This window comes from Stenotrophomonas maltophilia group sp. Smal32 (assembly GCF_030237085.1).
In the GTDB taxonomy this organism is placed as follows: domain Bacteria; phylum Pseudomonadota; class Gammaproteobacteria; order Xanthomonadales; family Xanthomonadaceae; genus Stenotrophomonas; species Stenotrophomonas maltophilia_Q.
This window is the reverse complement of record NZ_JASJSI010000018.1, coordinates 1-56,460: the sequence shown is the minus strand read 5'-3', so window position 1 is coordinate 56,460 and position 56,460 is coordinate 1. Positions and strand designations below refer to the sequence as shown.

53 protein-coding genes and 2 pseudogenes (1 of these 55 only partly in view) are annotated in these 56,460 nt (G+C 67.9%); 41 read left to right on the top strand and 14 right to left on the bottom strand.

Translation table 11 applies throughout. The annotated features are described in order from the left end of the window. A protein-coding gene (gene purB, locus QRO91_RS06720) for an adenylosuccinate lyase (RefSeq protein ID WP_049428323.1) crosses the window boundary here: on the bottom strand, window positions 1-238 show its 5' portion. It extends 1,130 nt beyond the left edge of the window; the window shows 238 of its 1,368 coding nt (coding positions 1-238); it begins with the start codon at window positions 236-238; its stop codon lies off the left edge, out of view. A gap of 147 nt (window positions 239-385) precedes the next feature. Continuing rightward, window positions 386-775 (bottom strand): RidA family protein, encoded by a 390-nt coding sequence (locus QRO91_RS06715; RefSeq protein WP_049427243.1) that lies wholly within the window; start codon window positions 773-775, stop codon window positions 386-388. 109 nt (window positions 776-884) lie between these two features. On the opposite strand from QRO91_RS06715, the gene QRO91_RS06710 reads away from it, so the two are divergent. From QRO91_RS06710 to QRO91_RS06670, 9 genes and pseudogenes are all read left to right on the top strand, one after another. Beyond that, a complete protein-coding gene (locus QRO91_RS06710) occupies window positions 885-1,778 on the top strand; it encodes a LysR family transcriptional regulator (RefSeq protein ID WP_197650675.1) in 894 nt (297 codons plus the stop codon). Window positions 1,779-1,834: 56 nt separating this feature from the next. After that, a complete protein-coding gene (gene dnaQ / locus QRO91_RS06705) occupies window positions 1,835-2,344 on the top strand; it encodes a DNA polymerase III subunit epsilon (RefSeq protein ID WP_197650674.1) in 510 nt (169 codons plus the stop codon). A gap of 324 nt (window positions 2,345-2,668) precedes the next feature. After that, window positions 2,669-2,905: a 50S ribosomal protein L28 gene (gene rpmB / locus QRO91_RS06700; RefSeq protein WP_005411638.1), complete on the top strand. Its 237-nt coding sequence runs from the start codon at window positions 2,669-2,671 to the stop codon at window positions 2,903-2,905. A 10-nt stretch (window positions 2,906-2,915) separates the two neighbouring features. After that, window positions 2,916-3,083, top strand: coding sequence for a 50S ribosomal protein L33 (gene rpmG, locus QRO91_RS06695; protein ID WP_169411268.1), 168 nt, complete (start codon window positions 2,916-2,918; stop codon window positions 3,081-3,083). Between the two features lie 231 nt (window positions 3,084-3,314). Continuing rightward, a complete protein-coding gene (cls, locus tag QRO91_RS06690; RefSeq protein ID WP_049427247.1) occupies window positions 3,315-4,733 on the top strand; it encodes a cardiolipin synthase in 1,419 nt (472 codons plus the stop codon). 45 nt (window positions 4,734-4,778) lie between these two features. After that, on the top strand, window positions 4,779-6,200 hold the full coding sequence (locus tag QRO91_RS06685; RefSeq protein WP_049427249.1) for an FAD/NAD(P)-binding protein: 1,422 nt from the start codon (window positions 4,779-4,781) through the stop codon (window positions 6,198-6,200). 9 nt (window positions 6,201-6,209) lie between these two features. Continuing rightward, complete coding sequence (uvrD, locus tag QRO91_RS06680; protein WP_049427252.1) at window positions 6,210-8,402, top strand: DNA helicase II; 2,193 nt, start codon at window positions 6,210-6,212, stop codon at window positions 8,400-8,402. Window positions 8,403-8,506: 104 nt separating this feature from the next. Then, window positions 8,507-8,833, top strand: a pseudogene (locus QRO91_RS06675) (low molecular weight protein tyrosine phosphatase family protein). 106 nt (window positions 8,834-8,939) lie between these two features. Further along, a complete protein-coding gene (locus QRO91_RS06670) occupies window positions 8,940-9,494 on the top strand; it encodes a hypothetical protein (RefSeq protein ID WP_197632592.1) in 555 nt (184 codons plus the stop codon). A gap of 81 nt (window positions 9,495-9,575) precedes the next feature. Here QRO91_RS06670 and QRO91_RS06665 read toward each other — a convergent pair whose 3' ends face one another. Beyond that, window positions 9,576-9,722 (bottom strand): hypothetical protein, encoded by a 147-nt coding sequence (locus QRO91_RS06665; protein WP_180849133.1) that lies wholly within the window; start codon window positions 9,720-9,722, stop codon window positions 9,576-9,578. Window positions 9,723-9,905: 183 nt separating this feature from the next. On the opposite strand from QRO91_RS06665, the gene QRO91_RS06660 reads away from it, so the two are divergent. Continuing rightward, window positions 9,906-10,352, top strand: coding sequence for a universal stress protein (locus tag QRO91_RS06660; protein WP_049427255.1), 447 nt, complete (start codon window positions 9,906-9,908; stop codon window positions 10,350-10,352). Window positions 10,353-10,501: 149 nt separating this feature from the next. On the opposite strand, the gene QRO91_RS06655 is transcribed toward QRO91_RS06660, so the two are convergent. Next, on the bottom strand, window positions 10,502-10,786 hold the full coding sequence (locus tag QRO91_RS06655) for a DUF2782 domain-containing protein (RefSeq protein ID WP_005411628.1): 285 nt from the start codon (window positions 10,784-10,786) through the stop codon (window positions 10,502-10,504). 98 nt (window positions 10,787-10,884) lie between these two features. Here QRO91_RS06655 and polA point away from each other — a divergent pair, with 98 nt between their 5' ends. Next, window positions 10,885-13,659, top strand: coding sequence for a DNA polymerase I (gene polA, locus QRO91_RS06650; RefSeq protein WP_049427257.1), 2,775 nt, complete (start codon window positions 10,885-10,887; stop codon window positions 13,657-13,659). Window positions 13,660-14,031: 372 nt separating this feature from the next. Beyond that, a complete protein-coding gene (locus QRO91_RS06645) occupies window positions 14,032-14,511 on the top strand; it encodes a DUF421 domain-containing protein (RefSeq protein ID WP_032129193.1) in 480 nt (159 codons plus the stop codon). Between the two features lie 75 nt (window positions 14,512-14,586). Here the strand turns inward: QRO91_RS06645 and QRO91_RS06640 are convergent, their stop codons facing one another. The 8 genes from QRO91_RS06640 to QRO91_RS06605 all read right to left on the bottom strand — a co-directional run bounded on the left by QRO91_RS06640 (window position 14,587) and on the right by QRO91_RS06605 (window position 24,398). Next, entirely contained in the window at window positions 14,587-15,750 is a 1,164-nt protein-coding gene (locus QRO91_RS06640; protein ID WP_049427258.1) for a hypothetical protein, read from the bottom strand. Window positions 15,751-15,844: 94 nt separating this feature from the next. Continuing rightward, window positions 15,845-16,741 carry an oxygen-dependent coproporphyrinogen oxidase gene (gene hemF / locus QRO91_RS06635; protein WP_100443723.1) on the bottom strand — a complete coding sequence of 299 codons (897 nt, stop codon included), beginning with the start codon at window positions 16,739-16,741 and terminating at the stop codon, window positions 15,845-15,847. A gap of 74 nt (window positions 16,742-16,815) precedes the next feature. Then, window positions 16,816-17,778 carry a hypothetical protein gene (locus QRO91_RS06630; protein ID WP_152906608.1) on the bottom strand — a complete coding sequence of 321 codons (963 nt, stop codon included), beginning with the start codon at window positions 17,776-17,778 and terminating at the stop codon, window positions 16,816-16,818. A gap of 435 nt (window positions 17,779-18,213) precedes the next feature. Further along, entirely contained in the window at window positions 18,214-19,830 is a 1,617-nt protein-coding gene (locus QRO91_RS06625; protein ID WP_049431637.1) for a hypothetical protein, read from the bottom strand. Window positions 19,831-19,867: 37 nt separating this feature from the next. Further along, window positions 19,868-20,989, bottom strand: coding sequence for a hypothetical protein (locus QRO91_RS06620; protein ID WP_100443722.1), 1,122 nt, complete (start codon window positions 20,987-20,989; stop codon window positions 19,868-19,870). 35 nt (window positions 20,990-21,024) lie between these two features. Continuing rightward, complete coding sequence (locus QRO91_RS06615; RefSeq protein WP_049431640.1) at window positions 21,025-21,582, bottom strand: hypothetical protein; 558 nt, start codon at window positions 21,580-21,582, stop codon at window positions 21,025-21,027. A gap of 30 nt (window positions 21,583-21,612) precedes the next feature. Further along, entirely contained in the window at window positions 21,613-22,032 is a 420-nt protein-coding gene (locus QRO91_RS06610) for an NUDIX domain-containing protein (RefSeq protein WP_049431645.1), read from the bottom strand. Then, the gene (locus QRO91_RS06605; protein ID WP_197619357.1) at window positions 22,029-24,398 is read right to left on the bottom strand and encodes a S9 family peptidase; all 2,370 of its coding nucleotides are present in this window, start codon (window positions 24,396-24,398) and stop codon (window positions 22,029-22,031) included. Before QRO91_RS06605 ends, QRO91_RS06610 begins: the two co-directional genes overlap by 4 nt. 167 nt (window positions 24,399-24,565) lie before the next feature. On the opposite strand from QRO91_RS06605, the gene QRO91_RS06600 reads away from it, so the two are divergent. The 27 genes and pseudogenes from QRO91_RS06600 (at window position 24,566) to QRO91_RS06470 (ending at window position 49,308) form a co-directional block, all read left to right on the top strand. Beyond that, window positions 24,566-24,895 carry a hypothetical protein gene (locus tag QRO91_RS06600; RefSeq protein ID WP_049431652.1) on the top strand — a complete coding sequence of 110 codons (330 nt, stop codon included), beginning with the start codon at window positions 24,566-24,568 and terminating at the stop codon, window positions 24,893-24,895. A 36-nt stretch (window positions 24,896-24,931) separates the two neighbouring features. Continuing rightward, window positions 24,932-25,576 carry an RNA polymerase sigma factor gene (locus tag QRO91_RS06595; protein ID WP_049431655.1) on the top strand — a complete coding sequence of 215 codons (645 nt, stop codon included), beginning with the start codon at window positions 24,932-24,934 and terminating at the stop codon, window positions 25,574-25,576. Further along, on the top strand, window positions 25,573-25,788 hold the full coding sequence (locus QRO91_RS06590; RefSeq protein WP_049431658.1) for a hypothetical protein: 216 nt from the start codon (window positions 25,573-25,575) through the stop codon (window positions 25,786-25,788). Before QRO91_RS06595 ends, QRO91_RS06590 begins: the two co-directional genes overlap by 4 nt. Before the next feature lie 250 nt (window positions 25,789-26,038). Further along, window positions 26,039-27,436: a cytochrome ubiquinol oxidase subunit I gene (locus QRO91_RS06585; RefSeq protein ID WP_049431660.1), complete on the top strand. Its 1,398-nt coding sequence runs from the start codon at window positions 26,039-26,041 to the stop codon at window positions 27,434-27,436. 1 nt (window position 27,437) lies between these two features. Then, the gene (cydB, locus tag QRO91_RS06580) at window positions 27,438-28,451 is read left to right on the top strand and encodes a cytochrome d ubiquinol oxidase subunit II (protein WP_049431664.1); all 1,014 of its coding nucleotides are present in this window, start codon (window positions 27,438-27,440) and stop codon (window positions 28,449-28,451) included. A gap of 216 nt (window positions 28,452-28,667) precedes the next feature. Further along, complete coding sequence (locus QRO91_RS06575) at window positions 28,668-29,411, top strand: beta-ketoacyl synthase chain length factor (RefSeq protein WP_049431668.1); 744 nt, start codon at window positions 28,668-28,670, stop codon at window positions 29,409-29,411. Then, on the top strand, window positions 29,404-30,201 hold the full coding sequence (locus QRO91_RS06570; RefSeq protein ID WP_049431672.1) for a 1-acyl-sn-glycerol-3-phosphate acyltransferase: 798 nt from the start codon (window positions 29,404-29,406) through the stop codon (window positions 30,199-30,201). The genes QRO91_RS06575 and QRO91_RS06570 overlap by 8 nt, the downstream gene beginning before the upstream one ends. Beyond that, window positions 30,188-30,445, top strand: a complete 258-nt coding sequence (locus tag QRO91_RS06565) for a phosphopantetheine-binding protein (protein WP_005411610.1) — start codon at window positions 30,188-30,190, stop codon at window positions 30,443-30,445. Before QRO91_RS06570 ends, QRO91_RS06565 begins: the two co-directional genes overlap by 14 nt. A gap of 17 nt (window positions 30,446-30,462) precedes the next feature. Next, entirely contained in the window at window positions 30,463-30,720 is a 258-nt protein-coding gene (locus tag QRO91_RS06560) for an acyl carrier protein (RefSeq protein ID WP_005411609.1), read from the top strand. Between the two features lie 22 nt (window positions 30,721-30,742). Next, window positions 30,743-31,294: a membrane protein gene (locus QRO91_RS06555; RefSeq protein ID WP_049431675.1), complete on the top strand. Its 552-nt coding sequence runs from the start codon at window positions 30,743-30,745 to the stop codon at window positions 31,292-31,294. After that, complete coding sequence (locus QRO91_RS06550; protein WP_285310318.1) at window positions 31,287-32,600, top strand: AMP-binding protein; 1,314 nt, start codon at window positions 31,287-31,289, stop codon at window positions 32,598-32,600. Before QRO91_RS06555 ends, QRO91_RS06550 begins: the two co-directional genes overlap by 8 nt. 30 nt (window positions 32,601-32,630) lie before the next feature. Further along, window positions 32,631-32,972, top strand: coding sequence for an acyl-CoA synthetase (locus QRO91_RS06545; protein ID WP_285310317.1), 342 nt, complete (start codon window positions 32,631-32,633; stop codon window positions 32,970-32,972). Further along, on the top strand, window positions 32,962-33,732 hold the full coding sequence (locus QRO91_RS06540) for a glycosyltransferase family 2 protein (protein WP_049431681.1): 771 nt from the start codon (window positions 32,962-32,964) through the stop codon (window positions 33,730-33,732). The genes QRO91_RS06545 and QRO91_RS06540 overlap by 11 nt, the downstream gene beginning before the upstream one ends. A 1-nt stretch (window position 33,733) precedes the next feature. Next, window positions 33,734-34,675: an acyltransferase gene (locus QRO91_RS06535; protein WP_049431683.1), complete on the top strand. Its 942-nt coding sequence runs from the start codon at window positions 33,734-33,736 to the stop codon at window positions 34,673-34,675. Beyond that, the gene (gene hutH, locus QRO91_RS06530) at window positions 34,665-36,215 is read left to right on the top strand and encodes a histidine ammonia-lyase (protein ID WP_049431688.1); all 1,551 of its coding nucleotides are present in this window, start codon (window positions 34,665-34,667) and stop codon (window positions 36,213-36,215) included. Before QRO91_RS06535 ends, hutH begins: the two co-directional genes overlap by 11 nt. After that, window positions 36,202-36,633 carry a thioesterase family protein gene (locus tag QRO91_RS06525; protein WP_049431721.1) on the top strand — a complete coding sequence of 144 codons (432 nt, stop codon included), beginning with the start codon at window positions 36,202-36,204 and terminating at the stop codon, window positions 36,631-36,633. Before hutH ends, QRO91_RS06525 begins: the two co-directional genes overlap by 14 nt. 2 nt (window positions 36,634-36,635) lie before the next feature. After that, the gene (locus QRO91_RS06520; protein ID WP_285310319.1) at window positions 36,636-37,259 is read left to right on the top strand and encodes an outer membrane lipoprotein carrier protein LolA; all 624 of its coding nucleotides are present in this window, start codon (window positions 36,636-36,638) and stop codon (window positions 37,257-37,259) included. Next, window positions 37,252-39,605, top strand: a pseudogene (locus QRO91_RS06515) (MMPL family transporter). The gene QRO91_RS06520 and the pseudogene QRO91_RS06515 overlap by 8 nt, the downstream one beginning before the upstream one ends. Before the next feature lie 53 nt (window positions 39,606-39,658). Next, on the top strand, window positions 39,659-40,909 hold the full coding sequence (locus QRO91_RS06510) for an NAD(P)/FAD-dependent oxidoreductase (protein ID WP_049431695.1): 1,251 nt from the start codon (window positions 39,659-39,661) through the stop codon (window positions 40,907-40,909). Further along, window positions 40,897-41,454 (top strand): DUF3261 domain-containing protein, encoded by a 558-nt coding sequence (locus tag QRO91_RS06505; RefSeq protein WP_049431699.1) that lies wholly within the window; start codon window positions 40,897-40,899, stop codon window positions 41,452-41,454. Before QRO91_RS06510 ends, QRO91_RS06505 begins: the two co-directional genes overlap by 13 nt. Continuing rightward, the gene (locus QRO91_RS06500; RefSeq protein WP_049431701.1) at window positions 41,451-42,635 is read left to right on the top strand and encodes a beta-ketoacyl-[acyl-carrier-protein] synthase family protein; all 1,185 of its coding nucleotides are present in this window, start codon (window positions 41,451-41,453) and stop codon (window positions 42,633-42,635) included. The genes QRO91_RS06505 and QRO91_RS06500 overlap by 4 nt, the downstream gene beginning before the upstream one ends. Continuing rightward, window positions 42,632-43,087: a hotdog family protein gene (locus QRO91_RS06495; protein WP_049431704.1), complete on the top strand. Its 456-nt coding sequence runs from the start codon at window positions 42,632-42,634 to the stop codon at window positions 43,085-43,087. Before QRO91_RS06500 ends, QRO91_RS06495 begins: the two co-directional genes overlap by 4 nt. After that, window positions 43,084-43,815, top strand: coding sequence for a 3-ketoacyl-ACP reductase FabG2 (locus QRO91_RS06490; protein WP_049431705.1), 732 nt, complete (start codon window positions 43,084-43,086; stop codon window positions 43,813-43,815). Before QRO91_RS06495 ends, QRO91_RS06490 begins: the two co-directional genes overlap by 4 nt. Then, window positions 43,815-45,053 (top strand): beta-ketoacyl-ACP synthase, encoded by a 1,239-nt coding sequence (locus QRO91_RS06485; protein ID WP_100443721.1) that lies wholly within the window; start codon window positions 43,815-43,817, stop codon window positions 45,051-45,053. Before QRO91_RS06490 ends, QRO91_RS06485 begins: the two co-directional genes overlap by 1 nt. A gap of 62 nt (window positions 45,054-45,115) precedes the next feature. Then, window positions 45,116-45,556 carry a hypothetical protein gene (locus QRO91_RS06480; protein WP_049431708.1) on the top strand — a complete coding sequence of 147 codons (441 nt, stop codon included), beginning with the start codon at window positions 45,116-45,118 and terminating at the stop codon, window positions 45,554-45,556. A gap of 160 nt (window positions 45,557-45,716) precedes the next feature. Next, window positions 45,717-45,977 carry a YcgL domain-containing protein gene (locus QRO91_RS06475; RefSeq protein ID WP_049431711.1) on the top strand — a complete coding sequence of 87 codons (261 nt, stop codon included), beginning with the start codon at window positions 45,717-45,719 and terminating at the stop codon, window positions 45,975-45,977. Continuing rightward, window positions 45,970-49,308 (top strand): ankyrin repeat domain-containing protein, encoded by a 3,339-nt coding sequence (locus QRO91_RS06470; RefSeq protein ID WP_100443720.1) that lies wholly within the window; start codon window positions 45,970-45,972, stop codon window positions 49,306-49,308. The genes QRO91_RS06475 and QRO91_RS06470 overlap by 8 nt, the downstream gene beginning before the upstream one ends. A 95-nt stretch (window positions 49,309-49,403) precedes the next feature. Here QRO91_RS06470 and QRO91_RS06465 read toward each other — a convergent pair whose 3' ends face one another. Next, window positions 49,404-51,182 carry a monovalent cation:proton antiporter-2 (CPA2) family protein gene (locus QRO91_RS06465; protein WP_049431716.1) on the bottom strand — a complete coding sequence of 593 codons (1,779 nt, stop codon included), beginning with the start codon at window positions 51,180-51,182 and terminating at the stop codon, window positions 49,404-49,406. Between the two features lie 344 nt (window positions 51,183-51,526). Between QRO91_RS06465 and mgtE the strand changes: the two genes are divergently transcribed. Continuing rightward, the gene (gene mgtE, locus QRO91_RS06460) at window positions 51,527-52,897 is read left to right on the top strand and encodes a magnesium transporter (protein WP_100443719.1); all 1,371 of its coding nucleotides are present in this window, start codon (window positions 51,527-51,529) and stop codon (window positions 52,895-52,897) included. Window positions 52,898-53,014: 117 nt separating this feature from the next. Beyond that, window positions 53,015-55,735: a bifunctional acetate--CoA ligase family protein/GNAT family N-acetyltransferase gene (locus tag QRO91_RS06455; RefSeq protein ID WP_049426730.1), complete on the top strand. Its 2,721-nt coding sequence runs from the start codon at window positions 53,015-53,017 to the stop codon at window positions 55,733-55,735. Between the two features lie 60 nt (window positions 55,736-55,795). Here QRO91_RS06455 and QRO91_RS06450 read toward each other — a convergent pair whose 3' ends face one another. Then, window positions 55,796-56,176, bottom strand: a complete 381-nt coding sequence (locus tag QRO91_RS06450; protein WP_049426729.1) for a YbjQ family protein — start codon at window positions 56,174-56,176, stop codon at window positions 55,796-55,798. Window positions 56,177-56,460: the final 284 nt, after the last annotated feature.

The following is a 56,460-nucleotide window of genomic DNA, read 5'->3' as shown; positions in this document are numbered from 1 at the left end:
CGGCCTGGGCCGGGCTGAAGTTGGCGGCCAGGGCGCGCAGGCGGGCGATGGCGGCGTCGGAGAACGGCGCCAGCTCGACGATGCCCGGTTCGGTGGCCAGGGCCAGCAGCCATTCCACCTCGACCACGATGCGGGCCTTGATCAGGCCGTATTCGGAGAAGATCGGGCGCAGGGCGTCGACCTTGCCGGCGTAACGGCCATCGAGCGGGGACAGGGCGAGCAGGGCGGAATCGGACATGTCGGCAGGGCGGGGACGAGCGGCGGGGCCGATATTCTACGACGTGCCGGGCGGGCGTGCCCTGTAGAGCCGAGCCCACGCTCGGCTGCCCCGTGGGCACCGGATTGCCCGAAACAGCCGAGCATGGGCTCGGCTCTACAGCGAAGGTCACGGCAGCTTCGCGATCACCTTGATCTCGAACTGGAACCCATACAGCCAGGTCACGCCGATACCGGTCAGGGTCGGGTGCGGCGCCTCGCCCCAATACTCCGGCACGATCGCCCAGGCCTTCTCGAAGTTCTTCTCTGGATCGACCAGGAACACGGTCACGTCGATCACGTCATCGAACGTGCAGCCCGCAGCAGCCAACACCGCATTGAGATTCTCGAAGGCGCGGCGCACCTGGGTTTCGAAGTCCGGTTCGGGCGAGCCGTCCTCGCGGCTGCCGACCTGGCCGGAGACGAACAGGAAACCGTTGGATCGGATCGCCGGCGAGTAGCGGTTGTGCGCGTACAGGGCCTGGCGGCCGGTGGGGAAAACGACATCACGCTGTGACATGGGGAAGATCCCGTGGGAGAGAACGCCATCCTCCGCGCCAGCGCTGTCTGGATAAACCGCGATGATCGGCCTAGATTGATTGTCAATTCCAAACAATCATGGCAGTTCGATGGACCGCTTCGAGGCGATGCGGGCGTTTGCCCGGGTGGTGGAAACCGGCAGCTTCACCCGTGCGGCGCACACGCTGCAGATCAGCCGCACCACGGTCACCCAGCTGGTGCAGCAGCTGGAGGCACACCTGCGGCTGCGCCTGCTCAACCGCACCACGCGCCGGGTCAGCGTCACCGCCGACGGCGCGGCCTACTACCCGCGCATCGCCCGCCTGCTGGCCGAGCTGGAAGAGGTGGAGGGCGGGCTGGGCGACGCAGTCAGCCAGCCGCGCGGCCGCCTGCGGGTGGATGTGCCCGGACCCTACGCGCGACTACGGCTGGTGCCGGCGCTGCCGGAGTTCCAGGCGCGCTACCCGGAGATCCAGCTGGACGTCGGCGTGAGCGACCGCGAAGTCGATGTCATCGCCGACAACGTCGACTGTGTGATCCGGGGTGGCACCCCGACCGACCCGGCACTGGTGGCGCGACCGCTGGCGGCGCTGCCGATCGGTTTCCACGCCAGCCCCGGGTATGTGCAGCGTTTCGGCCTGCCGACCGATCCGCGCGCGCTGCAAGGGCCCGATCACCACATGGTCGGCTTTCTCAGCCCGCGCAGTGGCCGGGCGCGGGTGTTCAGCGCGCAGCGCGGCGATGAACGCGTTGAGGTGCAGGGCCGCTATACGGTCGGCTTCGATGACGGAAACGCCTATCTGGCCGCTGCGTTGGCCGGACTCGGCGTGGTGGCGCTGCCCAGCTACATGGCCGAACCGCACGTGGTGCGCGGCGAGTTGCTGCCGCTACTGGAGGACTGGCAACTGCCGTCGATGCCGATGCACGTGATGTTCCCGCCGAACCGGCACATGAGCCAGCGGTTGCGGGTGTTCATTGATTGGGTGGTGGAAGCGCTGGGGTGAGTGCATCGGTCGCGTGCGAAAATCACCACCGCACGTAACAGGAAACATCGCCACGCATGAGCCGCATCGTTGCACTGGATACCGAAACCACCGGCATCTCCCACCGCCTGGGGCACCGGGTGATCGAAATCGGTGCCGTCGAACTGATCGACGGCCAGCTCACCGGGCGCCAGTTCCACACCTACCTGCAACCGCAGCGCAGGGTCGACTGGGGCGCACAGCGCGTGCATGGCATCAGCGATGCGATGCTGGTGGACAAGCCGCTGTTCGCCAGCAAGGCCGCCGAACTGCTGGAATTCCTGCGCGGCAGCGAGATGGTCGCGCACAACGCCACGTTCGATGTGGGTTTCCTCGACAATGAGCTGCGCCTGGCCGGCATTCCCGCCACGCTGGCCCAGCACTGCCGCATCACCTGCAGCCTGAAGCTGGCGCGCGGGCGTTGGCCCGGCCAGGGCAACAAGTTGGACGATGTGCTGCAGCGCCTGCGCATTCCAGGGACGCGCGGCCTGCACGGCGCGCTGAAGGACGCCCATCTGCTGGCCCAGGTCATCCCGCACCTGCGCTGAACCGGCCCGGTCGTTGTTGTAGAGCTGAGCCCATGCTCGGCTGCTGTGTCCCGGAATGCCAGAGCCGAGCGTGGGCTCGGCTCTACAAGGGCTCCCGCCGCCGTGTTCAGCCGCAGCCTGTGGGTAACTTGCGCAAGTGCTTGAGCCCGTGCATAATGCGCGGCTCGCTGTGTCCGGTTTTCTACCGGGCGGCGCCCCCGGGAGCACGTCCCCGGCCGCCCAACGCCAGCGTAACCCTTTGATTCTCTTGACGTGTGGTGGGCAACCATCGAGGCCGCCGTCTCCCGGGCTACGGGCTGACAACTACTACTATCGAGGTGCGCAATGTCCCGCGTATGCCAGGTTTCCGGCAAGCGAGTGCAGACGGGTAACAACGTCTCGCACGCCAACAACAAGACCCGTCGTCGTTTCCTGCCGAATCTGCACGAGCGCCGTTTCTGGGTGGCCAGCGAGAACCGCTGGGTCAAGCTTCGTGTTTCCGCGCATGCACTGCGCACCATCGACAAGAACGGCATTGATTCCGTTCTGGCTGAGCTGCGTGCGCGCGGCGAAAAGGTCTGAGGAGTAAAGCATCATGGCAGGCAAGCGCGATAAGGTCCGTATGATTTCCTCGGCCGGTACCGGCCACTTCTACACGACCGACAAGAACAAGAAGAACACCCCGGGGAAGATGGAATTCCTGAAGTACGATCCGGTCGTGCGCAAGCACGTCCTGTACAAGGAAGGCAAGATCAAGTAATCCGCACGGATTGCTGATCCCCGCGAAGAAACCCGCCCATGTGGCGGGTTTTTTCATGCCCGATGTTCCCGTGGTGGGTGCCTGTGGGTTCCGACCGTGGGTCGGCGCGCTGTCCCCGCGCCTGGTAGGTGTCGACCTTGGTCGACACGCTGGTTCAAGGCCGTCCAGCGCGGCTCGACTCTACACACCCTGCTGGGCAGAATGGCCCATCACCTCCCGACGGGCGACGCGATGCTGTTCGAGTGGTTGCTGGGTTCGTATCTGCTGCTGATCGACTGGCTGATCCGGCTGGTCGCGCTGTGCTGGATTCCCACCCGCACCACGCCGGGGGCGGCGCGCAGCTGGCTGCTGCTGGTCGGCTTCGTGCCGCTGCTGGGCCTGCCGCTGTACCTGCTGTTCGGCCACCCGTGGCTGTCGCGCGAGCGCATCCGCCGCCAGGCCGAAGCCTCGCAGGTGATCCGCGAGGAACAGGCGCTGCAGCACCGCCTGCGCTGGACCCCGCAGCCGGACACCGCCAGCGCCGAGATCGTGCCGCTGGTGCAGCGTCAGGGCGATTTCATGCCGGTGCACGGCAATGCGGTCGATCTGCTGACCGACTACGACGAATCGCTGCACACGCTCATCGCCGACATCGACCAGGCCGAAGACCGCGTGCACCTGCTGTACTACCTGATGTTCGACGATGCGGTGGGCGAGGCCATCGTCGAGGCATTGCAGCGCGCTGCCGCGCGTGGCGTGCAGTGCCGCGTGCTGCTCGATGCGGTGGGCGCCAAGCGCGGTCTGCGCGCCTACCGCATCCGCCTGGAAGCGCGCGACATCGAAGTGCGCGCGATGCTGCCCGGTGGCCTGCGCTGGCGCCGCAGCGGGCGCATGGACCTGCGCAACCACCGCAAGATCGCGGTGATCGACAACGAAGTGGCCTATGTCGGTTCGCAGAACCTGGCCGGCCCGCAGTTCGTGCCCGGCCACCCGAACCGCGAGCTGGTGGCGCGCGTGCGTGGCCCGGCGGTGGCGCATCTGGAAGCGGTGTTCGCCAGCGACTGGTACATGGAAACCGGCCAGCGCCTGGACGTGATTGCCGATGTGCCCGAGTGCAGCGACGACATCGCCACCCAGCTGCTGCCCAGTGGCCCGGCCTACCCGTACAGCAACGCGCGCGATGCGGTGGCGGCGCTGATCCACCTGGCACGGCGACGGCTGGTGATGGTCACGCCGTACTTCGTGCCCGACGAGGCCACGCTGAGCGCGCTGCGCATTGCCGCGTTGTCCGGCGTGGAGGTGCAGCTGATCCTGTCGGCCAGCAACAACCAGCGGCTGACCTCGTGGGCACAGGAGGCCTACTACGACGAGCTGCTGCGCTGTGGCGTACGCATCGCGTTGTACGAGCCGCAGTTCCTGCATGCCAAGCACATGAGCGTGGACGAGGACATCGCCGTACTCGGTTCGATCAACATGGATATCCGCTCGTTTGCGCTGAATGCCGAAATCGGCCTGATCTGCTACGACCGCGCGCTGGTGCAGCAGCTGTGCGCGATCGAGGATGGCTACCTGCGCGAGTCGCGGCAGCTGGACCTGCAGCAGTGGCGCAGCCGTCCCACGTGGCGGCGCAGCCGCGAAGGCATCGCACGGCTGGCCGATGCGTTGATGTGAAACGGCGGCAACCGCCCGCTTCGGCAATCCGGCCCGTCATCGCCGATGGCCTACAATCGGCGCATGACTGATTCACCGCGTAATGGCGAACTGGACCTGGCAATCATCGGTGGTGGTGCGGCCGGGGTGCTGGTGGCGATCCAGGTGTTGCGCCAGGCCCAGGCGCCGCTGGCGCTGGCCATCTTCGAACCGGCTTCGCAGCTGGCGCAGGGCATCGCCTATGCCACGCCGTGGCCGGAGCACCTGCTGAACGTGCCGGCGGCGAAGATGAGTGCGTTTGCCGACCAGCCCGGCGATTTCCTCGACTACCTGATGGCCGCCAACGCCTACCCGGGCGAGGCGCGCGAGGTGCTGGGCGAGCGTTACGTGTGCCGCCACTACTTTGCAGCGTACCTGCAGCAGCGCCTGCAGGAGGCCGCCGCGGCCAGCCCGGCACAGCTGCAGGTGATCGTGCAGCCGGTACTGGGCCTGCAGCCGGATGACCACGGCTACCAGCTGGCACTCGGCGATGGCCAGACGCTGCACGCCGCACAGGCAGTGCTCGCCACCGGCAACAGCATGCGGCCGCTGCCGGTAGCCGGTGCCGAGGCACTGCCCGCCGATGACGTGATCGAGGCCTGGGACTACGACGGCATACGCACCCTGGCCGGTGAGCAGGCCGTGGCCATCGTCGGCTCCGGCCTGAGCATGGCTGACACCGTGCTGGCATTGGTCGCTGCCGGCCACACCGGCCCGCTGCACGTGATCTCGCGCCATGGGCTGCTGCCGTTGCCGCATGCGCATGGCGGCCTGCCCTCGTTCGACCCGGCTGCGCTGCTGCCGATGAGCCTGCGCCAGCGCCTGCGCGCGTTGCGCGGGTTCGCGCGCCAGGCGCAGGCCGATGGTCTGCCGTGGCAGGGGGTGATGGACCGCATCCGTCCGCACGGGCAGGCACTGTGGTGCAGCCTCGACGCGGCCGACCAGCGCCGCTTCCTGCGCCATGTGGTGCGCTACTGGGACGTGCATCGCCACCGCATCGCCGAAGAGGTCGACGCACAGCTGCAGGCGCTGATCGAAAGCGGCCAACTGCGCATTCACCGGTCCCGCCTGCAACGCGTCGGCCGCGAAGGCGATGCCCTGCGGCTGTCTGGCCGCGATGCCAACGGCAATGAACAGCACTGGACGATCGGCGGCGTGATCAACGCCACCGGCGTGGAGACCCGCGCCAGCGCGTTGCGCAATCCCTTGCTGCAGCAGCTGCAGGCAGATGGACTGGCCCGTCCCGGTCCGCATGGGCTGGGTCTGGACAGCACGGTGCCGGGCGACCGCCTGTGCGCCGCCGGTGGCCAGCCGCAGGCGCGGCTGGGCGTGCTCGGCAGCCTGCGCATCGGCAGCCTGTGGGAAAGCCTGGCGGTGCCTGAACTGCGTCAGCAGGCGCAGGCGCTTGCCACCGAAGTGGTCGCAGGAGCCGCGACGGCGATGCCGTAAAATGGGGGCATGGATGTCTCCCACCTGCTTGATGGCCTGAACCCGGCCCAGCGCGAAGCCGTCTCCGCTCCCCCCGGCCACCACCTGGTGCTGGCCGGTGCCGGTTCCGGCAAGACCCGCGTACTCACCCACCGCATCGCCTGGCTGCATGAAGTCGACGGCGTGCCGACCCACGGCATCTTCGCGGTGACCTTCACCAACAAGGCGGCCGGCGAAATGCGCCACCGCATCGACGCCCAGCTGCCCAATGGCAGCCGCGGCATGTGGATCGGTACCTTCCACGGCCTGGCCAACCGCCTGCTGCGCCTGCACTGGCAGGACGCCAAGCTGCCCGAAGGCTTCCAGGTGATGGATTCGGATGACCAGCTGCGGCTGGTCAAGCGCGTGGTGCAGGCGCTGGAGCTGGACGACGGCAAGTACCCGGCCAAGCAGATCGCGTGGTGGATCAACGCGCAGAAGGACGAAGGCCGCCGCCCGCAGCACATCCAGCCCGAACCGCACGATGCGTGGCTGGAAACCATGCGCCAGGCCTACATCGAATACCAGGCGCGCTGCGACCGCGCCGGCCTGGTCGACTTCGCCGAGCTGCTGCTGCGCGCGCATGAACTGCTGCGTGACAACCCGGCGCTGCTGTCGCACTACCGCGCCCGCTTCCGCGAAATCCTGGTGGACGAATTCCAGGACACCAACGCCATCCAGTACGCCTTCGTGCGCGTGCTGGCCGGGCATGAAGGCCACGTGTTCGTGGTCGGCGATGATGACCAGGCCATCTATGGCTGGCGCGGCGCCAAGGTCGAGAACGTGCAGGGTTTCCTGCGCGATTTCCCGGGGGCGCAGACCATCCGCCTGGAACAGAACTACCGCTCCACCGCCAACATCCTCGGTGCCGCCAATGCGGTGATCGCGCACAACCCCGACCGCATCGGCAAGCAGCTGTGGACCGACAGCGGCGACGGCGAACCGATCGACCTGTACGCCGCTTACAACGAAATGGACGAGGCGCGCTACATCGTCGAGCGTGCGCGCCAGTGGGTGCGCGACGGTGGCAGCTACACCGAAGTGGCCGTGCTCTACCGCAGCAACGCGCAGTCGCGCGCGCTGGAAGAAGCGCTGCTGAGCGAACAGGTGCCGTACCGCGTGTACGGCGGCATGCGCTTCTTCGAGCGTGCCGAAATCAAGGACGCGCTGGCCTACCTGCGCCTGCTGTCCAACCGCAACGATGACGCGGCGTTCGAGCGCGCGGTCAACACGCCCACCCGTGGCATCGGCGACCGCACGCTGGACGAAGTGCGCCGCGAGGCGCGCGCACAGGGCATCTCGTTGTGGGAAGCGACCATGCTGGTCACCCAGGGCAACGCGCTGGCCGCACGCGCGCGCAATGCGCTGGCCGGCTTCCTGGGGCTGGTCAACGAGCTGCAGGCCCAGACCGTGCACATGACGCTGGCCGAGCGCGTGGACCACGTGCTGGCCCGCTCGCAGCTGCGCGAGCACTGGAGCAAGGAAAGCCGCAACGCGCTGGACTCGGAATCGCGCACCGACAACCTCGACGAACTGGTCTCGGTGGCGTCGCGCTTCGTGCGCCGCGCCGACGACATCGAGGAAGTGGGCGAGGACATGGACGAGCTGGTCGCGTTCCTGGCCTATGCCGCACTCGAGGCCGGTGAGGGCCAGGCGCAGGCGGGCGAGGACGGCGTGCAGCTGATGACCCTGCACTCGGCCAAGGGCCTGGAATTCCCGCTGGTGTTCCTGGCCGGCCTGGAAGAAGGCCTGTTCCCCAGCGCACGTTCGCTGGAGGAAAGCGGGCGGCTGGAAGAAGAGCGCCGCCTGGCCTACGTGGGCATCACCCGCGCGCGCCAGAAGCTGGTGCTGAGCTATGCCGAATCGCGCCGCATCCACGGCCAGGACAACTACAGCCTGCCGTCGCGCTTCCTGCGCGAGATTCCGCGCGAGCTGCTGCACGAAGTGCGCCCGAAGGTGCAGGTCTCGCGGCCGGCCTCGATGGGCGCCAGCCGGGTGATGGGCCATGCCTCGATCGAGGCACCGCCGGTCAAGCTCGGTGCGCTGGTCACCCACCCCAAGTTCGGCGAAGGCATGGTGACTGACTACGAGGGCAGCGGCGCGCACGCCCGCGTCCAGGTCGAGTTCGCCGACGCCGGCAGCAAGTGGCTGGTGATGGCGTATGCGAATCTGACGGTGATCTGATCACCATCGAGGGGCGGGAACTCCTGTAGAGCCCGGCCATGCTCGGGTGGTTTTGGCGGAGAAAACCAGCCGAGCATGGCTCGACTCTACAAAGGCGAGTATGCATGACCCGCAACGTGCTCTTCCTCTGCAGCCAGAACCGCCTGCGCAGCCCGACGGCCGAGCAGGTATTTGCCGATTGGCCGGGTATCGAGACCGCCTCGGCCGGGCTGCTGGCCGACGCCGAGGAAGTGCTCAGCCCCGAGCTGCTGCAGTGGGCCGACCTGGTGTTCGTGATGGAACGCGCCCACCGCAACCGGCTGTCCAGCCGCTACAAGGCCTGATTGAACGGCAAGCGGGTGATCTGCCTGGATATCCCGGATGACTACGACTACATGGACCCGGTGCTGGTGGAGTTGCTGAAACGCAAGGTGACGCCGTTCCTGCGCTGACGGGCTGTTGTAGAGCCGAGCCCATGCTCGGCTGCTTCTGGCGGAAAAAGCAGCCGAGCATGGGCTCAGCTCTACAATAGGCGGCGACATCTTCCAGGAACGCCCCATGACCGAACCCACGCTGCACGTCACTGTGAAGTTGAACGCCCGGCTGCAGCCGGAGCATCGCCACGAGCTGTTCGAGGATCCGCTCGACGCGCTGCTGCAGGCTGCCCAGGTGGGCGAGCTGACTGGTGGCGGCACCGCGATGTCGGATCTGGGTGAGGTCGAGTACGGCGATATCGAAGTGGCGCTGATCGATGCGAGCGGCGTGCCGAAGCTGATCGACCTGCTGGAACAGCTGGGTGCGCCGAAGGGTTCGCAGCTGCGTGGTGCGGGCGAGGCCGACCGCAGCTTCGGCGTGACCGAGGGACTGGGCATCTACCTGGATGGCCTGACCCTGCCGGACGAAGTCTACGAGCAGTGCGATTCCAACCACGTGTTCGAGCAGCTGTCGGAGAACATCGACGGCCTGGGCGAGATCTGCAGCTGGTGGCAGGGCCCGACCGAAACCGCGCTGTACATGTATGGTGAATCGTTCGAAGCGATGCGCGAAGCGATTGCCGGGTTCGTGGCCAGCTACCCGCTGTGCCAGAACGCACGCGTGGTGCAGATCGCCTGAGCATGGGCCTGATGTAGAGCCGAGCCCATGCTCGGCTCCTCCATCCGCAGCCGAGCATGGGCTCGGCTCTACAGAAGCAACTTACTTGCCTGCTGCTTGGCGGGCGTTGTCACGCAGCGCCATGTCCTTGCCCAGATGATAGCCGCCGTAGAACAGCACGAAGGCGGCGATGAGGCTCCAAAGGATGATCCTGAGGGGGCTTCGTGATGTCGGCTTGCTGTCCTGCATGCATGTTTTCCTGGCGCGGCCCGATACCGCCTGGCCAGCATGCTTGGGGGTAAGCGGGCGCGCAAGCCGGCGATGCGCACGGGCCGCTGCTCTGCGCCGGATTGATCCTGCTCAAGGCGCAGCCTGCACATCCGGTGTGCAATGGTGTTGTTCCCATCTGGCAGATCGCTACGGAGCCCCACCATGTACAAGCGCATCCTGATTGCCACCGACGGGTCCGAGCTGGCCGACAAAGGCCTGGCCAAGGGCCTGGAGCTGGCCAAGGACCTCAATGCCGAGGTCGATATCGTGACCGTTTCCGAGCCGTGGGCCGTCGGCATGTACGACGCCATGGGCTGGAGCGTGGGCTACATGAACAGCCCGGAGTACAAGGCCGACCGCGAGGAAGGCGCGCAGAAGGTCCTTCAGCCCGCGCTGGCCAAGGCGGCCGAGCAGGGCATTACCGCCAACCCGATACACGTGCTGGACCGCTATGCGGCCGATGGCATCATCGAGACGGCGGGCGAGCGCAACAGCGATCTGATCGTGATGACCTCGCATGGCCGTCGCGGCGTGACCCGCGTGCTGCTGGGCAGCCAGACCGCGGAAGTGCTGGCGCGCAGCACGCTGCCGGTGCTGGTCATCCGCTGATCCACACCCACTGATTCAAGCGTTCCCGGGGAGGGGACCCGACGCCGGCCGCAGGATGCGCGCCGGCGTTGTTTTTTGTGGTGGCCGTGCCGTTTGCCATGATGGGGTCAGAGCCCTTTCCTGCGGAAAGGGATCCGGCCCCGGTCACCTCACCAGCTGTACAGCTTCCAGTACACCGGCGAGACGCCGTCCTTGTCGTTGTCGAAACGGCCGTCGCCGTTCTTGTCGTACATGTAGAACGGAGCACCGCGCGACGGGGTCACCTTGACCATGCGCAGCTGGCCGGACACGCGGTATTCCTCGATGACATCGCCGTTGTCCATGGTGCGCTTGGAGACATCGGCGCCCTTGACGTCCACCGGGGGAGCACCTGCGCCACCCATGCTGGCGCAGCCAGCGAGCAGGAGCAGGGAAGCCAGCATCAGGGTCTTCATCGGCGGGGGCCTTTGCCTGGATAGAGCCTTGATTATGCCCCATCGCCGCGCGTGTGCCGTGTCGTCGCGGTGCAGGCACGGGCGCGTAGAATCGACCCATGAGCAGATTAGTCCTGATCGACGGGTCCAGTTACCTGTACCGCGCGTTCCACGCGCTGCCGCCCCTGTCCAATGCACAGGGCGAACCCACCGGCGCCCTGTTCGGCGTGGTCAACATGCTGCGCTCGACGCTGAAGGAGCGCCCGGCCTACGTAGCGTTCGTGGTCGATGCGCCCGGCAAGACCTTCCGTGACGACCTGTACGACCAGTACAAGGCCAACCGCCCACCGATGCCCGATGAGCTGCGCAGCCAGGTCGAGCCGATGTGCCGCATCGTCGAGGCGCTGGGCATCAGCATCCTGCGCATTCCCGGCGTGGAAGCCGACGATGTGATCGGTACGCTGGCCCTGCAGGGCCTGGCGCAGGACCTGAAGGTGACCATTTCCACCGGCGACAAGGACTTTGCCCAGCTGGTGCGCCCGGGCATCGAGCTGGTCAACACCATGACCGGCAGCCGCATGGATTCGGACGCGGCGGTGATGGAGAAGTTCGGCGTGCGCGCCGACCAGATCATCGACCTGCTGGCGCTGATGGGCGACGCGGTCGACAACGTGCCGGGCGTGGAGAAGTGCGGGCCGAAGACCGCCGCCAAGTGGCTGGCCGAGTACCAGCACCTGGACGGCGTGATGGCGGCCGCGCCGACCATGAAGGGCAAGATCGGCGAGAACCTGCGCGCTGCACTGGAACGGCTGCCGCTGAACCGCGAGCTGGTGACCATCCGCACCGACGTGGCGCTGGACGCCAGCCCGACCACGCTGGCCCTGCGCGAGCAGGACGTACCGGAGCTGACCGAGCTGTATACGCGTTACGGCTTCACCCAGGCGCTGAAGGAACTGGGTGCACCGCTGCCGGCACCGGCAGTGGCCAGCGAAGCCACCCCGAGCCTGCGCGGCACCGCCGCCGGCTTCGCCCGTGGCAGCGCCGAGGTGCCAGCCGCTGGCGCGCTGGATCCTGCGCTGTCCGAGCCGGGTGAATACGAGACGGTGTCGACCCCCGGGCAGCTGCAGGCCTGGGTGGAGCGCCTGCAGCAGGCCGAGCTGATCAGCTTCGATACCGAAACCGATGCGCTGGACGCGATGCGCGCGCGCCTGGTCGGCGTCAGCCTGGCGGTCGAGCCGGGCAAGGCCGCCTACATTCCGGTCGGCCACGATTACCCGGGGGCGCCGGCCCAGCTGCCGCTCCAGCAGGTGCTCGATGCCCTGCGCCCGGTGCTGCAGGACCCGGCGAAGAAGAAGCTGGGCCAGCACGGCAAGTACGACCTCCACGTGCTGCGCCGCCATGGCGTGGACGTACAGGGCTACCATGACGACACGATGCTGGAGAGCTTCGTGCTCAATTCCACCGCCACCCGCCACGACATGGATTCGCTGGCCCTGCGCTACCTGGGCTACAGCACCATCAAGTTCGAGGACGTGGCCGGCAAGGGCGCCAAGCAGATTCCGTTCTCGCAGGTGGGCATCGACGAAGCCAGCCGCTACGCCGCCGAGGACGCCGACATCACCCTGCGCCTGCACCACGCGCTGCAGCCGCAGCTGCTGGCCGAGCCAGCGCTGGACAGCGTGTACCGCGACATCGAGATGCCGCTGGTGCCGGTGCTGACCACGATCGAAGCCAACGGCGTGCGCATCGACACCGACGAACTGCGCCGGCAGAGCCAGGACCTGTCCTCGCGCATGCTGGCCGCGCAGCAGAAGGCCACCGAACTGGCTGGGCGCAGCTTCAACCTGGATTCGCCCAAGCAGCTGCAGGCGGTGCTGTTCGATGAGTTGAAGCTGCCGGCGGTGGTGAAGACCCCGAAGGGCCAGCCCAGCACCAATGAAGAGGCACTGGAGGCGATTGCTGACCAGCACGAGCTGCCGCGGGTAATCCTCGACTACCGCGGCCTGGCCAAGCTGCGCAGCACCTACACCGACAAGCTGCCGGAGATGGTCAACCCCGACACTGGCCGCGTGCACACCAGCTACCACCAGTCCGGTGCCGCCACCGGCCGCCTGTCCTCGTCGGACCCCAACCTGCAGAACATCCCGATCCGCACCGAAGATGGCCGCCGCATCCGCCGCGCGTTCATCGCCCCGGAGGGCTTCCAGCTGCTGGCCGCCGACTATTCGCAGATCGAGCTGCGGATCATGGCCCACCTGTCCGAGGACCCGGGCCTGGTGCGTGCCTTCGAGCAGGGCGCCGACGTCCACCGTGCCACCGCCGCCGAGGTGTTCGGGCGTGCGCTGGAAGAGGTGACCCCGAACGAGCGCCGCGCTGCCAAGGCGATCAACTTTGGCCTGATGTACGGCATGAGCGCCTTCGGCCTGGCCCGCAACCTGGGCATCGACCGGGGCCAGGCGCAGGACTACGTGGCGCTGTACTTCAGCCGCTACCCGGGCGTGCGCGACTTCATGGAGCGGATGCGCCAGCAGGCCCGCGACCAGGGCTATGTAGAGACCCTGTTCGGCCGCCGACTGTACCTGAACGACATTCATGCACGTAACCAGGGCCTGCGCGCCGGTGCCGAGCGTGCTGCGATCAACGCGCCGATGCAGGGCACCGCCGCCGATATCATCAAGCGCGCGATGGTGGACGTGGACCAGTGGCTGCGTGACAGCGGTGCACCGGCGCGGATGATCCTGCAGGTACACGATGAACTGGTGTTCGAAACCGAAAGCAGTTTCGTCGAGGAGTTGCGTTTGCAGGTGGTCGAGCGCATGTCGCAAGCGGCCAAACTGCGGGTGCCGCTGGTGGTCGATACCGGCATCGGCAACAACTGGGACGAAGCGCACTGAGGGTGTTTCAGGCCGAAAACGACGTGAATTCGTTCATTCGTCAGAGGTTTCTGACTCGATCATGAATGTTGCCCTGATCGAGGTTCATTAAATTGGGCCCCTTCACGAACCGTTAGTGTTCGGAGTGCTTCTATAACTCTCGACAGGCGCAACGCCTGTTGTGGATCTCTCCCATCCCCTGGAGCAGATCTCGGAACGGGGACTCCTCCCCAAGTGCCCGTTCCCCGGCCCCGTTGACCTCCCCCTGGTCAGCGGGGCTTTTTATTTGTGCCGCCGGAACACTTCGCATGGGGTCAGATCCCTTTGCCCACCGGGCAAAGGGATCTGACCCCAGGTGCTAGGCTGGGCCACTGTCCAGCAGGGGAACCCGCAATGCCCGATCTGTTCGCACTGGCGATGCCGTGGTGGGAATTCATCCTGCGCGCGGTGGTGGTGTATGTCGTGGTGCTGGGCATGGTCCGGCTCAGCGGCAAGCGCCCGCTGGGGCAGATCACCCCGTTCGACGTGCTGCTGGTGGTGCTGCTGGGCAATGCGGTGCAGAACGCGCTGCTGGGCACCGACACCTCGCTGGGCGGCGGCCTGCTGCTGGCGGCGACGCTGATCCTGCTCAACTACGGAGTGGGCTGGGTGAGCACCCGCAGCCGCCGTATCGAGCGCCTGGTCGAGGGCGAACCGGTGGTGATCGCGCGCGATGGGCGCCTGTTCGACGCCGTTCTGCGCCGTGAGCAGGTCACCCGTGCGGATTTCGAGGCCGCCATGCGCCAGCAGGGCTGCCTGGGCGTGGAGGATGTGGAGCTGGCCCTGCTGGAGATCAACGGGCACATCACCATCATCCCCCGGAAGAGCACCTGACGACATAGAGCCGAGCCCCTGCTCGGCTGCGCTGGTTCATCAGTCGAGCGTGGACTCGGCGCTACATCACGCTGCTCAGGGAGTGCAGCGGACGTTGCCCGCAGTCGCCTTGCGCTCGTAGTAGGCGAAGCGGTTGCCGTTGTCGACGCCCACCAGATTGCCGTTCTGCAGCAGCTGCAGAACGAAGTCACTGCCGACATCGCGATGCAGGACGATCTGGCCGTCGCGCAGGCTCGCGCGCAGGCGCACGTCCTCGCCACCGGCTTCCACGATGCCGCCATCGAGGAAGCGCAGCTGCGACAGCACGCTGCGTTCGGCGACAAAGCTGCCGCAGGGCAGGGCGGTGGCGGCGATCGGTTCGAGTGCCGCTGCGGTTGCACCGGCAACAACAGCGAGGTCCTTGGCCGGTCCGCAGGACGGCGCATCCGCGCGCTGTGCGCAGGCCAGCTGCAATGCCTCGCGGGCCTGCTGCAGGCGCCCGCCGCTCCACAGCGACTCGGCCGCCGCTTCACAGAAGGTCTCGCCGTGTTGTTCGCGGCAGAGTGCCGCCAGCTCATCCAGCTGCACCGGCGGCAAGGGCGCATCGACCGAATGCCGCAGGCCCAGCATTGCCTCCCCTGCCATCTGCGAGGCGACCTTCCTGGCTGCCGCCATGCAGCCTTCGGCGTCGAAGGAAGGTGATTCCTCCTTGCAGATCTCAGGCATCGGCGGGTCCGTCACTTTCGGTGCCGCTGCGTTGGCGTGTTCCTGGTAGGTCTCCAGCAACCGCATGCAGGCTGCGCCCACGCCCTCGGCACACCAGGCGTGCAGTTTCACGGGTGCGGCCTCCGGCAGCGCCTCCAGGCACTCGGAGGTGTTCATCACGCAACCGTCTTCGACGGGCTCTGGCATCGCCTTGCAGGCGGCGGCGCGCTCACGGGTGAACTCGCGATAGGGCGTGCTGATCGTGCGGTCGTTGTCCGAGAAGTACCAGTTCTCCAGCTGGCCGGTGGACAGGTTGCCGGTACCGAGCACGTCCTCCTGGCGGGCGATGCGCAGGTTCTCGGTGGCCTGGTAGGGGCCGGACAGGGAGCCGTGGCCTTCACTCTCGAGGGTCAGCGTGGTGTTGCCGCTGCTGTCCTTGTAGGTGCCACAGGCCATCGACTGCGCGGCAGCCGGCAGGCTGGCCGAGACCAGGGCCAGCAACAGCAGGGAACGCCAGCCCGCAGCGCGGGGGCGAAGGAAAACAGCAGCAGACATTGGTTCGTCCTTGAAGGAGGTGGAACAGGGCCTGTCCGGTGCAGGGCGCACCACAGGCAACGGAGGCGCCACGGTCATCCGTGGCACCGGAACTTCAGAGCCAGTCGCGCGGCACCAGGTAGTCGGCCAGGCGCGCCTCGGCGCTGCCCGCTTCCGGGGTGAAGCCGTATTCCCAGCGCACCCGCGGCGGCAGGCTCATCAGGATGCTCTCGCTGCGGCCACCGCTCTGCAGGCCGAACAGCGTGCCGCGGTCGTACACCAGGTTGAACTCCACATAGCGGCCGCGGCGGTACAGCTGGAACTCGCGCTCGCGCTCGCCATGGGCGGTGTCCTTGCGCTGCTGCACGATCGGCAGGTAGGCATCGAGGAAGCCATCACCGACCGCCCGCAGGTAATCGAAATCGCGTTCGAAGTCGCCGTGCAGGTCGTCGAAGAACAGCCCGCCGACGCCACGTGTTTCATTGCGGTGGCGCAGGAAGAAGTACTCATCACACCAGCGCTTGTGCGCGGCATAGCGTTCGTCGCCGAACGGCGCGCACAGATCGCGTGCGACCCGGTGCCAGTGCTGCACGTCCTCGTCGAACGGATAGAACGGGGTCAGGTCGAAGCCGCCGCCGAACCAGCTGGCCACCACTTCACCGTCGCGCTGCGCCTGGAAGAAGCGCACGTTGGCATGGGTGGTCGGCACGTAGGGGTTGAGCGGGTGGAACACCAGCGACACGCCGGTGGCGCGCCAGGAGGCGCCGGCCAGTTCCGGGCGGTTGGCCGAGGCCGACGGCGGCAGGCGGCTGCCGGACACATCGGAAAAGCCGATACCGGCCTGCTCGAACACCACGCCGTCGCGCAGCACACGGGTGCGCCCACCACCGCCCTCGGCACGCTGCCACAGGTCTTCCTGGAAGCGGGCCTGGCCATCGGCGGCCTCTATCGCCGCACAGATGCGGTCCTGCAGGTCGGTGAGGTAGGCGCGCACGCGCTCGAATTCGTTCATGGCGCGTACTTTACCGCAACGGCCACGCACCGCCGGAAGGCCCCGTCCCTTGGAGACGTGGCCATCAGCCCCTCCTACTCGGTCGCCCTGAAGTAGTCGAATCCAACGTGCTGCCCGATGCCGAGCAGATCTCCGTTGAGCAGCGGCTGGAGGATCAGCTCTCCAACCCTTGCATGCTTGAGATGGATGCGGTCATTTTCCAGCCGGGCCTGCAGTTGGCCGAACGGCGCGGAGACACTGCCGTCTTCAGTGAAGGTCAGGGAGCTTATGATGCCGCCCGAAGAGACGAACGTTCCTTGCGGAAGCTCCACGCCCTTGGCTGGCTGCAGGTCCGGGCCCAGTCCCCGAAGTGGTTCCAGCAATGCGCAGTCGAGGCTCCGACCACCGGTGCATGCCAGTTCCAGGGCCTCCGTTGCCCGTCCAAGGTCGCCTGCCGAAGCATGCAGATCGGCAACTTTGTGGCAGAACGCACCATCAGGCGTCTTCGTGCAGAAGTCATGCAACGTTTCCCTGTGATCCTTGGGAAGGGTGGCGGTGGCCACAGTGGCTGCATGCAGCCCCAAAGAAGCGGCGACAATCGCGTTCCTGAATGAACTCAACAGCTCGGGTTCTTCCTCGAGCTGAGCCAGACACGCTGGCCCCGAGGTAGTGCTGTCGGGATCCAGGCACTCGGCGGGCAGCGGCATCGCGGCCAGCTGCCTCTCCAGCGTCGCCCGCATTCTGGTGGCCAGTTCCCCCGGCGGAGCAATGGTGCCGGTATCGATCAGATGCTCGATGTACTTCTCCGGCAATGCCATGCACATGTAGGGCACGCCTTCCGCACATGCATTCTCAAGAGCGGTGGTTTCCATGGAATGCCGCATGTCCACGCATTGCTTGGGATCTGCGAGACAGCTGTCTGCGGGATGCCTGAGTGCGGCCGAGCACTGCGACGGTTCGATCAGCGAGTAGTGCGTTCCATCGTCGTGAAGAGCCTGTCCGCTCTGATCTGCACCCACGGAGCGGGCATAGCCGGTGCTGAGGTTGATGATGATCATGTCGTCCCCGGATTGTTGCAGCGCGAATCGGGAATGACTTCCATCGTGGGAGATTGCATGTCCTCTATCCGGTGCCTCGACAACAAGCTTCGAGCTTCCGTACTCGTCACTGAAGACGCCACACGCGACCCCGGTTGCCAAGGTTGGGAAGGAAAGGAACAGCAGAAGGGCACCGGTCACGGGCGACCAGGCAAGCAAGCGCGGAGCATCTAGCGGCATTTCGCCTTCCCAGCATGAGTGGAGATACTGGAGCCCGCATTGGGCGATGACCTGGGCATGCCGGCCAGTTCCAGTGAAATCCATGATAGGGAGCCGCTCGGACGCAGCAGTGATTTCCGTCGGAAACCCTTGCACGCTGGTGGGAACAACCCGCCCGAGGTGTGTCGATCACGACAATCAGGGCCCGCCCGAAGCTGCGGACAGGCCCTGGCCGGCTCAGCGCTTGCGGTTGGAGTTGCGCGGTGCCGGAGTGTCGTCCACCGCCGTCTCGTCAACCGACTTCTGCAGGGCGCCGCCCAGCGTGATCAGCTCCCAGTTCTGCGTTCCGAGTACGTCGCAGGCCACATGCAGGCCGCTGCGGTCGGCCTTGCACAGCTGTTCCAGGATGCGACGCGCGTCCACGTCCGCACCATTGCCCTGTGCGGTGACCAGATTCTCGCAACCCTCGCGGACACCGGCGCGGCAGACCGTGGTGTAGTGCTCTGCGGCCTGCAGCCAGTGCCCGGACAGCGCAAGACGGTTGCCGAGAATGTTGCAGCCCTGCAGCTTGCCCTGCGCACAGCAGGCTTCGGCACCGTCCTCGTTGGCCAGCGCCAGCGGGCAATCCTGCGGCAGTGGCAGCACCGTGTACCGCTTCGGTGCGCTGCAGCGGGTCGGACCCTCCCCGGTGGGGGTGAACACCTGGAAGCGGGTCCAACTGTCCATGCCCAGCAACTGGCCGCCTGGCAGCGGGCGCAGCACGAAGTCGCCATCCCTGTCGTGGCGGATGCGGATGTCGCCCGCTTCGACGCGCGCGCGAAGATGGCTGCTCCAGCCAACGCCGACCAGGCCGTTGTCACCGAAGTCCAGCGTGTCCATCAGGCCGCCGTCGGCCCGGTAGTTGCCACAGGGCAGGGCCGTTGCCGGCTGCGGTTGCAACGATGCACCCACCGCCTGCAGCGCAGGCAGGCGTTCGCAGCTGGCGGTGTCGTTGCCGGGTGTGCAGGCCGCAGCCAGGGCCTGCACCGCCTGCAAGTGGTCTCCTGCCTCCCAGGACAGTTCAGCCACGCGGGTGCAGAAGCCGCCATGGGATACCTCGCGGCACAGCTGCAACAACTGCTGGCGCCGCTCGGCCGGAATGATCACCGGCGCGGTCGGCGCTGTCATCGTCACCACGGCTTCGGTCATGGCTGCCGTCATCGCCGCCTTGACCAGCTGCTCCTGCACTGCGGGGGCGGCCTCGAGTGCGGCGGCACACGCCGGGGTTCCCTGTTCGAAGCCACCGTCGTCACAGGCGGCGGGGAGCTTGATGCCGGACAAGGCGGCGTCAAGCGCCGCCTTTGCCAGAGCGGGATCGGCCTCGACCGTAGGCATGGCCTCCTCGTGCCAACGATCAGCCAGTTGCAGGCACATGCCGGGCACGCCCTCCCGGCACGCCGCTTCCAGAGCGGCCGGGTCCGCTTCGCGACGGTTGTCCAGGCACGCCGCCGCATCGGCCAGGCAGCTGCCTTCAGCCGGCGCGGCGGTTGCGGCGCACTGTGCGGAGGCCTGCAGGATGTAGACCGTGCCATCGACCTCGACCGTCCGGCCACGATCGCGCACCTGCAGCGCGCTGGGCAGGCCGTATTCCAGGTTCACCAGCTGCAGCTTGCCGTCGATCTGCTGGAAGGCGACCGGCGTCGGTGCACTGCCGAAATGCTTCTGCTCGCCGCGGTTCGGCGAGCTGATGCGCAACGTACCGCTGCCTTCATCGGCCTTGAACAGGCCGCATTGCGGTGACTGTGCGGCGGCCATCGGCGTGGCCAGCAGCAGCGCCCAGGCCAGCCATCGGCGGCGCGGTGCGGGTGAATGCATGTCGTCTCCTTGACGATCGAACGGGAAGCTCCAGGCGCTACGGCGAACCGCGGCCCTCGCGCGGGGGTGTGCATTGTGCCGTGCCGGGCACCGGCTGGTAACGCTGATATCCCGTCTGCGCATCCATGCCGAGCAGGTCGCCATTGCCGAGCTGGCGCAGGACAAGGGGTTCACCGTTCTGCTGCAGGTGGATGGCGCCATCATGCAAGCGGCCACGCGTGCCATCGCCGAAGTCGAGCATGTCGATCACGCCTCCATCGGCCTGATAGCGACCGCAGGGCACCTGCTGGGCCGGCACCAGGCGCAGCTCGGCGCGGAGATCGCGCAGCGGTGCGACACGTTCGCAGGCGCTGACGCGCCCAGCATCGCAGACCACCTGCAGGGCCTGCACCGCCAACGCAGGCTCCAGTGCGTTCAACTGCTGTTCGGCCGCTTCCACGCAGAAGCGGCCACCACGGTGCTGCAGGCACAGCTGCTGCAGACGTTCGCGTGCAGTGGCCGGCAGCGGCGGATCCAGCGTGTCTTCGTCTTCCCTTTGCAGGCGTTCGCTTACCCGCTGCATGGCGGCAGCCAGCGCATCGTGGGTCAGCGCCTCGCAGGCCTGCGGGTCATGTCCGGGTGTGTGTTCGCGGCAGACGGGCGGGCGTTCAAAGCGCGCGGGGCCGGTGTCATCGTTTCCGGCCGCAGTTACGCCATCGCGCAGTTGTCGCAACAGCGCCGAGCAGCCCGCGCCAACGCCTTCGCTGCAGGCGCGCTGGGCCTGGCCCGGTGAAGCGGTGGGCAGCTGCGCGATGCAGTGGCTGCCAGCGGCACGGCAGCTGCCGGCAATCGCCCTGGGCTCGGCGGCGCAGGTGCGGGGCTGGCGCAGGGTGTAGACCAACGGCACATCGTCTTTGATGCGTTGCCCGTCTGCACTGATCCGGATCGGCTCTGCCACGCCATCGTCGAGCATGACCAGGCGCGTCTGCGCCGCACTGCGATCAACCCACAGCGGCTGCGGCTCGCTGACGTCGTTGTGGCGGTAGCCGGTGCTGGGGGTGGTGAACACCAGCGCCATGCCGCCATCGGCACTGCGGTACTCGCCGCAGTGCAACGCGTCGGCGGCTACAGGCAGTGCGGCGAACATCAGTAGTGCAGGGAGAAGAGCCAGCAAGCGCATGCGACGGTCCTTGTCGTGCGGGAAAGGGATGGGGCTCAGTGGAAACGCGAGCGGATATCCTGCCGCAGCAGGCGCCAGGCCAGCCAGCCCTGCAGGCCGAGGAACAGGACCGACGTGCCGAGCAGGGTCAAGGTCATCATCCAGCGCCGCGGCTGCAGCGATTGCTGCATGTCCGGATCGTCGGCAAGCAGCACGATCATGTCGCGCATGAACACGTCCAGCCACCAGGTGATCGCGAAATTGGCCAGCGCGCTCAACAGCAGCATCACCACGAAGCTCCACAGGCCCCAGCGGCGCTCCCGCAGCAGGCCCCGGCTGGCCACGGCCGAGAGCAGGCAGAGCAGTGCGGCGATCATCGAGGCACCCACAGGGTGTGCCAGCAGCCAGGTCAGGCTGTGCATCTGCCGATGCTGTACTTCACCGGCCAGCAGTTGCCAGAGTGGAACGTCGTGCAGTGGCCATACCAGCAGCCCCTGCAGTACGAAGTAGCCGGTCAGCAGTGCGGACAGCCAGAAGGAGGCCTGGACCAGCGGCCGAATCCACGCGTGGTAGGGCGAAGGCTGCAACGAGGGGGGTGGAAGCGGCACTGACATCCGGTGTCCCTGCAATCGGTGCCCACGCGGTCAGCGGGCCGTCACCCGGGTGGCGACGGCCGGCAGGATATGGTGTTCGCTCAGCGGTGCCAAGGGCAGGCCATGCGGCGGCTGCAGCGGCACCCAGGCCAGTTCGGCGATCTCGGCGCGCGCCCGTGGCGTGCCGTCCACCTGTACCCACCACGCCTGTGCCTGCACGCGGTGGCCGGGCTCATTCACCGCCCAGTCCTCGAACGTGCCCAGCGCGATGGCAGCCCCGGCGCGCAGCTGCACACCGAGTTCCTCGTCCAGTTCGCGGGCCAGTGCCTGCAGTGGCGTCTCGCCGGGGTCGGGCTTGCCACCGGGCTGGATGAAGCGATTGGCGCCGTGCTTGCGCACCACCAGCGCCTGGCCGCGGTCATCCAGGATGACCGCAGCCACGATGCGGATCGTGGCTGCGGCGTTGCTCACTTCAGGTTCTGCTCGAACAGCTTGAGGATGCGCTTGTACTGGTCCAGCCAGGAATCGGCGCGGACGTAGCCGTGGCGCTCCAGCGGGTACGGTGCGATCGACCAGTTGTCCTTGTGCAGTTCGATCAGGCGCTGGGTCAGGTTCACAGAGTCCTGGAAGAACACGTTGTCATCCATCATGCCGTGGGCGATCAGCAGGTTGTCCTGCAGGTTCTGCGCGTACTCGATCGGCGAGGACACGCGGTACGCCTCCGGATCGATGTCCGGGGTGTTGAGGATGTTGCTGGTGTAGCCGTGGTTGTATTGGTGCCAGTCGACCACCGGGCGCAGCGCGGCGCCGGCCTTGAAGGTGCCCGGCGAGCGGAACAGCGCCATGAAGGTCATGAAGCCGCCGTAGGAACCGCCGTAGATGCCGGCGTGGTCGCGGTCACCCTGCTGGGTGTCGACCAGCCAGTCCAGGCCGTCCTTGTAGTCTTCCAGTTCCGGGTGGCCCATGTTGCGGTAGATCGCCGTGCGCCAGTCGCGGCCGTAGCCCTCGCTGCCGCGGTAATCCATGTCCAGCACGATGTAGCCCTTCTGCACCAGCAGGTTGTGGAACATCTGCTCGCGGAAGTAGGCCGGGTAGCGCTGGTGCACGTTCTGCAGGTAGCCGGCGCCGTGCACGAACATCACGATCGGGTACTTCTTCCCCGGTTCCTTGTTTTCCGGTTCGTAGTACTTGGCCCAGACCACGCCGGCACCGTGCTTGGACGGCACCGCCACCAGCTTCGGCTGGATCCACTGGCGTGCCTTGTAGTCGGCGGTGCGGGTGTCGGTCAGAACACGGGCCTGGCCACCGGCGCTGGGCAGCACGGCCAGCTGCGGCGGCAGGTAGGCACCGGAGTAGCGCACCAGCAGCTGCTGGCCGTCCGGCGACAGCGAGAAGTCTTCCACGCCATTGAGGCTGGTCAGCTCGCGCACCTGGCGGGTGCCGGTATCGACCGCGCAGACTTCGTAGTCATGCGGGGCCTGCTGGTTGCACAGGAAGTAGAAGCCCTTGCCATCGGCCGACGGCACCGGCGCCGAGGTTTCCCACTTGCCGCTGGTCAGCGCCTGCGGCTTGGCGGTACCGGCCTGGGTGTACAGGTGCGAGAAGCCGGATTCCTCGGACAGCAGCCACAGCGTGCGGCCATCGGCCATCCAGCCGAAATCGTTGAAGCCCCAGTTGATCCAGGCGTTGTCGGTCAGGCGGTGGCGGTTCTGCACGCGGCCGTCGGCGGCGTTGACGCTGATGATCCAGCGGTCCTTGTTGTCGTTGGCACGCAGCATCACCGCGGCCTGCTGGCCGTCGGCGCTCCAGCGGATGCCGCCGCCCATGAAGTCACTCATCACCTGCACGCTGCGCTCGCCCTTCAGCGCGTCCTTGCCGGCCTTGCGGCGCAGTTCGGCCAGCGGGTCGGTGCTGATGCCCGGCAGGCCGGCCAGCGAGACCTTCTCGGCCTTGCCGGTGCGCACGTCCACGTACCACAGGGTGTGCGGTTCGAAGCCGTTGCGGCCGACGCGGGTGCGCGTGTCCTCGGTTTCCTCGTAGCCCGACTCGGTCACATACAGCGGCATCTTGCCGCCGCGGCCGTCATCGAAGTCCTTAGGCTTGGTCACCACGATCAGGTGGGTCAGGTCGGGCGACAGCACGCTGTCACCGATCTCCACGTCGGCGCCCAGGTACACCGGGCCCGGTGCGCGGGTCGGGTCGGCCTGGCGCCAGCGCTGGTCCTGGTCCTTCAGGGCTTCGCGCTGGTCACGGTCGCGGCGCAGGGTCTCCAGCGTGCGCAGCTGCTGGTCGCGCAGCACGTCGGCCTTCGGCGGCGTGCGGGGATCCTTCTCGGCCTTCAGGCTGGCCACCTGCTGCACGCCGCTGGCGGCGGTCCAGTGGAACCAGTTCTGGCCGACCCGCCAGATCACGCCGTTGTCGGCGGCGAAGTTCACGTTGCCCGCGCGCTCGTTGCTGCGGGTCAGCTGGGTCAGCGCGCCGCTGCGCAGGTCGCGCACGAACACGTCGCCATTGCGCACGAAGGCGCTGCGGCTGCGGCTGCGGTCGTAGACCGGCTCGGCCACGTCCAAGGTGCCGCGCTGGTCATCGGCCACCTGCGCGGCCACGCCACCGGCCAGCGGCTGGCGGAAGGTATCGCGCACCGGGCTGCCGTTGCGCTTGAGCTGGTATTCCACCTGCTGGCTGTTCCACGACCACCAGGCCTTCTCGACCGGCGGACCGATCCAGTCCGGGTCGGCCATGGCCTGTTCGATGGTGATCGGCGTCGGCGCGGCATGCGCAGCCGGTGCGGCCAGCACGGCCGACAGCAGGAGGGACAGGGGCAGCACTCGGGACATGGGCGGACGGCACCAGAAGAGGAAACCGGGCAAGCGTAGCAGCCGCAAGGGCCCGGGGCAGGGGCCACAGGTCATGGCAGCGGAATCGGCAAAATCCTGCAACCGGTGGCCGTGGTCGCGCATCCATTCTCCTGAACCCGCATCATCCACCGAACAGGAGCCCGACCATGCAGGAACTGATTCCGATCACCCTCTTCATCTGCATCGCCTACGCGATCCACGCCATTGCCGATGCCCGCGCGCGCAGCAAGCTGGTGGCCCCGCACGTGCCGGAGGAAGTGATCCGCTCATTGGCCGTGCTGGAAGAAGAACGCCGCCGCCAGGGCGCGCTGCGCTGGGGCATCAGCCTGGTCAGCCTGGCCGTGGCAATGGGCCTGCTGGAGGCGATCGGTGCACGCGAACTGACCTTCGGCGCCGCCGCCGCGATGGTCGGCAGTGCCGGCCTCGGCCAGCTGCTGGCCTGGCACTTCACCCGCCCCGCCACGCGCAAGGGCTGAGGCAGGCATGCCACGGGCACAGGGGACGCCCCGCGCATGAGTCTGCTGGGTGGAGCACTGGCTGCATTGCGGGGGCGTCGCCGCGACGTCGCCCCCGGGCCCATACCCGACGCGGATGACGACCGCGCCCTGGTCCGCGCCATCATCGATGGTTCGCAACCGGCGTTCGCGCAGCTGGTGCAGGCGTATCAGCGTACCTGCGCGCACGTGATCGGTCGCATGGTCGGCGACCGCGACCAGGTGGCCGACCTGCTGCAGGAAACCTTCCTGGCGGTGTTCCGTCAGTTGCACCGGTTCCGATTTGAATCTTCGTTGCGTACCTGGGTTTCGCGGGTGGCCTACACCACCGCGTTGCAGCACCTGCGACGGCGACGCCTGGAAGCGCAATGGATGGTAGCGGTGGAGGTGCCGGAAGAACTTGGCATCGGTGATGAAGGCCCGGGCCCGGCGGAACTGAGTGAGGTATTGCAGGCCGGGCGCCAGCTGGGCGCAGCACTGGAACGGCTGAGTGCGCCGCAGCGGCTGATCGTCGGGCTTCATTATCTGGAAGATTTCGATCTGGCCGAGATCGAACAGGTGACCGGGCTGGCACGCGGTACCATCAAGAGCCACCTGTTCCGCGCACGCCAGGTCCTGAAACAGGAACTGACGCGGCACGCCACCGCCGGAGAACTGCTGTGAACCCACCGACCGATCCCCGCGATGCGGAAGCGCGCGCGCTGGCACAGGCGTTGCGTGAGCCAGCGCAGCAGGAAGACGTGCCGGATGTGAGCGAGGCGCTGCAGAAGCGCATTGCCGCCGAGTCGCGCGACAGCGGTGTGGGCTATGTGGTGGTGCAGGTGCTGTTGTTTGGCGCACTGCTGGCTGCAGCGGCCTGGTATTTCTGGCACTGAGGCGCCTGCCGGGCGATGGGTCGCTCCAATCGCGGTGGTTGGATGCCGACCGTAGTCGGTGCCTGGGTGCGTGTGCCAACCAAGGTTGGCAGCTACCGGAGCGGACAATCGGTAGCGCTGGGCCGTGTCCGGCGGCCTTCACGCCGCCCTGCGACAAAGTGAAGCAGCGCGTCACCCGGTCGCATCCCACCTTGACGAAATCCTCCTAAAGTGGTCCGGTATCCCACCGGTCGCAGGCAGGAGGCGTCCCTTGGACGCGTTGTTGTTGTCCCGGATCCAGTTCGGATTCGTCATCAGTTTCCACGTGCTGTTCCCCGCCTTCACCATCGGTACGGCCAGCTGGTTGGCCTTCATCGAGTGGCGCTGGCTGCGCACGAAGTTGCCGGTGTGGCGCGAGCTGTATTTCTTCTGGCAGAAGATCTTCGCAGTGTCGTTCGGCATGGGCGTGGTCAGCGGCATCGTCATGGCCTTCCAGTTCGGCACCAACTGGCCGCGGCTGAGCGAGGTGGCCGGCACGGTCATCGGCCCGCTGCTGACCTACGAAGTGCTGACCGCGTTCTTCCTGGAAGCCAGCTTCCTTGGCGTGATGATGTTCGGTTGGGGCCGGGTCTCGCCGCGCCTGCATTTCCTGTCCACCTGCATGGTAGCGCTGGGCACGCTGTTCTCCACGTTCTGGATCCTGTCGTCCAACAGCTGGCTGCATACGCCGGCCGGCTACGAGATGGTCAACGGCATCGTGCATCCTGTGGACTGGTGGCAGGTGGTGTTCAACCCCTCGTTCCCGTACCGGCTGGCGCACATGGCGCTGGGCTCGTTCATCACCACCTGTTTCGTGATCGGTGGCGTGGGTGCGTGGTACCTGCGCAGGGGAACGCATGTGGAAGCGGGCCGACGCATGCTGATCGCGGCGGTGGCGTTCGCGGCGCTGACCGTGCCGGTGCAGATCTTCGTCGGCGACATGCATGGCCTGAACACGCTCAAGCACCAGCCGATGAAGATCGCGGCGATGGAAGCGCACTGGCATGAAACGAAGGAGGGCGAGGGCGTACCCCTGGTGGTGTTCGCGCTGCCCAACGAAAAGGAAGAGCGCAACGATTTCGAGGTGGCCATCCCGAAGCTGGGCAGCGTGATCCTCACCCACAGCCTGGACGGCACCTTCGATCCGCTGACCTCGGTACCGGCCAGTGAACGGCCGCCGGTGACGCCGGTGTTCTTCGCCTTCCGCATCATGGTTGGGCTGGGCACGCTGATGCTGCTGCTGGCCTGGGTGTCGGCCTTCCAGTTGTGGCGGAGGAAGCTGCTGGATTCGCCATGGCTGCTGCGCGGCTGGAACTGGATGCTGCCCAGCGGCTTCATCGCGCTGCTGTCGGGTTGGTTCGTCACCGAGATGGGCCGCCAGCCGTGGGTGGTGTATGGCGTGCTGCGCACCGCTGATGCGGTCGGCCCGCAGAGTGCATGGATGACCGCGCTGTCGCTGGGCGTTTACGTGGTCGGCTACGCGTTCGTGTTCGGCTGGGGCATCTGGTACCTGGTGAAGATCCTGCGTCATGGACCGCAGCCGCATGCCGAAGGACCATCGCTGGACCACGGCAGCCATACCCCGGCGCGCCCGTTGTCGGCGGCCGACGAACCGCTGGAGGAGCGCTGACATGGACCTGATGACTTGGCTGCCGGTGGCATGGTTCGCGGTGATCGGTTTCGGCGTACTGATGTACGTGGTGCTGGACGGCTTCGTGCTCGGCATCGGCATCCTCGCTCCGTTCGCCGAGGACGAGGAACAGCTGGACCTGATGATGAACACCGCCGCGCCGATCTGGGACGGCAACGAGACCTGGCTGGTGCTGGGCGGTGCCGGGCTGCTGGCGGCCTTCCCGAAGGCGTATGCGGTGCTGCTGTCGGCGTTGTACCTGCCGGTGCTGCTGCTGGTGGTGGCGCTGGTGTTCCGCGGCGTCGCCTTCGAGTTCCGCTTCAAGGCGCATCGATCACGCCGGCTGTGGAGCGTGGCGTTCGGCCTTGGCTCACTGCTGGCGACCTTCGCCCAGGGCGTGATCCTCGGCACCCTGGTGCAGGGCATCCCGCTGGTGGACGGTGTCTATCAGGGCGGACCGTTCGCCTGGTTCAGTCCGTTCGCGATGCTTACCGGCGCCGCGCTGGTGGCCGGCTACGCGTTGCTGGGCAGCACCTGGCTGATCCTGAAGACCGGAGGGCGCGTGCAGGCGCTGGCGCGACAGATGACCCGGCCGCTGGTGGTGGCGGTGATCGCGGCGATGGGCCTGGTCAGCAGCTGGCTGCCGTTCCTCGACTCGCGGTTGATGGCGCGTTGGTTCAGCGACGGCAACTTCTGGTGGCTGTCGCCGGTACCGCTGCTGACCCTGGCAGTGGCGGCCGCGCTGTGGCGCAGCGCCACCCATCCACGCCGTGACCTGCCGCCGTTCCTGCTCAGCCTGGCGCTGTTCGTGCTCGGCTTCCTCGGCTTGGTGCTGGGCATGTGGCCGTACCTGCTGCCGCCGTCGATGACGCTGTGGCAGGCCGCCGCGCCGGCCTCCTCGCTGGGCTTCACGCTGGTGGGGCTGGTCATTCTGTTGCCGGTCATCCTGGGCTATACGGCCTGGTCCTATCGGGTATTCCGCGGCAAGGTGCACGCCGACACCGGTTACCACTGATCGATTGAAGGCGGGGCCGGCCGTTGCCGGGCCCCGCGTTGGGGAATGTGAAACCTGCACACCCTGCGCGGGACGTGCTAGCGTGCGCTCCTTTCCGGCGGCCAGGGGGGCAGCCGGCGACGTCCTGGACGGACGCGCGGCTGCAGGAATGGGGGCCGCCGCGCGTCGCCGTAATGGCTCGTGCCTATCGTTCTCCCGTTGAAGCACCAACGCTAAATGATTGAATTCTCCATCGTCGACTGGGCCGCGTGGGCGCCCGGCCTGAGCGAGCGTAGCCAGTGGCTGGGCTGGGCCGATGCGCCGTACCTGCCGCATGGCGGGGATACGCCGGCATTGGCGGAGGTTCCGGCAATGCAACGCCGTCGTATCGAGCGGTTGGGCCGCATGGCGATCCAGGCCGCGTGCTGGTGCGAGGATGGGCAGGGGGCCGACAGCGACGTGCCGCTGGTGTTCGCCAGCCGCCATGGCGACGTCGCACGTTCGATGGACCTGTTGGGTGCGCTGGTCGGCGACCAGCCGTTGTCGCCCACTGGATTCGGCCTGTCGGTGCACAACGCGATCGCCGCGCTGTATTCCATCGCCCGCGGCCATCGCGGCAACTACCTGGCATTGGCTGCCGGCCAGGCCACGGTCGAGGCCGCGTGCCTGGAGGCCGTTGGCCTGCTGGCTGATGGCGCCCGCGAGGTGCGGGTGGTGGTCTACGAATCTCCGCTTCCTGAAATTTACGCGACGTTCGCCGACGAACCCGACCCGTTCTTTGCGTGGTGCTGGCGGTTGACCGCGCCCGCCGCGGGCCACCCGACGCTTTCTCTGCAGTGGCAGCCGGCCGAAGAACAGGCCACTTCTGCGCCGGGCTTGCTGCCGCATGCGCTGGACCTGCACCGCTTCCTGTTGTCCGGCGCGTCGGCGCTGGAGCACGTGGCCCACGGCCAGCGCTGGCGCTGGGGCCGCCGTGAGTGAGCTGCTGCGCCGCCTCGATCACGCCTGGCGGGTGTTCGGCACCGGCCTGAGCTTTGCTGCGTTTGGCCTCGGCGGGCTGCTGCTCGGCGTCCTGGTGATGCCGGTGCTGCTGCTGATGCGGGACCCGGTGGCCCGTCGCCGGCGCGCCCGGCGCGTGGTCCAGGCCGCCTTTGCCAGCCATGTCCGGCTGATGTGCCGGCTGGGGGTGATGACCCTGCAGATCGAAGGCCGGGAACGCCTGCAGCGCGACGGTTTGCTGGTCCTGGCCAATCACCCGACCCTGATCGACGTGGTCTGCCTGATTTCGTTGCTGCCCAACGCCGATTGCGTGGTCAAGCGGGCCGTGGCCTGCAACCCGTTCATGCGTGGTCCGGTGCGCGCGGCCGGCTACATCTCCAACGATGACGGCGCTGGCCTGGTGGACGATTGCGTAGCGGCGGTGCAGGCCGGCGGCACCCTGGTCATCTTCCCGGAAGGCACCCGCAGCGTGCCCGGGCAGCCGCCGCGGCTGCAGCGCGGCGCGGCCAACATCGCCGTGCGTGGCCGGCTGGACATCACCCCGGTGCGGATCACCTGTACCCCCCCGACCCTGACCAAGGGGCAGAAGTGGTATCGTGTCCCCTCACGTCGCTTTCACGTTCGGCTGCAGATCGGCGAAGATATCCCGATCGCGCCTTTCCTGGCCGAAGACGACTCGCCAAGGGGGGATGCCTTGGCGGCACGCCGCGTTACCGAGCACCTTTCTCGTTATTTCGACCTGTCTGGAGAGCCGCCCCGTGCAAGCACTTGAGCACGAGATCAAGGAATTGATCATTTCCTCCCTTTCGCTGGAGGACATCACGCCGGAGGACATCGATCCGACCGCGCCGTTGTTCGTCGAAGGCCTTGGCCTGGATTCGATCGACGCGCTGGAGCTGGGCCTGGCGCTGCAGAAGAAGTACGGTGTCAGCCTCTCGGCCGACTCGGAAGAAACCCGTCGCCATTTCTCCAGCGTGCGCGCGCTCGGCGAGTTCGTCGCCGCCCGCCAGTCGTAACGGCGCCAGGAATTGCCATGACCAAGAATGAACTGTTCGAACGCATCGTCAGCATCCTGACCGACAGCTTCGAGATCGAAACCGCCCGGATCACCCCCGAGGCCCGCCTGTACGACGACCTGGATATCGACAGCATCGATGCGGTCGACCTGATCGTGCAGCTCAAGCCGCTGCTTGGCCGCAACCTGCAGCCGGAAGCGTTCAAGGCCGTGCGCACCGTACAGGACATCGTCGATGTCGTGCACGGGCTGCTGCCGGACCAGGCAGCCGCCTGACCGCAGCGCCGGCGGCTCCGCCATGGCACGCGCACGCACGTTCGTGGTGGCTGCGATTTCGCTGGCCTACCCGGTGCTGGTGTACCTGGCGATGGGCCGTTTCGAGCCACGCTGGCTGTCGCTGCTGCTGTTCACCCTGGCCCTGCTGCGTGCGCTGAGTACGCGCCAGCCGCTGTGGTGGGCCGCTGCCGCGGGTACCGGCCTGCTGGCCGTGCTGGCCACCGTGCTCAACCAGGCCCTGCCGCTGAAGCTGTACCCGGCGTTGGTGAACGTGGTGATGCTGGCGGTGTTCGGCACCAGCCTGCGCTTCGGCCCGCCGCTGGTGGAACGCCTGGCGCGGTTGCAGGAGCCGGACCTGCCGGCGTTCGCGGTGGCCTATACCCGCCGCGTTACCCAGGTGTGGTGTGGCTTCTTCGTTCTCAACGGCAGCCTGGCCCTGCTGACCGCGCTTTACGCGTCGGACCGGGTCTGGATGCTCTACAACGGATTGTTGGCGTACGTGATGATGGGCGTGTTGTTTGCAGGTGAGTGGCTGGTGCGGCGGCGGGTCAAGGCGGCGCACGCGCATGGCTGAGTGGATCGCCCTGGACCGGCTGCTGGTGGACCCGCAGCCGCAGCGCCGCATCGGCCTCTGCGAAGGCGAGGTGATCGATCACCCCCACTTCCGCCAGCGGGTGCTGGCCTGGCGCGCGGCCTTTGCCGCCGCCGATGGTCGCGACTGGGCGCTGTACTTCGATGACGCGGTGGCCTTCGCGGCGGCGCTGTTCGGTGCCTGGCATGCCGGCAAGCGGGTGTTCCTGGCCGCCGACAACCTGCCGGCCACGCTGCAGGCGCTGCAGCCACAGGTGAGCGGTTTCGCCGGTGATGTTTCCGCCGACTACCGACCGCTGGTTGCCCCCGCCGTTGGCGTGGACGGCGAACTGCAGGTGCTGGACGAGCGCGCCTGCGAGCTGTGCGTGTTCACCTCCGGCAGCACCGGCCAGCCCAGTGCGATCAACAAGCGCATGGACCAGCTGGCGCGCGAAGTGGATGCGCTGCAGGCTGCGTTCGGCGCGCAGCTGGAAGGCGTGCAGGTGCATGGCACGGTGTCCCACCAGCACATCTACGGCCTGCTGTTCCGCGTGCTGTGGCCGCTGGCCGCCGGCCGCCTGATCCATCCGCGCCGGTTCTTCCACGAAGACCTAGTAGGCGCGCTGGCTGGTACCGACACGGTGCTGGTGGCGACGCCAGCCCACCTCAAGCGCCTGCCTGAGCAGCTCGACTGGGCCAGCCTGCACGGCCGCCTGCGCGCGGTGTTCTCCTCCGGTGGCCCACTGCCGGAAGAAGCTGCACGCCAAGTACGGCAGTGGCTGGGCGTGGCACCGACCGAGGTTTACGGCAGCAGCGAGACCGGTGGTATCGCCTGGCGCCGCTGGGACACCGACCTGCCGCCGTGGCAGCCGCTGCCGGGTGTGCGGTGGCGCATCGAGGATGGCTGCCTGGCCGTCGCCTCGGCGCATCTGGAAACCCTCGACTGGTGGCGCACCCAGGACCGCGTGGAAGCCTTGACCGATGGCCGCTTCCGCCTGCTGGGCCGTGCCGACCGTATCGTCAAGATCGAAGAGCGCCGCGTTTCGCTGGATGCGCTCGAACGCGCGCTGCGCGAAGACGCCGAAGTGGACGACGTGCGCGTGCTGGTCCTGCCAGGACAGCGTGAGCAGCTGGCAGCCGTGGTGGTACCGGCCGATCCGGCGCTGCTGGAAGGCGGTGACGTCGCGCGCCGTGCGCTGGGCCAGCGCCTTGGCGCGCGCCTGGCACAGGCACATGACGCGGTCACCCGGCCGCGCCGCTGGCGCTTGGTGCAGGCGCTGCCAATCAACGCACAGGGCAAGGTCACCTAGGCGGCACTGGCGGCGCTGTTCCAGCCGCTGATGCCGGTGCCGGTCTGGGACCGCCGCGATGCCGCCAGCGCCACCCTGCGCATGACCCTCGACCCGGCGCTGCGGCCGTTCCAGGGCCACTTCCCGCAGGCGGCGATCCTGCCCGGCGTGGCGCAGCTGGACTGGGCCGTGCGTTTTGGCCGCCAGGTGTTCAGCATGCCGGCCGGATTCCTGCGCATGGATGCGGTGAAGTTCCAGCACGTGGCACGCCCGGGTGATGAGCTGACCCTGCAGCTGGACTGGGATGCCACACGCAATGTGCTGGCCTTCCGCTACACCTCCAGCCACGGTGTGCACGCCAGCGGCAAGGTGGTCTTCGCCGATGCGGACTGATCCGGCCGTTGCCGGTGCCGCGTTCGCGCCACTGGTGGTGATCCCCGTCTACGACCACGAGCACGCCATCGCGGCGGTGGTCGACGGTGTGCAGGCCGCCGGCCTTCCGTGCCTGCTGGTCGACGATGGCTCGCATGAGGCGTGCGCGGCGGTGCTGCGCTCGCTGGCGCAGCGCCATGGCGTCGACCTGCTGCGCCTGGACATCAACCAGGGCAAGGGTGGTGCGATGCTGGCCGGTTTTGCCGAAGCCGCCGCGCGTGGCCACAGCCACGTGCTGCAGATCGACGCCGACGGCCAGCACGATACCGCCGACCTGCCGCGCTTCATCAAGGCGGCGCGTGCGCACCCGGGTGCGGTGATCTGCGGCATTCCGGCCTACGACGCCAGTGTTCCCAAGGCGCGCCTGTATGGCCGCTATGCGACCCACGTCTGGGTCTGGATCAACACGCTGTCGCTGCACCTGCGCGACACCATGTGCGGCTTCCGCGTGTATCCACTGCCGCCGGTGCTGCGCCTGGTCGATGAAGAGACCATCGGCCGACGCATGGATTTCGATACTGAAGTGATGGTTCGCCTGTACTGGCGGCAGGTGCCGGTCGAACACCTGGCCACGCGTGTGACCTATCCCGCCGATGGCGTATCGCACTTCGATGTGTGGCGCGACAACGTGCGTATCAGCCGCATGCACACCCGCCTGTTCTTCGGCATGCTCTGGCGCGCACCGCGCCTGCTGTGGCGCCGCCTGCGGGGGCAGTGCTGAGATGGCGGCCGCGCAGGGCGCCCCGCACTGGGCCGACATCGGCGAATCGACGTCGGTGGCCGGCGTGCTGTTCCTGTGCTGGGTGCACCGCTGGTTCGGGCGCTGGCCGTTCCGCCTGTGCGTGTGGCCGGTGGTGGCCTGCCATTGGCTGGGCAACCGTGTTGGCCGCCAGGCCTCGATGCAGTACCTGCAGCGCCTGCAGGCACACAGCGGTGTGCTGGGCCGCGCGCCGACCCGGCGCGACAGCCTGCGCCACTTCTTCGCCTTCGCCGACACGATGCTGGACAAGATCCTCGGACTGGGCGGGCGCTATCCGGCCGAACGCATCCACCTGCATCGCGACCTGGTGCTGCAGAAGATCGCGCGCCGTGAAGGCGGGCTGATCCTGACCGCACACATCGGCTGCCTGGAACTGTGCCAGGTGCTGGCCGAGCAGGTGCCGGGTTTCCGCATCACCGTGCTGGTGCATACCGCACATGCGCAGCGCTTCAACCGCCTGCTGCAGCGGCTCGACCCGCTGGCGGCGGTAGAACTGGTGCAGGTGACCGAAATGGGAGCGGCCACCGCGATGATGCTGGCCGAGCGCGTGGCGGCCGGTGGCTTCGTCGCCATTGTTGGCGACCGCACGCCTGTGCAGGGCGGCCGCAGCGTCACCGCCGATTTTCTCGGCCATCGCGCCCCGTTCCCGATCGGTGCCTATGTGCTGGCCGCAGCGCTGGGCTGCCCGGTCTACACCATGGCCTGCCTGCACCAGGGCGAAGGCTATAGCGTGGCATTCGAACAGTTCGCCGAACGCATCGTGCTGCCCCGTGGCTCGCGCGACGCGGCACTGGCCGAACAGGCACAGCGCTTCGCGCGTTGGCTGGAACTCCAGGTCATCCAGTCCCCGTTGGACTGGTTCAATTTCTTCCCCTTCTGGGATCAGGCTCCGCATGACGACTGACGCCGTACCCGTGTGCCGCTTTGGCGATGCACCGTTGACCATCGAAGACGTGGCGGCCCTGGCCCAGCGCCAGTGCGAGGCCGCACTGAGCGACGCGCCGGCGTTCCGCGCGCACATCCAGCGCGGCGCCGATTTCCTCGACCGCCTGCTGCGCGAGGATGGCGTGATCTACGGCGTGACCACCGGCTATGGCGACTCGTGCACGGTGAACATCCCGCCGGCACTGGTGGCTGAGCTGCCGCACCATCTGTACACCTATCACGGCTGCGGCCTGGGCCGTTACCTGGACCCGGTTGAAACCCGCGCGGTGCTGGCGGCGCGCCTGGCCTCGCTGGTGCGCGGCATGTCCGGCGTCAGCGTGCCGCTGCTGGAAGGCCTGGCCACGCTGCTGCAGCACGACGTGCTGCCGATGATTCCGGCCGAAGGCTCGGTGGGTGCCAGTGGTGACCTGACCCCGCTGTCGTACGTGGCGGCGGTGCTGTGCGGTGAGCGCGAGGTACTGTTCGAAGGCCAGGTGCAGCCGGCCGGCCCGGTGCTGGCGAAGATCGGCATGACCCCGCTGAAGCTGCGGCCGAAGGAAGGCCTGGCGATCATGAACGGCACCGCGGTGATGACCGGCCTGGCCTGCCTGGCCTGGCAGCGTGCCGATTACCTGGCCCGCATGGCTACGCGCCTGACCGCGTTCAACGTACTGGCCAGCGACGGCAACGCGCACCACTTCGACCAGACCCTGTTCGCGGCCAAGCCGCACCCGGGCCAGGGCCGCATCGCCGCGCGCCTGCGCAGCGACCTGCACAGCGAGCGTCCGCCGCGCAATGAACAGCGCCTGCAGGACCGTTACTCGCTGCGCTGCGCACCGCACGTGATCGGCGTGCTGGAGGACAGCCTGCCGTTCCTGCGCCAGCTGATCGAGACCGAGCTGAACAGCGCAAACGACAATCCGCTGATCGACGCCGACGGCGAGCGCATCCTGCACGGTGGCCACTTCTACGGCGGCCACATCGCGCTGGCGATGGACACCCTGAAGAACACCGTGGCCAATGTTGCCGATCTGCTCGACCGGCAGCTGGCACTGGTGGTCGATGCCCGCTACAACCATGGCCTGCCGGCCAATCTGTCGGCGGCCACCGGCCCGCGCGCGGCGATCAACCATGGCCTGAAGGCACTGCAGATCAGCGTGTCGGCCTGGACCGCCGAAGCGCTGAAGCAGACCATGCCGGCCTCGGTATTCTCGCGTTCCACCGAATGCCACAACCAGGACAAGGTCAGCATGGGCACCATCGCCGCGCGCGACTGCCTGCGTGTGATCGAACTGACCGAGCAGGTGGTGGCCGCGATGCTGATTGCCGCGCGCCAGGGCTTGGCCCTGCGCGAGCGGGTTGGCCTGAATGCGCAGCTGCATGGCAGTCTGGCCGACATGTACGCCGACCTGGGGCAGCGCATCGCCCTGGTCGAAGAAGACCGCGCGCTGGATCGCGAACTGCGGGAACTGCTGGTGGAGATCCGCGCGCAACGCTGGGAACTGTATGCCGGTGAATGAACACACGGAACTGGTCGGGGAAATCACCCTGACCCCCGCCTTCCATGACTGCGATCCGATGAACGTGGTCTGGCATGGCAACTACTTCAAGTACTTCGAGATCGCGCGCTGCGCGCTGCTCGGCCGCTACGACTACGACTACCCGCAGATGCTCGAATCGGGCTACCTGTGGCCGGTGGTCGATGCGCGGGTGAAGTACGTGCGCCCGCTGCTGTTCAACCAGGCGCTGCGCGTGGTCGCGCGCATCGTGGAATGGGAGAACCGGCTGAAGATCGAGTACGAGATTCTCGATGCGGAAAGCGGCCAGGTGCTGACCCGCGCGATGACCATCCAGGTCGCGGTGGACGCGGCCAGCAAGGAAATGCTGTACCAGTGCCCGCCGGTACTGTGGGAACGCCTGGGAGTGCCTGCGCCGTGACGATGCTTGCCCGTGTTTCGAGCGTGCTGCTGTGCGCGCTGCTGCTGGTGGCCGTACCGCGTGTACAGGCGGCCGACCCCGCCGTCGATGCGATCACCCAGGCGGTGGCGCGGCCCGACGTGCTGCGTGGCCAGTTCAGCCAGGGAAAACAGGTCAGCGGCTTCAAGAACCCACTGCGCTCGCAGGGCCGGTTCGTGGTCGCGCGCCAGCACGGCGTGATCTGGACCACGCTCAAGCCCTTCCCTTCTGAAGTGGTGGTCACTGCCGACCGCATCCTCAGCCGCCAGCGCGATGGCAGCACCGGCGTCGAGCTCGACGCGCGGCAGCAGCCGGCGATGCGCTCGGTCAACGCGATCATGTTCGCGCTGATGAGCGGCGACGTGCAGGCGCTGTCCAGCCAGTTCAATGTTGCTGCCAGCCGCGAAGGGCAGGGCTGGCGCCTGCGCCTGACACCGAAGTCGGCAATGCTGGCCAAGGCCTTCGAATCGCTGACCTTGCAGGGTGACCGCTATGTGCGCCAGGTGGAGATCGTCGAGGCCAACAAGGACCGCACGCAGATCCAGTTCAGCGCGTTGAGCGAGGCCCCGGCCACGTTGAACCCCGATGAGGCACGCCGCTTTGAGTGACGCCGTGGCGTTGAACGCGCCGGACCGGTTGCGGCGCTGGTGGCACTGGCTGGGCATCGCCTGGCTGGTGCTGCTGCTGGCGCTGGGCGCGCAGCAGTGGCACCTGTGGAGCCAGCAGTCGCGGATCGACACCGACATCCTCGCGCTGCTGCCGCAGGATGCGCATGACCGCCTGTTGAGCGATGTCACCCGGCGCATCGCCGATGGCAGTTCGCGGCAGGTGGTGGTGCTGCTCGGCAGCCAGGATGGCACCGCCGCCAAGCGCGCGCAGGCGGCGTTCGCCGCGGCGATGGCTGCCGATGCCGACAGCGCGTTGCTGGTGCCCAGCGGGTCCATCGAGGGCTGGTTCGATGAGGCGCGCGCGTTCTACGCGCCGTACCGCGATCGCCTGCTGACTCCCAGCCAGCGCAACCAGCTGCAGAACAGCGAAACCGGGGCACTGGCCGAGCAGGCACTGGCTGCGCTGTACGGCCCGATGGGCGCGCCGCGCCTGACCGACTGGCGGCAGGACCCGCTGTCGCTGTGGCCGCAGTGGTGGCAGCAGCAGGCGCAGGGTCGGGCCTGCGCCTGGGCGATGACGGCCTGCTCGAGGCCGAGGGCAAGCATTGGGCGGCGCTGCAGTTCGATACGCCGGGTTCGGCGTTCCAGCTTGATGGCGAGCGCCATCTTGATGGCCTGCTGGAACGTGCCGGGAAGGCGGCCAAGGCGGTCGCGCCGGAGCTGGAAATCCTGCATGCCGGCGTGCCGTTGCACGCCGAAGCCGCTGCCGTACAGGCCAACCGGGAGATCAACACCATCGGCTGGGGCTCGCTGGCCGCGGTGCTGCTGCTGGTGTGGCTGGCGTTCCGTTCGCTGCGCCCGATCCTGCTGGTGGCCGCCTCGCTGCTGATCGGCTGCGGCGTGGCGCTGGCGGTCACCGTGCTGGTGTTCGGCAAGGTGCACGTGCTGACCCTGGTGTTCGGCGCGTCGCTGGTGGGCGTGGCCGAGGACTACGGCATCCACTGGTTCGCCTCGCGCCAGGCCGAGCCGGCCGATCGCCGCTGGAAACTGCTGCGGCACCTGTTGCCGGGCCTGTGGCTGGCCCTGCTGACCAGCGCGCTGGCCTATCTGGCGCTGGGCCTGGCGCCGTTCCCGGGCCTGCGCCAGATGGCGCTGTTCTCGGTGGTCGGCCTGGCCGCCGCCTTTCTCACGGTGATCTTCTGGTTCCCGTGGCTGGATGGCGGCGAGATCCGCCAGACCCGTTTCTCGCAGTGGCTGGGCAATACGCTGGAGCGATTCCCGCGCCTGCACGGCCGCCGTCCGGTGGCGATCTTCGTGGTGGCTGCGCTGGCGCTGTCCGCAGTGGGCATCGCGCGCCTGCAGAGCAACGACGACCTGCGCAGCCTGCAGTCGTCGCCGCCGGCGCTGATGGCCCAGCAGATCCGCCTGAGCCAGCTGCTGGGCATGCCCAGCCCGGCGCAGTTCTACCTGGTGCAGGGCGCCGATGCGGCGCAGCTGCTGCAGCGCGAAGAGGCATTGACCGAACGCCTGCGTGCACTGGCTGACGACAAACGCATCGGCGGCTACCGCGCGATCAGCGACTGGTTGCCGTCGCCCGCGCGCCAGCAGGCCGATGCGGCGCTGACCGCGAAGGTGGAACCGGGCGTGCTGGATGCCGTGTCCGAGGCGGTGGGCGAGCCGCTGCAGCGACCGCAGTTCGCGGCTGCGCCGCTTACTGCCGAGGCCTTCCTTGCCTCGCCGGCGTCGCAGCCGTTCCGCCACCTGTGGGTGGGTGAGGTCGGTGGGCAGATGATCAGCGTGGTGATGGTTGATGACCTGTCGCGCGCCGATGCCCTGGCCACGCTGGAAGGTGCCGCCGAAGGCCTGCCCGGCGTGCGCTGGGTAGACCGCACCTCTGATTTCTCCAAGCTGCTGGGCCACTACCGCAAGCTGATGGGCGGGCTGCTGCTGGTCGGCATTGCACTGGTGTTCGGTGCGCTGTGGCTGCGCTACCGCCGCCAGGCCTGGCGCGTGTTTGCCCCGACCCTGATTGCCGGCGCGCTGACCCTTGGGCTGCTGGGCCTGTTCGGCCAGCCGCTGCAGCTGTTCAACGTACTGGCGCTGATGCTGCTGCTGGGCATGGGCATCGACTACGGCATCTTCCTGATCGAGCACCGTGGCGATGCCAGTGCATGGCTGGCGGTGTGCGTGGGCGCGGCCAGCACCTGGCTGTCGTTCGGCCTGCTGGGCCTGTCGCAGACCCCGGCGCTGCGCGCGTTCGGCCTGACCCTGCTGTTCGGCATCGGTCTGGTCTGGCTGATCTCGCCGCTGTTCCGGCCGCCGCCGCACGATCTGCCGCCAGCCTGAGCCCGCCTTCCGCTTTTCTTCTTTCCCTCTGATCGAGCAACAAGGACGCCCCGATGAGTACTGCTGTGGATGCTGTCGAACGCACTGAAATCCTGATCATCGGCGCGGGCCCGGCCGGCTCCGTCGCCGCGGCGATGCTGCGCCAGCAGGGCCGCCAGGTGCTGATGCTGGAGCGCCAGCAGTTCCCGCGCTTCTCCATCGGCGAAAGCCTGCTGCCGCAGAGCATGGAGTACATCGAAGCGGCCGGGCTGCTGCAGGACGTGGTCGAGGCCGGTTTCCAGTACAAGAACGGCGCGGCTTTCGTGCACGGTGAAGCACGTACCGCCTTCGATTTCCGGAAGAAGTTCTCGCCGGGCTGGGGCACCACCTACCAGGTGCAGCGCGCCGACTTCGACAACGTGCTGGCACGCGGCGCCGAGCGCATGGGAACCACGCTGCGCTTCGGTGATGAAGTGCTGTCGGTCGAACCCGGTGAACAGCCGGCGGTGAACGTGCGCCGCCCGGATGGCAGCGAATACCGCATCGAAGCCGACTTCATCCTCGATGCCTCCGGCTTTGCGCGCCTGCTGCCGCGCCTGCTGCAGCTGGAGTCGCCGTCCAACTTCCCGGTGCGCGGCGCGATCTTCTGCCACGTGCGCGACAACATCCCGGCCGAAGCGGACTTCGACCGCAACAAGATCCTGATCACCACCCACCCCGAGCACATCGACGTCTGGTACTGGACGATTCCGTTCTCCAACGGCTGCTGCTCGCTGGGCGTGGTCGCCGAGCCGTCGTTCTTCGAGCGCTACCAAGGCGACGACCTGCAGAAGCTGCAGGCCATCGTCGGCGAGGACCCCAACCTGACCGGGCTGCTGGCCAATGCCGAATGGGCGGTGCTGCCGGTGCGCCGCATCACCGGCTACTCGGCCAATGTCAGCTCGCTGTGGGGCCCGGGCTATGCGCTGCTGGGCAACGCCGGCGAGTTCCTCGACCCGGTGTTCTCGTCCGGCGTGACCATTGCCTTCAAGTCCGCGCAGCTGGCCAGCGAGTGCCTCAAGCGCCGCTATGCCGGTGAAACCGTGGACTGGGAGGCGGAGTTCTCCAGGCCGCTGCGCGCGGGCGTGAAGACCTTCCGTCGCTTCGTGGAAAGCTGGTACCAGGGCGGCTTCCAGAAGATCATCTACCACCCGCAGCAGCAGCCGGAAGTACGCAACATGATCAGTTCCATCCTGGCCGGATACGCCTGGGACACCAACAACCCGTATGTGGCCGACGAGAGTGGCCGCCGCATGCGCGTGCTGGAGGAACTGTGCAGCGCCTGATCTTCCGTACTGCGGCCCTGCTGCTGTGCCTGCTGCTGGCCGCCTGTGCCGGGCGCATGCCCAAGCCACAGGTGGAGCTGCCGCCGCTGCGCCTGTCGCCGACCAGCCTGCCGGCGCCGCTGGCGCTGCAGCAGCAGCTGCACTTCCGCTTCGGCAGCCACGAGCGCGACCTCGATGCGCTGCTGGAAGCCGACACCCAGCAGGTACAGCTGGCGGTGCAGGCGATGGGCCAGACCGGCGTGCGCCTGCAATGGGACGGCCGACAGCTGACCCAGCAGCGTGCGCCGTGGTTGCCGCCGCAGGTGCGTGCCGAGCGTGTGCTGGATGACCTGCAGTTCGCGCTGTGGCCGACCGCCGCCATCGCTGCCGCGCTACCGGCCGGCTGGCAGGTCAGCGACGACGGCCAGCAGCGCAGCCTGTCGCGCGATGGCGTGGTGTGGCTGCAGCTGCAACGGCTGGACGATGGCAGCGTGCAGCTGGAGAACCGCGCCGAAGGCTATGCACTGCGCATCGAATCGATCGACATGGCCGGGCAGGACCGATGAGTGCACCGATCTACCTGAACGACCTGGGCGTGGTCTGCGCGCTCGGCGAGGGCCGCGCCGCGGTGGCGTCGGCGATGTTCGCCGACGTGCCGGGCGGGCTCAGCGACAACGACCACCTGCTGCCGGGGCGCACCCTGGCGCTGGGCGAAGTGCGCACGCCGCTGCCGGCGCTGGAGGACCTGCCGGCCGCCCTGCGCGGGCGCAACAACGCGCTGCTGGAGGTGGCCCTGGTGCAGATCGCGCCGGCGGTAAGCGCCGCCATCGCCCGCCACGGTGCCGAGCGCGTGGCGGTGGTGCTGGGCACCAGCACTTCGGGCATCGGTGAATCCGAGCAGGCGCTGCGCACCCACGCCGAACAGGGCCAGTGGCCGCCGGGGTTCGACTACGCCCAGCAGGAAATGGGCACCGCCGCGCAGTTCGTGCGCCAGCGCAGTGGCGCGCAGGGGCCGGCCTGGACCCTGTCCACTGCCTGCTCGTCCAGCGCCAAGGCGCTGATGTCGGCCGCGCGCATGCTGCGCGCCGGCATCGTCGATGCGGTCATCGCCGGCGGTGCCGACTCGCTGTGCCGCTTCACCGTGGCTGGCTTCAGCGCGCTGGAATCGGTGTCGGCGTCGCGTTGCAACCCGTTCTCGCAGCACCGCGCCGGCATCAACATCGGCGAAGGCGCGGCACTGTTCCTGCTCACCCGCGAGCCGGGTCCGGTGTGCCTGGCCGGGTGGGGCGAATCGGCCGACGCCCACCACATGTCGGCGCCCGATCCGCAGGGCCTGGGCGCCATCGATGCCCTGCAGCAGGCGCTGCAGCGCGCCGGCTGGGCCACCGATGAAGTGGACTACGTGAACCTGCATGGCACCGCCACCGGGCACAACGATGCGATGGAAAGCCTTGCGGTTTCGCAGGTGCTGGGCAACGGCGTTCCGGCCAGTTCGACCAAGCCGCTGACCGGCCATACGCTGGGCGCGTCAGGCGCGATCGAAGCCGCACTGTGCTGGATCCTGCTGGCCGAGAATCCGCAGCAGCAGCTGCCGCCGCACTGGTGGGACGGCGTGGCCGATCCCGCGCTGCCGACGCTGACGCTGGTCGCACCCGCCACGTGCCTGGCACAGCCGCCGCGGCGGGTGCTGAGCAATTCGTTCGCCTTCGGCGGCAGCAATGCCGTACTGGCGCTGGAGCGCCGATGAACATGCTGTATGCGATTGAAGAGGTGGTGCCGCACCGCCAGGACATGTGCCTGCTGGAGCGCATCACGCACTGGGACCAGGACGCCATCGAGGCCGAACTGGTGGTGCCCGAGGCCGGCCTGTTCGTGGAAAACCACGAAGTGCCGGCTTGGGTGGGCATCGAGTACATGGCGCAGGCCATCGCGGCCTGGGCCGGCTGCCGTGCGCGTGCGGCCGGCAAGCCGCCGCAGCTCGGTTTCCTGCTCGGCAGCCGCCGCTACAACAGCGCGCGCAGCAGCTTCCCCAGCGGCTCGCGACTGCGTGTACAGGCGCGCTGCGAGCTGTTGGGTGACAATGGATTGGGGATGTTCGCCTGCCGCATCCTGGCGGGCGAGGACGAATGGGCGACAGCCAACGTGTCGGTGTTCGAACCGTCCGATGCGATGGCCTATCTGGAGAGTGGACAGGCATGACAGGGAATCGAAGCGTGCTGGTGACCGGCGCCAGCCGGGGCATCGGCCGGGCCATTGCGCTGCGCATCGCGCGCGATGGCTTCGACGTGGTGGTGCATTGCCGCAGCCGCCTGGATGAGGCACAGGCCGTGATGGCCGAGATCCACGCATTGGGCCAGCAGGCCCGCGTGCTGATGTTCGACGTGGCCGATCGAGAGGCCGCACGCGCCGTGCTGGAGGCCGATGTCGAAGCGCACGGCGCGTATTACGGCGTGGTCTGCAATGCCGGCATCGCCCGCGATGGCGCCTTCCCGGCACTGTCGGCCGACGATTGGGACCAGGTCATCCACACCAACCTGGATGGCTTCTACAACGTACTGCATCCGCTGATCATGCCGATGGTGCGGCGGCGCAAACCGGGCCGCATCGTCACCCTGTCGTCGGTGTCCGGCCTGGCCGGCAACCGCGGGCAGGTCAACTACAGTGCCGCCAAGGCCGGCATCATCGGCGCCACCAAGGCCCTGGCGCTGGAACTGGCCAGCCGCCAGATCACCGTCAACTGCGTGGCCCCGGGCCTGATCGAGACCGAAATGCTCAACGACGAAGTGGTTGAACACGCGCTCAAGCTGATTCCGGCCGGCCGTGTCGGCCGTCCCGACGAAGTGGCGGCCACGGTGGCGTTCCTGCTGTCCGAGCCGGCCGGCTACATCACCCGCCAGGTGATCTCGGTGAACGGAGGCATGCTCTGATGGCCGCCGATCGTCGCGTAGTGGTGACCGGCGCGTCCGCGATCAGTCCGCTCGGCCATGACTGGCCGACCATCGAAGCGCACCTGCGCAGCTGCCGCAACGCGGTGCGCACGATGCCCGAATGGGATGTCTACGCCGGCCTGAACACCAAGCTGGCCGCGCCGGCGCAGGACTTCGAGCTGCCGCCGAACTACAACCGCAAGACCACCCGCTCGATGGGCAAGGTGGCGATCATGTCGGTGCGCGCCACCGAAGTGGCGCTGCGCGAGGCCGGCCTGCACGAGCACCCGGTGCTGCGCAGCGGCCGCACCGGCGTGGCCTACGGTTCCTCGTCGGGCAGCCACGAAGCCACCGGTGAGTTCGGGCGCATGCTCAACGAGTTCACCACCGATGGCATCAGCGCCACCACCTACCTGAAGATGATGAGCCACACCGCGCCGGTCAACATCGGCGTGTTCTTCGGCCTGTCCGGGCGCGTCTACACCACCTCCAGCGCCTGCACCTCGGGCAGTCAGGGCGTGGGCGCGGCCTATGAAGCGATCCGCAGCGGCAAGCAGACGGTGATGGTCGCCGGCGGTGCCGAGCAGCTCGACGCCACCGCTGCGGCGGTGTTCGACACCCTGTTCGCCACCAGCGTGCGCAACGACGCGCCGCAGACCACGCCGCGCCCGTTCGATGCCGGCCGTGATGGCCTGGTGCTGGGCGAGGGTGCCTGCACGCTGATCCTGGAAGACCTGGAGCACGCGCAGGCACGCGGCGCCACCATCCTTGCCGAGGTGGTCGGGTATGGCACCAACAGCGATGGCCAGCACGTCACCCAGCCCAGCGCCGACACCATGGCCACCGCCATGCGCCTGGCGCTGGAAGATGCAGGCCTGGAGCCGGCGCAGATCGACTACGTCAATGCCCACGGCACCGCCACCGATCACGGCGACATCGCCGAGACCCAGGCCACCGCGCAGGTGTTCGGAAGCCGCGTGCCGATCAGCTCGCTGAAGAGCTACGTCGGCCACATGCTCGGTGCCTGTGGTGCGTTCGAGGCCTGGCTGAGCATCGAAATGATGCGCGCCGGCTGGTTCGCGCCGACCCTGAACCTGGCCGAGGTCGATCCGCGCTGCGGCCAGCTCGACTTCATCACCGGGCAGGGCCGCGAACTGCAGGCCGAGTACGTGATGAGCAACAACTTCGCCTTCGGCGGCATCAATACCTCGCTGGTGTTCCGCCGCTGGAGCGAATGATCCGCCGTCCCATCCCGCCTTTTTCCGCAACCCACCCGCACCCTCGACAAGGAGATGTTCCGATGCGCCGCACCCTGATGATCGCCACGGCCACCGCACTGCTGGCCCTGACCTCCACCGCTTCCGCCCGCGATACCCGCCTCGAGCAGTCCCTGCAGGAGCTGGTCAGCTCGCAGGCCGCCAGGGACGCCGGCATTGACGGCAGCGTGCGCTTCTACCTGGCCGGCCAGCCGGTCGGCGTGCAGCAGCGCCTGGGCGAAGACGTGACCAACAAGAAGACCAATGCCGCCAACAAGAGCGACGCCGAAGCCTGCCGCTGGGTCGCGCTGTCGGCGCTGCGCGCGCTGCAGGATGGCGCCAGGTCGCGCGGTGCAAACGCGGTGGTCGACATCGTCAGCTACTACAAGAAGAACGAGTTCAAGAGCAGCACCAACTACGAGTGCTGGGCCGGTACCTTCGTCGCCGGCGTGGCGCTGAAGGGCACCTACGCCAAGGTCAAGTAAGCGACCGCAGGGCGGTGGCGTTGCCTGAACGCCGCCGCCACATTGCTGAACCCCGTCGGGGAAACGCCGTTGATCCCGCCGCCATCGTCGGCTGACGGCTTTCCCCGGTGTCGGCTTTCCGACACAATCATGGCTCTTCCCGGGTTATCGTCCCGCGGACATGCACGCCTACGTCTATAAAAGCCAACTCAAGCCTGACACCTACGTCTACGTTCCCCGACGCGATGATTTCAGCGCGCTGCCTGCGCCGCTGCTCACCTCGCTGGGTGCGCTCACTTTCGTCCTGGACGTGGCTCTGGATGCCCAGCGCCGCCTGGCCCAGGCCGACCCGGACAAGGTTCGCAGTGAAATGAGCGAGCGCGGGTTCTACCTGCAGGTGCCGCCGTCGGTGGCCAGCCTGATGCCGCGCCACTATGACTGACGCCTCCCGTCCGCGCGCCCTGTCGATCGCCTTCGCTGCCGGCGCCCTGCTGGCGCTGGGCGCTGCCGTGGGCGGCGTTGCCGGTGCCGTCCTTGCCGCATTGGCACAACCGGTGTTCGCGCTGGGCGTGTCGTGGTGGCGGCGCAGCCGCGCGCTGCTGCCGTTGAAGGTGGTTGCACGCCAGGACCTGCCGGCGCTGCTGGCGTTGTGGTCGGCGGCGCCGGTGTTGCTGGCGCTGCTGCTGGCCTGGCCGCTGGCCGCACTGCGTGACAGCGGCAGCCTTGCGGCGGTGCTGGGCCTGAGCGTGCTGGTCAGTGCCGGCCTGCTCGCGGCCTGGCGCACCTGGCCGTTGTGGAACGATGTCGAACGGCTTGATGGCAGCCTGGCCCACCATTGGCAGGCGCTGGCCGGTCGCGACCTGACCGCCTGGCGCGGTCTTGGCGTGGCCGCGCTGGTGATCGCGCTGGCCGCGCTGGTGGTGCTGCCCGCCTGGCCGGGCCTGCTGCCGGAAAGCGCACGCTGGCCCACCGCGCTGGCGGTGGTGCTGCTGTCACCGCTGCTGCATCTGCTGCTGCAGCGGGTCAAGCCGGCGCCGCTGGTGGCGTTGCGCTCCAGCCCATTGGCGACGTCCAGCCACGAACACGAACCGATGTTCGCCGCCGCGGCCGAGACCGCGCCGCTGGAGGCGATGGCACCGCAGGAGCTGACCCCGGCACTGTATGAAGCCGCCCGCCATGGCCGCATCGACCGTGGCCTGCAGCTGCTGCAGGCCGGCGCCGATCCGTATGCGCTGCCCGACCCGAACTGGCGCGACCAGCGCAGCCTGGCAGTGCTGGCCGCGGTGTTGCCGGACCTGCGCCTGCTGCGCGAACTGATCGCCCGCGGCGTTGACGTGAACGCGCCGCACCGCGGCATGACGCCGTTGCTGGCCGCCACGCGTGACAGCTGGCATGGCCGCCCCGAAGCGGTGATGACCCTGCTCGCCAACGGTGCCGACTCGCGTGCTACCGACAGCGATGGCAATACGCCGCTGCACCATGCCGCGCGCAGTTCCGACCCGGGTGTGGCCGCGCTGCTGCGCGATGCCGCCGCCGAAGTCGACGCGCTGAACCGCGATGGCTGGTCGCCGCTGGCGGTGGCCTGCCAGGTTGGCAACTGGCGCCTGGCCCGCTTCCTGCTCGAACGCGGTGCACGCAGCGAACCGGCAGAGGGCACCCCGGTGCTCCTGGCCGCCGCTGCCACCGAAGACGACGATCCGGCTGGCGTGCAGCTGCTGCTCAAGCACAAGGCACGTGCCGACGCCCGCGACCGCCAGCGCCGCAGCGCGCTGCACGAGGCGGCGCTGGCCGGGCATGTGGAGATCATCGGCGTGCTGTTGGCCGCCGGTGCCAACCTGGAAGCGCGCGATGCACTGGGGCGCACGCCCTGGCTGGAAGCCGCCCGTGCCGGGCGTGCCGCGGTGGTCGAACACCTGCTGCCGCACAAGCCGGACTTGGTTGCCGTTGACGGCGAAGGCCGCAACGCGGTGCAGCTGGCGGTGATGGCCGAGGATGTCTCGCCGTTGCTGATCAAGCGCCTGGTGGAGCTGGGCATCGCCGCCGACGCGACCGATCCGGTCGGTCGCCGCGCGGTGGACTACGCTGCCGAAGCCGGCCGCTGGGCGATCGTCGCGCTGCTGGATCCCTCCTATCCGTTGCCGGCCGCGGTCAGTGACGGCCTGGCCGAGCGTGGCGAAGCCGCCGGTGCCAGTGGCCTGCTGCCGGACCGCCCGCCGCTGACCCTGCTGCGCGAAGCGCTGGGCTTCGGCAACACCGAAGGCATGGCCGCGCTGGCCAAGCTGTGCCAGCCGGAAGAACTGGGTGGCCTGCTGCTCGATCCGGAACTGGCGCTGGAGCCGCGCGCGGTTGATTGGCTGCTGGGCCACGGCGCCGATCCCTACGTGCGCGACGCCTGTTCCGATACGCCGATGTTCGCCCTGCTGTCGCGCGGCATCGATGCGGTGCCGGCGCTGCAGGTGATGTTGCAGCGTGGCCTGTCGCCGGCCGGCCGTGGCGGCCTGGCGCGCTTCCTTGCCGCCTGCGCCCAGCACGACCAGGCGGCGCGCGGCCTGGAACAGCTGGCGCTGGAACTGCTGGAGCGTGGCGCCGATCCGTTCGCAGCTTCGCCGGCCGGTGATCCGCCGCTTTCGCTGGCGGTGCGCCTGGGCTGGCTGCGCCTGCAGCAGGCCCTGCTGAAGGCGGGCGTGGATCGCGAAGCGCGCGACAGCCACGGCATGACCGCATTGCATCTGGCCACTGCGCTGGCCCGCGAAGGTGCGCTGAAGCTGCTGGTGCAGCACGGCGCCTCGCCGGAAGCCCGCGCCGCCGATGGCCAGACGCCGCTGGGCGTGGCGCTGTCGATTGGCCGCCGCGATCTGGCCGACTGGCTGGACTGGCGGGTGTGGCCGTTGCCGCGCCGCACCCTGCGCGAGGCCGATCTGCCGGCCGCCGCAATGGCCGGTGACGTCGATGCGGTGCGCCGCCTGATCGATCTGGGCTTTGCCGTTGATGCGGTCGATGCACAGGGCTGCACCGCGCTGCTGCGCGCCGCCGGTGGCGGCCATCTGGCGGTGACCGACCTGCTGCTGGCGCGTGGTGCCGATCCGCAGCACGCTGCGGCCAGTGGTGCCACGCCGCTGTCGGCGGCGGTCAGCATGCGCCAGGTGGATATCGTTTCGGCCCTGCTCGACGCCGGCGCCAAGCTGGAACACCGCCTGCCGGGCGGAGTGACCGTGTTGATGCTGGCCTCTGCGCTGGGCCTGCCGGACATCGTCGCGCGCCTGCTCACTGCCGGTGCCGACGTGCACGCAGGTGACGCGCAGCAGCTGGGCCCGCTGCACTGTGCCGCGCTGTACGGCTTCAGTGCCCGCGACCGTTCGCGCCTGCTCGCGCTGCTCGACACCCTGCTGCTGGCCGGTGCAGAACCGGACCAGGCCGCGGCCGGTTCGGTCACGCCGCTGCTGCTGCTGCTGGGCGCCCGCGCCGAGCCCGGGACCGCCTGCGACGAGCAGGTGGTGATGGCCGCGGCGGAACGCCTGCTGGACGAAGACGTGAGCTTGGACGTGCGCGACCCGCGCGGCTTCGGTCCACTGCACCTGGCGGCGCTGCATGGCCTGCCGCTGCTGGTGCAGCGCCTGCTGCGCGCTGGCGCCGATCCGGAAGTGCGCGACAGCCTCAACCGCAGCCCGCGCGAGATCGCGGTGATGCGGGGCTTCATCGATGTGGCCGGCGAGTTCGAACCGCGCGTGCCGGGTGTCTCGTCGATGGCGCGGTTCCTGCGCGACAACGGCTGAGGATCCGGGGTCGGATCCCTTTCCAACGGAAAGGGCTCTGACCCCAAGACTTTGGGATCCGGTCTCGGGTGGGTGCCGACCGCTGGCCGGCACGCCTACTTGTCGTCGCTTTCCGCGTCGGCCTCGAACAGGTGCATCAGGTCGTTGCGCGCATCGCGCGAGGTCTGGATCACCGCCGCCTCGTCGTCGTAGACCAGGTACTGGTCGCGCAGCAGCTGTTCGTCGTGCTCGCGGAAACGCTGCACGTGGCGCTCGGCCACGTTCGGCGCAATGCCCAGCGCGGTCAGCACGCGGCCGCTCATCTCCAGGCTGGTGCCGAACACCTCGCGGAACGGCTCGGCCGACATGTCCATCAACCGCCACGCATGCTGGCGGTTGCGCGCACGCGCCAGCACCGTCGCGTCCGGATACAGCCGGCGCACCATGCGCACCGCACGCAGGTTGGTTTCCGGGTCGTCCACGGTGATCACGAACACATCGATGTGCTCGCCGCCGGCCGCGCGCAGCATCTCCGGCCGGGTCGGGTCGCCGTAATACAGCTGGTTGCCGAAGCGGCGCAGGTCGGCCACGGTATCCGGGTTCGCCTCCAGCGCCACGAACGGTACCTTCTGCGCGGTCAGCAGGCGCGCGATCACCTGGCCGAAGCGGCCCATGCCTGCGATCAGTACCTTCGGCCGGTTGTCCGGTGCCACCTTGTCGGCGTCGGCCGGCTCGCGCGGCGCGGCTTTCTCCTGGCCGAGCAGTTTCAACAGCGCAATCATCAACAGCGGCGTGATCGCCATCGACAGGCCGACGATCGCCACCAGCCGGTCGTGGTTGGCGTTGCCCAGCAGGTGCGCGCGCTGCGCCTCGTTGAACACCACGAAGGCGAACTCGCCGCCCAGCCACAGCACGCTGCCCAGCAGCAGCGATTGCCGCGGGCTGAGCCGGGCGACGCGGCCAACCGCGTAGAGCAGGCTGAACTTGACCACCAGCAGGATGCCGACACCCGCGGCAATCAGCCAGGGCTCGGCGGCAATGCGGTCCAGGTCGATGCCCATGCCCACCGCGATGAAGAACAGGCCGAGCAGCAGGCCCTTGAATGGTTCGATCTGCGATTCCAGTTCGTGCCGGAACTCCGAGTCGGACAGCAGCACGCCGGCCAGGAAGGCACCGAGGCTGGGGCTGAGGCCGGCTTCCTGCATGAACCAGGCGGTGCCCAGCACCACCAGCAACGCGGTGGCGGTGAACACTTCCGGGCTGCGGGTGCGGGCAATGGTGCTGAACACCCGGCGCAGCACCGGCCGCCCGCACAGGATCACCACCGCCAGCGCACCCAGCGCGACGGCCGCATCTTCCCAGCGCAGGGTTTCATTCTTGACCCCGCCCAGCAGCGGAATGGCCGCCAGCAGCGGGATCGCGATCAGGTCCTGGAACAGCAGGATGGCAAAGCCCAACCGGCCGTGGTCGCTGTTGATCGCCTTGTGCTCGGACAGCAGCTGCAGGCCCACCGCCGTGGATGACAGCGCCAGCGCCACACCCACCACCAGTGCGCTCTTCCACTGGAAGTGGTCGAGCAGCAGCAGGCCGCCCAGCACCAGCCCGGACAGCGCCACCTGCGCCGCACCGGCACCGAACACCGAGCGCCGCATCACCTTCAGGCGTGCCGGCGACAGCTCCAGTCCGATCACGAACAGCAGCATCACCACGCCGATCTCGGCGGCGCCAAGGATGCGGTCGGCGTCCTGCACGAAGCCCAGCCCGTCCGGGCCCAGCACCACGCCGGCCGCCAGATAGCCCAGCACCGCGCCGAAGCCGAATTTCTTGAACACCGGCACGGCGATGACCGCCGCCAGCAGCAGCACCAGGGCCAGTTCCAGACCACCGCTATGCATGGGAATACCTGGTCATCGGGGGAGCCCGCTGTGCGTCCGTTCGGGTGGAGAAAGCGTGGCGAACACCACCGCGCCATTATGCGCGCCGGTCTGTGTACGCACGAGAACAACCTGCGGGGCAGGGTGCTGCCGTTGCGGGACCGGGTTGACCTGCATGGCCCACGGGTCCAGACTGCCCGCCGCTGGCGGCGCGTCCGCCAGTACACGCATCCCGGAGTCCCCAACCCATGTCCAGCGACAGTAGAAGTCGACCTCGTTCGACGCCAGCGATGGCCACCGCCTGACATCGGGACGGTTTGCCTGCGTTGGCGTTGCGCGAGGTCGCACCCCACAAGGCAAACCCGATGAACCAGAAGCAATTGCTGCGCCCGGTGGCCGATGCCGCCGCCCTGGCCGCGCCGCTGGCGAACTACAACACCGCCGACGCGGTGGAATTCCTCAACACGCTGGAACTGGTGCGCGCCGCGGAAACGCTGGCTGCGCTGCCGTTGCCGCGTGCGGTCAAGATGCTGGAAGCGCCGGAGCTGCACCGCAGCGGCGAGCTGGTGGCCGCATTGCCGCCGGCCCGCGCCGCCGCACTGCTCGGGCTGATGGCTGATGACCGGGCCACCGACATCGTCCACGAGCTGGACGAAGAAGAACGCGCACGGCTGATCCCGCTGCTCGGTACCGATGCCCGCCAGACCATCCAGAAGCTGCTCAGCTATCCGCCGAACACCGCCGGTGCGCTGATGACCACCGAGTACGTGGCCGTGCCCGCCAGCTGGACCGTTGCGCAGACCCTGCAGCACATCCGCCAGGTCGAGCGCACCCGCGAGACGGTGTACGCGATCTACGTGCTGGACCCGGCCACCCAGCAGCTGCAGCAGGTGGTGACCATGCGCCGGTTGATCACCGGCCTGCCGGAGGAGTCGATCCTGGACGTGGCCCAGGTCAATCCGCCGGTCACGGTGGACGCGCTGTTGGACCAGGAAGAAGTGGCACGGCTGATCCGTCGCCACGACCTGCTGGCGATCCCGGTGGTCGATGCGCAGCAGCAGATGCTTGGCATCGTCACCGTCGATGACGTACTGGATGCGCTGATCGAGGAATCCACCGAGGACGCGCACAAGTTCGGCGGCATGGAAGCGCTGGACAAGCCGTACATGCAGATCGGCTTCTTCGAGATGCTGCGCAAGCGCGCCGGCTGGTTGAGCGTGCTGTTCCTGGGCGAGATGCTGACCGCCAGCGCGATGCAGCACTACGAGGACGAACTGGCGCGCGCGGTGGTGCTGACCCTGTTCATTCCGCTGATCATGAGTTCCGGCGGCAACTCCGGCTCGCAGGCCACCTCGCTGCTGATCCGCAGCCTGGCGCTGCGCGAACTGCGCCTGCGCGACTGGTGGAAGGTGGCCATCCGCGAGATCCCCACCGGCATGGTGCTGGGCGCCATCCTCGGCTGCCTGGCGATCGTGCGCATCGTGATCTGGCAGCTCGGCGGCCTGCATGATTATGGCGAGCACTGGATCCTGCTGGCGATCACCATCGGCGCGGCGCTGGTCGGCATCGTCACCTTCGGCTCGCTGTCCGGTTCGATGCTGCCGTTCATCCTCAAGCGCCTCGGCTTCGACCCGGCCAGTGCCTCGGCCCCGTTCGTGGCTACCCTGGTGGACGTGACCGGCCTGGTGATCTATTTCAGTATCGCCGCGATGATCCTGCACGGCACCCTGCTGTAACTGCTCTGGTAGGTGCCCACCTTGGTGGGCACGCGCCACGGTCACGCGGGGGTCAGATCCCTTTCCGCAGGAAAGGGATCTGACCCCATCGCCCTGGAATTTGGTTACCGTAGGCGCATGAGTACCTACCACCTGCAGTCCGTGTTCCGTCCGCAGTCGGTCGCGGTGATCGGCGGCAGCCCGCGCGAGCGCTCGGCTGGCCGCGCGGTGATGCGCAACCTGCGCGGCACCGGCTTCCCCGGCAAGGTGGCGTGGATCAACCCGCGGCATGCCGAGATCGATGGCATCCGCACGGTCAAGCGGCTGAAGGACGTGGACTGGGTGCCGGACCTGGTGGTGATCACCGCACCGGCGGCGATCGTGCCGCAGGTGGTGCGCACCGCCGCCGAACGCGGCGTGCAGGCGGCGATCATCCTCACCGCGCATCTGGGTGAAGGCCCGGGCTCGCTGTCGGCGCAGGTGGAAGCGGTGGCACGCAAGCATGGCCTGCGCATCCTCGGCCCGCATTGCCTGGGCGTGATCGCGCCGCACGCGCGGCTCAATGCCAGCATCGCCGCGCATTTCCCGCAGGCCGGCGATCTCGCATTGATCTCCGAATCTTCCGCCATTGCCGCGGCGCTGGTGGAGTGGGGCGTGGCCCGTTCGGTGGGTTTCTCCGCCGTGGTGTCGCTGGGCGACACGATGGACGTCGACTTCGGCGACCTGCTCGACTACTTCGCCACCGACTACCGCACCCGCGCCATCCTGCTCTATGTCGAGCAGATCAAGGATGCGCGCAAGTTCATGTCGGCCGCACGTGCCGCCGCGCGTGCCAAGCCGGTGGTGGTGGTGAAATCCGGTCGCGCCGAACGCGTGCAGCCGGGCAGTCGTGATACCCATGTACAGGCACTGGCCCGCGCCGACGACGTGTACGGCGCCGCGTTCAACCGTGCCGGCCTGCTGCGCGTGGGCGCGCTGGACGAACTGTTCACCGCCGCCGAATCGCTGGGGCGGTTGGGGACGTTCCCCGGTCGTCGCCTGGCGATTCTCAGCAATGGTGGCGGTGTCGGCCGCCTTGCCGTGGACCAGCTGGTCGCATTGCGTGGGACGCTGGCCAACCTGTCCGACAGCACGGTCGAAAAGCTCGACGCCGTGCTGCCGCAGGGCTGGTCGCGCAGCAATCCGGTCGACATCGTGGTCGACGCCGATGGTGAGCGCTATGCCGCCGCCATCGATGCGCTGCTGGCCGACAACGAGAATGATGCGGTGATGGTGGTCAACGTGCCGACCGCATTCACTTCATCCGCAGACGCCGCACAGGCACTTACCCGCACGCTCGGCCTGCGCCCACGCCATCACCGCGACAAGCCGGTATTCGCGGTGTGGCTGGGCAACGACGACCAGGCCACCGCCACGCTCAACGCGGCACGGGTGCCGACCTATCCGACCGAGGCCGAAGCCGTGCGTGGCTTCCAGCATCTGGTGCGCTACCGCGAGGCGCAGAACGCGCTGATGGAAACACCTCCCAGCCTGCCGCAGGACTTCAGTGTCGACGCGGTGGCCGCACGCGCGCTGGTCGATGCGGCATTGGCCAACGGCCAGCAGTGGCTGGATCCGTTGGCTACCCACGAATTGCTCAAGGCCTACGGCATTCCCTCCGCGCCGGTGATGCACGCGCGCGATGCGCACGAGGCGATGGACCTGGCACAGCCGCTGCTGGAGCGTGGTGCCAGCGTGGCGCTGAAGATTCTGTCGCCGGACATTCCGCACAAGTCGGAAGTCGATGGCGTGCGCCTGAACCTTGCGACGCTTCCGGCAGTGCAGAGCGCGGCCAACGCGATCCTCTCGCGTGCGCGGCAGCTGCGACCAGACGCGCGCATCGATGGCCTGCTGGTGCAGCCGACCATTGTTCGCCCGAAGGCGCGTGAACTGATTGTCGGCATTGCCGATGACGCAACGTTCGGCCCGGTGATCGTGGTCGGTCGTGGCGGTACTGCAGTAGAAGTAATCAACGACAAGGCGCTGGCGTTGCCGCCACTCGATCTGCGCCTGGCCCATGAACTGATCGGACAGACCCGGGCCTCGCGCATCCTCAAGGCCTACGGCGATGTACCGGCTGCCGACGAGCGCGCGCTGGCCCTTGCACTGGTTAAGCTGGCACAGCTGGCCGCCGACATTCCCGAAGTGCGCACGCTGGACATCAATCCGCTGCTGGTCGACAGCAAGGGCATTCTTGCCCTCGACGCACGCGTGGCGGTGGCACCGTCGCGCATCCTGCACAAGGGACGTGGCCATCCGCGCTTCTCGGTATTCCCGTATCCGAAGGAGTGGGAGCGCACCATCGAACTGTCCGATGGCGGCCGTGCGTTCGTGCGGCCGGTGCGGCCGGAAGACGATGCACTGTTCCGTGCGTTCTTCGCCCGGGTCAGCGACGAAGACCTGCGCCTGCGCTTCTTCCAGTCGGTGAAGCACTTCAGCCACGAATTCATCGCGCGCCTGACCCAGCTGGACTATGCGCGCTCGATCGCACTGGTGGCGATCGAACCGCGCAGTGGCGAAATGCTCGGCGCGGTACGCCTGCACGCCGATGCCGATTACCACCGCGGCGAGTACGGCATCCTGATCCGCTCGGACCTGAAGGGCCACGGCATCGGCTGGCGGCTGATGGCGATCATGATCGAGTACGCCAAGTGGCTGGGCCTGGATGTGGTCGAGGGCCAGGTGCTGCGCGAGAACAGCACCATGCTGGCGATGTGCCAGAGCCTGGGCTTCAAGACCAGGCTCGACCCGGACGACCCGACGGTGATGATGGTGACCCTGCCGGTGCAGCAGGTCGAAGTGCCTGAGACCCCTCTGTAGAGCCGAGCCCACGCTCGGCTGTCTTGCGCCTGAGCCGAGCATGGGCTCGGCTCTACAGCATCAACGCACCGGCTCCACCACCACGGCCGTGCCGTAGCACAGCACCTCGGTCAGCCCGGTCATCACATCGGTGGCGTCGTAGCGCATGCCGATGATCGCGTTGGCGCCCAACTGTCGCGCGTGCTTGACCATGTCGCGGTAGGTTTCCTCGCGCGCCTGTTCGCACAGTTCGGTGTAGATGGTGATGTTGCCGCCGAACAGGGTCTGGATGCCACCGAGGAAATTGCCGACGATCGAGCGCGAGCGCACGGTGATGCCGCGTACCACGCCGAGGTTGCGCACGACCCGGTGGCCGGGAAGCTCGAAGGCGGTGGTGACCAGTGAATCGTCGAAACGTGCCAGTGAGGTCGTCGGGTTGCCGCTGTTGTAGGGGTCTGCCATGGTCGCATCCTTGTCGCTGCCTTATGTAGAGTCGAGGGCGTGCCGCGCCGCCCGCCCCCCCCGCCCCCAGGGCGCCCCCAACCACCCCAAACCCCCCCCACGCCCTCCGTTGTTAACCCCCCACCCCCCCAAAAAACACACACACACTATTAAAAAAAAAAACCCCCCCCCCCAATAAAAATTTTTTATTAATCTTGGTGGCCCGAAAAATAAAAAAATCTCGGGGGGGGGGGGGGGGGGGGGGGGGGGGGGGGGGGGGGGGGGGGGGGGGGGGGGGGGGGGGG

Bases quoted from the DNA above. Each gene is read 5' to 3' on its own strand.
- hutH (WP_049431688.1), top strand. From the start codon at position 34,665: ATGACGACTGACGCCGTACCCGTGTGCCGCTTTGGCGATGCACCGTTG.
- cls (WP_049427247.1), top strand. From the start codon at position 3,315: ATGCTGTTCGAGTGGTTGCTGGGTTCGTATCTGCTGCTGATCGACTGG.
- QRO91_RS06710 (WP_197650675.1), top strand. From the start codon at position 885: ATGGACCGCTTCGAGGCGATGCGGGCGTTTGCCCGGGTGGTGGAAACC.
- QRO91_RS06605 (WP_197619357.1), bottom strand. From the start codon at position 24,398: ATGTCCCGAGTGCTGCCCCTGTCCCTCCTGCTGTCGGCCGTGCTGGCC.
- QRO91_RS06545 (WP_285310317.1), top strand. From the start codon at position 32,631: ATGCCGGTGCCGGTCTGGGACCGCCGCGATGCCGCCAGCGCCACCCTG.
- uvrD (WP_049427252.1), top strand. From the start codon at position 6,210: ATGGATGTCTCCCACCTGCTTGATGGCCTGAACCCGGCCCAGCGCGAA.
- QRO91_RS06685 (WP_049427249.1), top strand. From the start codon at position 4,779: ATGGCCTACAATCGGCGCATGACTGATTCACCGCGTAATGGCGAACTG.
- QRO91_RS06540 (WP_049431681.1), top strand. From the start codon at position 32,962: ATGCGGACTGATCCGGCCGTTGCCGGTGCCGCGTTCGCGCCACTGGTG.
- QRO91_RS06670 (WP_197632592.1), top strand. From the start codon at position 8,940: ATGACCGAACCCACGCTGCACGTCACTGTGAAGTTGAACGCCCGGCTG.
- QRO91_RS06490 (WP_049431705.1), top strand. From the start codon at position 43,084: ATGACAGGGAATCGAAGCGTGCTGGTGACCGGCGCCAGCCGGGGCATC.
- QRO91_RS06510 (WP_049431695.1), top strand. From the start codon at position 39,659: ATGAGTACTGCTGTGGATGCTGTCGAACGCACTGAAATCCTGATCATC.
- QRO91_RS06600 (WP_049431652.1), top strand. From the start codon at position 24,566: ATGCAGGAACTGATTCCGATCACCCTCTTCATCTGCATCGCCTACGCG.
- QRO91_RS06535 (WP_049431683.1), top strand. From the start codon at position 33,734: ATGGCGGCCGCGCAGGGCGCCCCGCACTGGGCCGACATCGGCGAATCG.
- QRO91_RS06620 (WP_100443722.1), bottom strand. From the start codon at position 20,989: ATGCGCTTGCTGGCTCTTCTCCCTGCACTACTGATGTTCGCCGCACTG.
- polA (WP_049427257.1), top strand. From the start codon at position 10,885: ATGAGCAGATTAGTCCTGATCGACGGGTCCAGTTACCTGTACCGCGCG.
- QRO91_RS06575 (WP_049431668.1), top strand. From the start codon at position 28,668: ATGATTGAATTCTCCATCGTCGACTGGGCCGCGTGGGCGCCCGGCCTG.
- QRO91_RS06630 (WP_152906608.1), bottom strand. From the start codon at position 17,778: ATGATCATCATCAACCTCAGCACCGGCTATGCCCGCTCCGTGGGTGCA.
- QRO91_RS06480 (WP_049431708.1), top strand. From the start codon at position 45,116: ATGCGCCGCACCCTGATGATCGCCACGGCCACCGCACTGCTGGCCCTG.
- QRO91_RS06525 (WP_049431721.1), top strand. From the start codon at position 36,202: ATGCCGGTGAATGAACACACGGAACTGGTCGGGGAAATCACCCTGACC.
- QRO91_RS06475 (WP_049431711.1), top strand. From the start codon at position 45,717: ATGCACGCCTACGTCTATAAAAGCCAACTCAAGCCTGACACCTACGTC.
- QRO91_RS06470 (WP_100443720.1), top strand. From the start codon at position 45,970: ATGACTGACGCCTCCCGTCCGCGCGCCCTGTCGATCGCCTTCGCTGCC.
- QRO91_RS06560 (WP_005411609.1), top strand. From the start codon at position 30,463: ATGACCAAGAATGAACTGTTCGAACGCATCGTCAGCATCCTGACCGAC.
- QRO91_RS06640 (WP_049427258.1), bottom strand. From the start codon at position 15,750: ATGTCTGCTGCTGTTTTCCTTCGCCCCCGCGCTGCGGGCTGGCGTTCC.
- QRO91_RS06615 (WP_049431640.1), bottom strand. From the start codon at position 21,582: ATGTCAGTGCCGCTTCCACCCCCCTCGTTGCAGCCTTCGCCCTACCAC.
- QRO91_RS06455 (WP_049426730.1), top strand. From the start codon at position 53,015: ATGAGTACCTACCACCTGCAGTCCGTGTTCCGTCCGCAGTCGGTCGCG.
- QRO91_RS06500 (WP_049431701.1), top strand. From the start codon at position 41,451: ATGAGTGCACCGATCTACCTGAACGACCTGGGCGTGGTCTGCGCGCTC.
- QRO91_RS06625 (WP_049431637.1), bottom strand. From the start codon at position 19,830: ATGCATTCACCCGCACCGCGCCGCCGATGGCTGGCCTGGGCGCTGCTG.
- QRO91_RS06665 (WP_180849133.1), bottom strand. From the start codon at position 9,722: ATGCAGGACAGCAAGCCGACATCACGAAGCCCCCTCAGGATCATCCTT.
- dnaQ (WP_197650674.1), top strand. From the start codon at position 1,835: ATGAGCCGCATCGTTGCACTGGATACCGAAACCACCGGCATCTCCCAC.
- rpmB (WP_005411638.1), top strand. From the start codon at position 2,669: ATGTCCCGCGTATGCCAGGTTTCCGGCAAGCGAGTGCAGACGGGTAAC.
- QRO91_RS06555 (WP_049431675.1), top strand. From the start codon at position 30,743: ATGGCACGCGCACGCACGTTCGTGGTGGCTGCGATTTCGCTGGCCTAC.
- QRO91_RS06645 (WP_032129193.1), top strand. From the start codon at position 14,032: ATGCCCGATCTGTTCGCACTGGCGATGCCGTGGTGGGAATTCATCCTG.
- QRO91_RS06450 (WP_049426729.1), bottom strand. From the start codon at position 56,176: ATGGCAGACCCCTACAACAGCGGCAACCCGACGACCTCACTGGCACGT.
- hemF (WP_100443723.1), bottom strand. From the start codon at position 16,741: ATGAACGAATTCGAGCGCGTGCGCGCCTACCTCACCGACCTGCAGGAC.
- QRO91_RS06520 (WP_285310319.1), top strand. From the start codon at position 36,636: ATGCTTGCCCGTGTTTCGAGCGTGCTGCTGTGCGCGCTGCTGCTGGTG.
- QRO91_RS06595 (WP_049431655.1), top strand. From the start codon at position 24,932: ATGAGTCTGCTGGGTGGAGCACTGGCTGCATTGCGGGGGCGTCGCCGC.
- QRO91_RS06495 (WP_049431704.1), top strand. From the start codon at position 42,632: ATGAACATGCTGTATGCGATTGAAGAGGTGGTGCCGCACCGCCAGGAC.
- QRO91_RS06550 (WP_285310318.1), top strand. From the start codon at position 31,287: ATGGCTGAGTGGATCGCCCTGGACCGGCTGCTGGTGGACCCGCAGCCG.
- QRO91_RS06660 (WP_049427255.1), top strand. From the start codon at position 9,906: ATGTACAAGCGCATCCTGATTGCCACCGACGGGTCCGAGCTGGCCGAC.
- cydB (WP_049431664.1), top strand. From the start codon at position 27,438: ATGGACCTGATGACTTGGCTGCCGGTGGCATGGTTCGCGGTGATCGGT.
- QRO91_RS06485 (WP_100443721.1), top strand. From the start codon at position 43,815: ATGGCCGCCGATCGTCGCGTAGTGGTGACCGGCGCGTCCGCGATCAGT.
- mgtE (WP_100443719.1), top strand. From the start codon at position 51,527: ATGAACCAGAAGCAATTGCTGCGCCCGGTGGCCGATGCCGCCGCCCTG.
- QRO91_RS06655 (WP_005411628.1), bottom strand. From the start codon at position 10,786: ATGAAGACCCTGATGCTGGCTTCCCTGCTCCTGCTCGCTGGCTGCGCC.
- QRO91_RS06715 (WP_049427243.1), bottom strand. From the start codon at position 775: ATGTCACAGCGTGATGTCGTTTTCCCCACCGGCCGCCAGGCCCTGTAC.
- QRO91_RS06465 (WP_049431716.1), bottom strand. From the start codon at position 51,182: ATGCATAGCGGTGGTCTGGAACTGGCCCTGGTGCTGCTGCTGGCGGCG.